At 46.7% G+C, this 49,424-nt stretch carries 38 protein-coding genes, 2 tRNA genes and 1 pseudogene; 20 read left to right on the top strand and 21 right to left on the bottom strand.

From position 1 onward, the window contains the following. Positions 1-257: 257 nt before the first annotated feature. On the bottom strand, positions 258-1,166 hold the full coding sequence (locus QT987_RS21270; RefSeq protein ID WP_333055019.1) for a class I SAM-dependent methyltransferase: 909 nt from the start codon (positions 1,164-1,166) through the stop codon (positions 258-260). Positions 1,167-1,487: 321 nt separating this feature from the next. Here QT987_RS21270 and QT987_RS21265 point away from each other — a divergent pair, with 321 nt between their 5' ends. Then, positions 1,488-2,828 carry a cytosine deaminase gene (locus QT987_RS21265; protein ID WP_333243982.1) on the top strand — a complete coding sequence of 447 codons (1,341 nt, stop codon included), beginning with the start codon at positions 1,488-1,490 and terminating at the stop codon, positions 2,826-2,828. A 381-nt stretch (positions 2,829-3,209) separates the two neighbouring features. Beyond that, entirely contained in the window at positions 3,210-3,884 is a 675-nt protein-coding gene (queC, locus tag QT987_RS21260; protein WP_333243978.1) for a 7-cyano-7-deazaguanine synthase QueC, read from the top strand. A 246-nt stretch (positions 3,885-4,130) separates the two neighbouring features. Here the strand turns inward: queC and QT987_RS21255 are convergent, their stop codons facing one another. Then, positions 4,131-4,460, bottom strand: coding sequence for a tetratricopeptide repeat protein (locus tag QT987_RS21255; protein WP_333243975.1), 330 nt, complete (start codon positions 4,458-4,460; stop codon positions 4,131-4,133). Positions 4,461-4,624: 164 nt separating this feature from the next. Between QT987_RS21255 and QT987_RS21250 the strand changes: the two genes are divergently transcribed. After that, positions 4,625-5,239, top strand: coding sequence for a hypothetical protein (locus QT987_RS21250; RefSeq protein WP_333243971.1), 615 nt, complete (start codon positions 4,625-4,627; stop codon positions 5,237-5,239). 7 nt (positions 5,240-5,246) lie between these two features. Here the strand turns inward: QT987_RS21250 and QT987_RS21245 are convergent, their stop codons facing one another. Then, complete coding sequence (locus QT987_RS21245) at positions 5,247-6,725, bottom strand: hemolysin family protein (RefSeq protein WP_333243969.1); 1,479 nt, start codon at positions 6,723-6,725, stop codon at positions 5,247-5,249. A gap of 68 nt (positions 6,726-6,793) precedes the next feature. Next, on the bottom strand, positions 6,794-7,483 hold the full coding sequence (locus QT987_RS21240; protein WP_333083996.1) for a hypothetical protein: 690 nt from the start codon (positions 7,481-7,483) through the stop codon (positions 6,794-6,796). A gap of 185 nt (positions 7,484-7,668) precedes the next feature. Here QT987_RS21240 and QT987_RS21235 point away from each other — a divergent pair. Further along, positions 7,669-7,741: transfer RNA gene (locus tag QT987_RS21235), tRNA-Ile, on the top strand. 276 nt (positions 7,742-8,017) lie between these two features. Here the strand turns inward: QT987_RS21235 and pyrR are convergent. From pyrR to QT987_RS21215, 4 genes are all read right to left on the bottom strand, one after another. Next, positions 8,018-8,551, bottom strand: a complete 534-nt coding sequence (pyrR, locus tag QT987_RS21230; protein WP_333055026.1) for a bifunctional pyr operon transcriptional regulator/uracil phosphoribosyltransferase PyrR — start codon at positions 8,549-8,551, stop codon at positions 8,018-8,020. 413 nt (positions 8,552-8,964) lie between these two features. Beyond that, on the bottom strand, positions 8,965-10,044 hold the full coding sequence (cbiB, locus tag QT987_RS21225; protein WP_333243991.1) for an adenosylcobinamide-phosphate synthase CbiB: 1,080 nt from the start codon (positions 10,042-10,044) through the stop codon (positions 8,965-8,967). A gap of 344 nt (positions 10,045-10,388) precedes the next feature. Then, the gene (locus QT987_RS21220; RefSeq protein ID WP_333055028.1) at positions 10,389-10,790 is read right to left on the bottom strand and encodes a GFA family protein; all 402 of its coding nucleotides are present in this window, start codon (positions 10,788-10,790) and stop codon (positions 10,389-10,391) included. A gap of 37 nt (positions 10,791-10,827) precedes the next feature. Further along, positions 10,828-11,271: an Rrf2 family transcriptional regulator gene (locus QT987_RS21215; protein ID WP_333149870.1), complete on the bottom strand. Its 444-nt coding sequence runs from the start codon at positions 11,269-11,271 to the stop codon at positions 10,828-10,830. Between the two features lie 265 nt (positions 11,272-11,536). On the opposite strand from QT987_RS21215, the gene QT987_RS21210 reads away from it, so the two are divergent. Continuing rightward, entirely contained in the window at positions 11,537-11,926 is a 390-nt protein-coding gene (locus QT987_RS21210; RefSeq protein WP_015179394.1) for an AbrB family transcriptional regulator, read from the top strand. Positions 11,927-12,612: 686 nt separating this feature from the next. After that, a complete protein-coding gene (locus QT987_RS21205; protein ID WP_333243965.1) occupies positions 12,613-16,278 on the top strand; it encodes a PAS domain S-box protein in 3,666 nt (1,221 codons plus the stop codon). Between the two features lie 573 nt (positions 16,279-16,851). Here the strand turns inward: QT987_RS21205 and QT987_RS21200 are convergent. Further along, the gene (locus tag QT987_RS21200) at positions 16,852-17,955 is read right to left on the bottom strand and encodes a site-2 protease family protein (RefSeq protein ID WP_333243962.1); all 1,104 of its coding nucleotides are present in this window, start codon (positions 17,953-17,955) and stop codon (positions 16,852-16,854) included. A gap of 1,268 nt (positions 17,956-19,223) precedes the next feature. Here QT987_RS21200 and ggt point away from each other — a divergent pair. The 3 genes from ggt (at position 19,224) to QT987_RS21185 (ending at position 22,496) form a co-directional block, all read left to right on the top strand. After that, on the top strand, positions 19,224-20,951 hold the full coding sequence (gene ggt / locus QT987_RS21195; RefSeq protein ID WP_333243958.1) for a gamma-glutamyltransferase: 1,728 nt from the start codon (positions 19,224-19,226) through the stop codon (positions 20,949-20,951). A 527-nt stretch (positions 20,952-21,478) separates the two neighbouring features. After that, positions 21,479-22,360 (top strand): choice-of-anchor L family PEP-CTERM protein, encoded by an 882-nt coding sequence (locus QT987_RS21190; protein ID WP_333243955.1) that lies wholly within the window; start codon positions 21,479-21,481, stop codon positions 22,358-22,360. After that, a complete protein-coding gene (locus QT987_RS21185; RefSeq protein ID WP_333243951.1) occupies positions 22,344-22,496 on the top strand; it encodes a hypothetical protein in 153 nt (50 codons plus the stop codon). The genes QT987_RS21190 and QT987_RS21185 overlap by 17 nt, the downstream gene beginning before the upstream one ends. A gap of 349 nt (positions 22,497-22,845) precedes the next feature. On the opposite strand, the gene QT987_RS21180 is transcribed toward QT987_RS21185, so the two are convergent. The 5 genes from QT987_RS21180 to QT987_RS21160 form a co-directional block, all read right to left on the bottom strand. Continuing rightward, positions 22,846-23,958, bottom strand: coding sequence for a pentapeptide repeat-containing protein (locus QT987_RS21180; protein ID WP_333243948.1), 1,113 nt, complete (start codon positions 23,956-23,958; stop codon positions 22,846-22,848). Positions 23,959-24,066: 108 nt separating this feature from the next. Continuing rightward, positions 24,067-24,915 carry an alpha/beta hydrolase gene (locus QT987_RS21175; RefSeq protein WP_333243945.1) on the bottom strand — a complete coding sequence of 283 codons (849 nt, stop codon included), beginning with the start codon at positions 24,913-24,915 and terminating at the stop codon, positions 24,067-24,069. 195 nt (positions 24,916-25,110) lie between these two features. Continuing rightward, entirely contained in the window at positions 25,111-25,836 is a 726-nt protein-coding gene (locus QT987_RS21170; protein ID WP_333243942.1) for a DUF3120 domain-containing protein, read from the bottom strand. Then, complete coding sequence (locus QT987_RS21165; RefSeq protein WP_333243940.1) at positions 25,829-26,413, bottom strand: hypothetical protein; 585 nt, start codon at positions 26,411-26,413, stop codon at positions 25,829-25,831. The genes QT987_RS21170 and QT987_RS21165 overlap by 8 nt, the downstream gene beginning before the upstream one ends. A 527-nt stretch (positions 26,414-26,940) precedes the next feature. Beyond that, on the bottom strand, positions 26,941-27,075 hold the full coding sequence (locus tag QT987_RS21160) for a hypothetical protein (RefSeq protein ID WP_333243937.1): 135 nt from the start codon (positions 27,073-27,075) through the stop codon (positions 26,941-26,943). Between the two features lie 54 nt (positions 27,076-27,129). On the opposite strand from QT987_RS21160, the gene QT987_RS21155 reads away from it, so the two are divergent. The 3 genes from QT987_RS21155 to mazF all read left to right on the top strand — a co-directional run bounded on the left by QT987_RS21155 (position 27,130) and on the right by mazF (position 29,229). Next, complete coding sequence (locus QT987_RS21155) at positions 27,130-28,353, top strand: ferrochelatase (protein WP_333243934.1); 1,224 nt, start codon at positions 27,130-27,132, stop codon at positions 28,351-28,353. Positions 28,354-28,645: 292 nt separating this feature from the next. Next, a complete protein-coding gene (locus tag QT987_RS21150) occupies positions 28,646-28,888 on the top strand; it encodes an AbrB/MazE/SpoVT family DNA-binding domain-containing protein (RefSeq protein WP_333243931.1) in 243 nt (80 codons plus the stop codon). Beyond that, positions 28,885-29,229 (top strand): endoribonuclease MazF, encoded by a 345-nt coding sequence (mazF, locus tag QT987_RS21145; RefSeq protein WP_333243988.1) that lies wholly within the window; start codon positions 28,885-28,887, stop codon positions 29,227-29,229. Before QT987_RS21150 ends, mazF begins: the two co-directional genes overlap by 4 nt. A 332-nt stretch (positions 29,230-29,561) precedes the next feature. Here mazF and QT987_RS21140 read toward each other — a convergent pair whose 3' ends face one another. The 3 genes from QT987_RS21140 to QT987_RS21130 form a co-directional block, all read right to left on the bottom strand. After that, positions 29,562-30,221, bottom strand: a complete 660-nt coding sequence (locus QT987_RS21140; RefSeq protein ID WP_333243928.1) for a hypothetical protein — start codon at positions 30,219-30,221, stop codon at positions 29,562-29,564. A 5-nt stretch (positions 30,222-30,226) separates the two neighbouring features. After that, a complete protein-coding gene (locus tag QT987_RS21135) occupies positions 30,227-30,688 on the bottom strand; it encodes a hypothetical protein (protein WP_333243925.1) in 462 nt (153 codons plus the stop codon). Between the two features lie 321 nt (positions 30,689-31,009). Further along, positions 31,010-32,404 carry an aminotransferase class V-fold PLP-dependent enzyme gene (locus tag QT987_RS21130; RefSeq protein ID WP_333243920.1) on the bottom strand — a complete coding sequence of 465 codons (1,395 nt, stop codon included), beginning with the start codon at positions 32,402-32,404 and terminating at the stop codon, positions 31,010-31,012. Positions 32,405-32,564: 160 nt separating this feature from the next. On the opposite strand from QT987_RS21130, the gene QT987_RS21125 reads away from it, so the two are divergent. The 4 genes from QT987_RS21125 to QT987_RS21110 all read left to right on the top strand — a co-directional run bounded on the left by QT987_RS21125 (position 32,565) and on the right by QT987_RS21110 (position 36,485). Further along, positions 32,565-34,433 carry a TM0106 family RecB-like putative nuclease gene (locus QT987_RS21125; RefSeq protein WP_333243917.1) on the top strand — a complete coding sequence of 623 codons (1,869 nt, stop codon included), beginning with the start codon at positions 32,565-32,567 and terminating at the stop codon, positions 34,431-34,433. A 71-nt stretch (positions 34,434-34,504) separates the two neighbouring features. Further along, positions 34,505-35,632 carry an esterase-like activity of phytase family protein gene (locus tag QT987_RS21120; RefSeq protein ID WP_333243914.1) on the top strand — a complete coding sequence of 376 codons (1,128 nt, stop codon included), beginning with the start codon at positions 34,505-34,507 and terminating at the stop codon, positions 35,630-35,632. A gap of 56 nt (positions 35,633-35,688) precedes the next feature. Further along, a tRNA-Asp gene (locus tag QT987_RS21115) sits at positions 35,689-35,762 on the top strand. 60 nt (positions 35,763-35,822) lie between these two features. After that, positions 35,823-36,485, top strand: a complete 663-nt coding sequence (locus QT987_RS21110; protein WP_333243911.1) for a Uma2 family endonuclease — start codon at positions 35,823-35,825, stop codon at positions 36,483-36,485. A 365-nt stretch (positions 36,486-36,850) separates the two neighbouring features. On the opposite strand, the gene QT987_RS21105 is transcribed toward QT987_RS21110, so the two are convergent. Continuing rightward, positions 36,851-37,399, bottom strand: a complete 549-nt coding sequence (locus QT987_RS21105) for a DUF393 domain-containing protein (protein WP_333243909.1) — start codon at positions 37,397-37,399, stop codon at positions 36,851-36,853. A gap of 300 nt (positions 37,400-37,699) precedes the next feature. Here QT987_RS21105 and gltX point away from each other — a divergent pair. Together gltX and QT987_RS21095 are read left to right on the top strand one after the other, a co-directional pair. Next, a pseudogene (gene gltX, locus QT987_RS21100) lies at positions 37,700-39,142 on the top strand (glutamate--tRNA ligase); the annotation flags it as partial. A gap of 348 nt (positions 39,143-39,490) precedes the next feature. Further along, positions 39,491-39,925: a CAAD domain-containing protein gene (locus tag QT987_RS21095; protein ID WP_333243985.1), complete on the top strand. Its 435-nt coding sequence runs from the start codon at positions 39,491-39,493 to the stop codon at positions 39,923-39,925. A gap of 333 nt (positions 39,926-40,258) precedes the next feature. Here the strand turns inward: QT987_RS21095 and QT987_RS21090 are convergent, their stop codons facing one another. Together QT987_RS21090 and QT987_RS21085 are read right to left on the bottom strand one after the other, a co-directional pair. Then, the gene (locus QT987_RS21090; protein WP_333243906.1) at positions 40,259-43,912 is read right to left on the bottom strand and encodes a CHAT domain-containing tetratricopeptide repeat protein; all 3,654 of its coding nucleotides are present in this window, start codon (positions 43,910-43,912) and stop codon (positions 40,259-40,261) included. 620 nt (positions 43,913-44,532) lie between these two features. After that, on the bottom strand, positions 44,533-45,804 hold the full coding sequence (locus QT987_RS21085) for an aspartate aminotransferase family protein (RefSeq protein ID WP_333243903.1): 1,272 nt from the start codon (positions 45,802-45,804) through the stop codon (positions 44,533-44,535). Positions 45,805-45,932: 128 nt separating this feature from the next. Between QT987_RS21085 and QT987_RS21080 the strand changes: the two genes are divergently transcribed. Then, a complete protein-coding gene (locus QT987_RS21080; RefSeq protein ID WP_333243900.1) occupies positions 45,933-47,207 on the top strand; it encodes a ribulose bisphosphate carboxylase small subunit in 1,275 nt (424 codons plus the stop codon). 184 nt (positions 47,208-47,391) lie between these two features. On the opposite strand, the gene rbsK is transcribed toward QT987_RS21080, so the two are convergent. After that, positions 47,392-48,318: a ribokinase gene (rbsK, locus tag QT987_RS21075; protein ID WP_333243897.1), complete on the bottom strand. Its 927-nt coding sequence runs from the start codon at positions 48,316-48,318 to the stop codon at positions 47,392-47,394. A 251-nt stretch (positions 48,319-48,569) separates the two neighbouring features. Between rbsK and nblR the strand changes: the two genes are divergently transcribed. Next, positions 48,570-49,265, top strand: coding sequence for a response regulator transcription factor NblR (gene nblR / locus QT987_RS21070; RefSeq protein ID WP_333243894.1), 696 nt, complete (start codon positions 48,570-48,572; stop codon positions 49,263-49,265). Positions 49,266-49,424: the final 159 nt, after the last annotated feature.

Below are 49,424 nucleotides of genomic sequence, written 5' to 3'. Positions count from 1 at the left end.
GGGCCCGTCATGAGTGGACGGGCCCGACGCCCATCCCACTTTCAAGAGTGGAAGTTATTTAATTCTCATTCCTAAGTCCAGAGTTCGATCTTGGACAGTATAGCCAACACCAAAGACAGCACAACTGCCAAACGGCAAGTGTGAAGTTTTAAGAGATGCGCGAAAAAAAAAGATTTGAGATTCTGAGCCGCCGACGTGCAGTCAATCTCAAATCTCAAATCTCAAATTTCAAATCAAATACTGTTGGTAAAAACGTCTTAATCCAGGCTTTGAGGGTGACAGAATTCCATTAAAATTGCCTCACCTTCGCCGCGCGAGTCCAATTCCTTCGCCATGCACTCAACACGTTCTTCCGAAAGGAAGAAGCGGGTAACTTTGTGCGGTACAAACCACCGATAGCGCTGCCACAAACAGATAGAGTAACGAAGGGCATCCGGCAAAGAGTATGTGTAATTTCGCTGAATTGCCAAACCTGCCTTTTCCCCGGCTAGAGCCAAAGTTTTTGGAGTGTAACCGATCAGATTGTAGGGATAATCGGTGCTGTGCCAGCGCCAGCCCAGTTGCCGCGCGTATGGGCTGTCCGCGTTCGGTACAGCCACCCAAATGTAACCGTTTGGAGCCAGCAATTGCCTCATGCAGTCGAGTGTTTCTGCAGGCAAAGGCGTTGCTCCCAAAACGTGTGAACAGAGTATGACATCAAACTTTTCGTCAGTACCTTTTTCTGCAACGTATTCTTCTACAGTGCCGGTGAAAACATCGACACCGCATTCCCTGGCTGCTGCTGCTGCTGAGGAGCTAGGCTCAATTCCTGCTACCTCAACTCCGAGTTTTTTGAAGACTTGGATAATGGAACCTCCCCCGCATCCTACGTCTAACAGCCGCTTGCCTACAGGGATAGGAATGTGTCGGTATTCATTGAGTTTTTTGGCTTCTTTTACTACGTCTTCTTCCTCTGGTACGTAAGTATTGTAGCACTGCCAGCCCTCGGGGTAATAATCGCTCAGTTCATCCCATGTCGGGCGGGGATTTACGAATACTAAGCCACAATCTTCGCATCCGTAAACTGACCATTTAGGAGCCTCTTTTGGTTGGCGGGCTGTCCCGGCTGTGTACTGGAAGCTGATTTTTTGGGAGCTGCAAACAGGGCAATTTGTAAATTTTTGCATGGTTCAGTTTCAAGATTTGTACAGTTGCTAAGGGCAGTGGAACGACCACAATTTATTACCATTAGCTGAGCTGGTAGAGTACACCCATGCAAGCAGATCGAAAACTAGGTTTATTTGAGAATTAGTATTTGTAGTAGATGCTTGGGTTGTTGGCGCTCGCCCCCCGATTAAGCGGCGCTGTACAATTTTATGTCTAGATGGTTAGACTGAGAAGGTAGCATTTGTTACCTATAAGACAACCGACGCTCAACAGACAATGATTGTCGGTAGCGTTTTTGCGGTTGCGCTAAATTCTTAGGAAAATACTAACTCACAAAACTAATGTTGCCAAGTACATCTAATTATTTGCTCAAAAATGCTCGCGTGCCCGCCTCTCTTCTAGAGATGAAATCGATCGCCCCGTCAGCTTCTACTGTCGCCACAACGGGGAGTGAGAACAATTTTTGTTTGGTGGATTTGGAAATTGCAGCAGGGACGATCGCCCAAATTATCCCAGTAGGTAGAAAACCTGTATCCTCCTATGGAGATATCCCAGTTGTAGATTTGCACCGCGGCTTAGTTTGGCCTTGTTTTGTGGATATGCACACCCATTTAGACAAAGGCCACATTTGGGAACGATCGCCCAATCCCGATGGAACTTTTGCCAGCGCGATCGAAGCAATAGGCGCTGATGCTCAAAAAAACTGGAATGCAGAGGATGTTTACCGGCGAATGGAGTTTGGCCTCAAATGCAGCTACGCCCACGGAACCAAGGCCATCCGCACTCACATAGATAGCGCGGGCGAACAGGGAACCGTTAGTTGGGGAGTATTTGAAGCGCTGCAAGCCGAATGGGGCGATCGGCTGATCTTGCAAGCAGCTTCCTTGGTTTCCCTCGACTATTACCTGACACCCGCCGGCGAAAAATTAGCCGATCGCATAGCCGAAATCGGCGGTATACTCGGTGGCGTCGCCTATATGAATCCCGACTTAGACAAACAACTCGATCGAGTTTTTGCCTTAGCCAAAGAACGAAATTTAAACCTCGACTTCCACACCGACGAAAACGACGATCCAGATTCAGTAACACTGCGGGAAGTCGCAAAAACCGCCATCCGCCATCAATTTTCCGGTCAAATAATCTGCGGACACTGCTGTAGTTTAGCTGTACAACCGCCAGATTTAGTAACAGAAACTATCGCATTAGTCAAGGAAGCAAATATTGGCATTGTCAGCTTGCCGATGTGCAACCTTTACCTGCAAGACCGAGAATCTCAGCGTACACCTCGCTGGCGAGGTGTGACACTGCTGCACGAACTCAAAGCAGCCGGAATTCCCGTTGCAGTTGCTAGCGACAATTGTCGCGATCCGTTTTACGGATTTGGCGATCATGATGTTTTGGAAGTCTTTAATATGGCAGTCCGCATCGCCCATTTAGATAGACCCTATGGAGACTGGCCCTGTGCAGTGACAAAGACTCCAGCCGATTTAATGGGATTGCCGAATTTAGGACGAATTGCAGTTGGTTTACCAGCAGATTTGATTTTGTTTAAGGCGCGGAATTTCAGCGAATTGTTATCTAGAGCGCAGGGCGATCGCACAGTTTTACGGCAGGGAATTAAAATTGATACAACTTTGCCCGATTACCGCGAACTAGACGACTTGTTAGCAACTGAAATCTGACATTTTGCACCAATATCAAGAACAGGCTTTCCGGCCTGTTCCACAAAAGATGAATTTTCTTTCTACTGGCTGCATCAATCTCAAGAACAGGCTCTCCGGCCTGTTCCACAAAAGATAAATTTTCTTTCTACTGGTTCTACTCGTTACTAGGCTCTGCCTGGTAACGTAGATCCGGAGGCTCTGCCTCCAATTTTCTCTATCGCAATGCGAGGCAGAGCCTCTAGATATGGTTCCCAGGCAGAGCCTAGGAACCAGTTAGTTTTTAGGGTAAGGCGTGCAGTGCATACGCTACATTTAGATGTTCTGCACAACTATTATTATTGTCAAATTGCAACTAATTTGATATAAATATAAAAGCTAAGTCGAGTGAGGATGTTTTAAGTGAAAGCAGTTATTTTATTGTCGGGAGGGCTGGATTCCTCAACTGTTTTGTATCAAGCCAAAGCCGACGGCTGCGAGTGTTACGCGATTTCGTTTGACTACAAGCAAAGACATCGGCGGGAGTTGGAATCAGCAAGGGCGATCGCACTTTCGGCAGCGGTTAAGGCACATCAGATAGTAAACTTTGACTTAACACTGTGGGGCGGTTCGGCTTTGACGGATAATGAGATGGAATTGCCGATCGATCGCAATCTTGCAGAAATGTCTCAAAACATCCCCATTACCTACGTTCCAGCTAGAAATACAATCTTTCTCAGTTTTGCCCTTGCCTACGCAGAAACTCTAGAAGCCGATCGTATTTACATCGGTGTCAACGCTTTAGATTATTCCGGCTATCCCGACTGTCGCCTCGATTACATCCAAGCCATGCAGGAAGTATTTCGGTTAGGAACCAAGCAGGGTAGAGAAGGAAATGCTATTAATATTATAACACCTTTGATCGAACTTAAAAAAACAGAAATTATTCAATTGGGCAACAAATTAGGAGTACCTTGGGAGCAAACTTGGTCTTGCTATGCAGGCGGGGAAAATGCCTGTGGCGTTTGCGATTCTTGTCGGCTGCGGCTGGCGGCTTTTGAGGAATTGGGCTTGAAAGATCCGGTGCCTTACGCTTAAATATGACTTACACGACGGCCCAGAAACCTGGTTTTTTCGAGTCTCTTCGCTTCCGCCCGCCGAAACGGTAAAAAACCCGGTTTCTAAGCATCGCAGCGGGTGGTCAGAAACCGGGTTTTTTCGCAAGAATATATTACAGATGGCAGAAACTGCCAAAAACCCGGTTTCTTGGGTTTTGATGCGTAAGTCCTGCATGACTAAAATTTTTAAAATTGATTCTTAGTTAGTTTTGAATCATCCGAGTGCTTATTTACCTTCCGGCTCATCCTCAACTTCCGGTTGACCCTGGTCTTCCTGTTCATCCTTAATTTCATTTTGCAGCGAATTCAATGGGACTAAAAGCATATCAGCTATTTGCGATTGTCCTCTAGCCCTGTAGATATCTATAGCTTTCTGAAAATCTTCTGCTGCACCCTGTAGGTTTCCTAATAAAGTTTGAGCATCAGCGCGAACAATATGCGCTTCTGGAAAGCTAGGATTGAGATTAATTGCTTGAGTTAAAAGTTCAACTGATTCTTTATATTGTCCTTTGCGAGCAAGGTCGAATCCTTGTTGATAAAGTTCTTGAGCTTTCATAGCATTTCTTAATTTCTGCTGTTCATCGCGCTTGCATAAAGGATCGAGTCTATTTACTTGACCTGATGAATCAATTATAAAGCACCCTGGTTCTTCCTGATCAGTCGCTACAGTCAGAAAAAGAGGTAGACTAATTATTGATTGTTTTTCCCAAGTTAAAAGATATGTCTATTGAAGAGCGCCGAGGTATTGAAACAATTGACAGAAACCAAAATCTACTTCTCGTTCGGGCTCCTATTGAATTAGTGGCGGAAAAGCTTAGTAGGGCGAGACGCGCGGATGTCTGGGAACGGGATATCTACGATCGCGAAATCGAAATTACGGCCGAAAGCTATATTGTATTTCAGTTCCGAGGACATCCTTGGACGATCGTTGAACAACTGAATTATCAGCCCGGTCACCTTGTATTTGGAGTAGGAGATGCTATCACCCTTTCCAGCTTCCCATCCACTCGCGCCCTCTACTACACAGGTAGCGACACTTGCGGCTATATTGGTTATAACTGCTACGACGGAGGTGCATTTGCAGAGATGCTGTACTTTGAAGCAGAAATGGATCTCCTATTCCTCTCTGACTTTCGTGAGGTCAAAGCTGAGGACATTGACAGTGCCTTTCGCTTTACTTACGCTTTTATGCAGGAGCAAGATATATATATTCCCAACGCACATTACGAAAATGTGAAGGTTGGCGATCGCATTAATTTACGCCCCAAAGGCCCGACGTTAGATGATTTAGTACGCAGCGACTTCGAGCGAGTAGATTATATAGGCATTAGCTAAAATACTCTTAACTCGAAAATTTTCCCACACTACTCAACCCGTTATTCTTTCGCCCTTTCCCCGCAACTTCCTCATCCGCTGCTGCAACTTCACCTAAAGCTCGATCGCCCGCCGCCCCTGACAACAAATGAATTTGAATTTGCTCCAACCGCGGCCCGGACACAGAAACAACCGTAAGTTCCACATTTTCTCCGCGCCAAACTTCCCCCACTGCCGGCATTCTTTGCAACTGATAACTCAGAAAACCTCCGATTGTCTGATATTCGTCAGTTACTGGCAGATCCACATTCAATATTTGATTCACATCATCTAAATTTAACTGCGCTTGCACCAAAAAAGTGCGATCGTCCAATACTTGCAAAGCAATTTCTTTGCTGTCGGGCGACTCGTAGCTGCGGCCGATAATTTCGGCAATCAAATCCCTCAGTGTTACTAACCCGGAAATGCCGCCAAATTCATCGACTACGATCGCAATTTCTTCCGACGAACTCTGCATCAAAGGCAGCAGTTCCCCCAGCAGCATCATCTCCGGCACAAACCTCACCGAACCCATCCAATTTAAAATTGGCGTGTCGGGAGATAGCAAACCTTCAGCTAGGGGTTTCGCAAGTTGTTTGAAGCCAATAATGCCGATAATGTCGTCTAAAGAATCTCCCGTCACGGGATAGCGGGAATGGTGAGAAATCGCCATTTCGTCGAGCAAAGTTTGAAAGGTGGCCGTCTTGGGAAGTGCGACAATGCTAGGCCTCGGCACCATTACTTCTTCTACCCAAACTTCGCCAAATTCAAACACGTTGTTGAGCAATTCTCGCTTTTCTGCTTCCAAGCCGCTGGATTCGCTGGAAGTAGCGATAATTAATTGCAGTTCTTCGGGCGTAACCGGCCGATGCCTTAGATCGTATTCGATGCCCGCAAACCGCAAGAGCGATCGAGTGGATTGATTGAGAAACGACACAAAGGGATTGAACACACGGGCAATCAATAAACTCGGAGGCCCTAAAGTTCTGGCTAGCTGTTCGGAATACAGCAACGCTACAGATTTGGGAAAAAGTTCGCCCAGTACGATTTGCACGTAAGCTAGCAACAAAAAAGTTACTATTGAGATGCTAAAAGAATGGGCGATCGCCGACTTGATGTAAATTGGCAGTGGCAAATAGCCGATCGACATTCTCACTAGCACGGCGATCGTACTTTCCCCAATCCAGCCGAGAGCTAAACTAGAAAGAGTGATTCCCAACTGCATTGTTGAGAGCAATCGCTCGATACTTTTCTGCAAAGATTGCACAGTTAAAGCTGCAACGTCGCCAGCTTCGACTAACTGATTGATGCGCGATCGGCGTACCGTCACCATCGAAAACTCAGCCGCCACAAAAAAAGCATTAATCGCAATCAGCAACAGCACTGACAGCAACCGCGACAGCACCTCTGTCCAACTCATCGCGGGTAAATCAGATATCTCCTGCACTCTCGCCCCTAAAAGTGACACAATGCTCCCTAAAAAAACTTTCTCGATCAAACCTGAGAATCAGTCTGCAGGTTTGGTCTTCTTTTATATTACTTCGCCACTGGAATGCCAGATATTTGCAACTGAAGTTTTTGACCTGGATAATCTGTCAGCGTCAACGAAACTTCCTTAGCATTTTCTAGCAAAGCTGTGGGAATACTCACCGTACCGTAAAACACCTGCCCGTTGGGGGGCAGTTCCGACGGCAAATCCTCGGCAGTCGCGCTCAGGGCCCGGCCACGATCGTCAGTGACGTTCAAGAAACTGTAGAGAAACCTCACAGCTTGGGAGCCTTCATTTTTCATGCTCACGTCTAGCAGCATGGAATTGTTGCGCTGACTGGCCGCGCTCACTTCCAGAGTTATTCCCCCGTCGCGACTGTTCAGGGGAAACTTGGCGCTGGCATTTTGTGCAGCCGGTTTTTTGGCCGCGGCTGGTTTAGAGCTTGCCTTCTCTGTTTTAGTATTTGCCCCGGCCGTTTTTTCGGGATCGCGACCTTCTACCCGTGCTTTGACGGTTGTGAGAATGTCTTTTTCTTTCAAAATGCTCACTTGGTCTTTGCTAGCGGTCTTTCCAGGCTTGCCGCTGCCAGCATTGTTGCTGGGACGAACATCGGGTTGAGTCGTTCCTTGCAAGGCTTCGCGACCTATAGTAAATCCCCAAACAGAACTCGTCACGCCTGCTCCAAACATGAGAGCGAGCAGAATTAGAGTCAGCACTACCGTCGAATTCACTGCCATTGCCTATAAGTTTATGCCGAGTCCTAGAAACTGCTTTGTCCGGTCGATCGGCTTGCCTAACATTGGCTAACAGGCGATCGGGACTCAGCCGCTCTAAAGATTTTGATTTTTGTTCTCTAGTTCTAGCACGGACTGAGAAATTATGTTATAATTCATTTTGAGTTAGGTCGAAGAAATCGATTTAACGGCAGTTGGCCGAGCGGTTTAGGCAGCGAACTCATAATTCGCCCCAGGCAGGTTCAACTCCTGCACTGCCGATTTTTAATAACTTAGGACGCTCAGCGCCCGAAAAACCCCGTTTCTTCCTAGAGGATTGCTTACCCAAAAGCCCCTATTCTGGTAGAAACCGGGTTTTTTACGTTGTCAGCGGGCGGAAACGAAGTATTTTGCTCGGTGATGGACGCAAAAAGTGGCTTGACGCGCTACTTACAGCGCACCCTAAGTAGTTTATTTAGCTGGACATTGTTTAACAGTCATTTGTGCCCAATCTAAAATCTAAAATCTAAAATCTAAAATCTAAAATCTAAAATCGTATTATCCCTTAATTAACTCCACTCCGTCGCGCCCGTCGATATCTTGAACGTAAACCTTAACTTGTTCTTCCTTTGCAGTCGGCAACTTTTTACCCGTAAAATCCGGCTGAATCGGTACTTCTCGGTGGCCGCGATCGACTAATACCGCTAACCAAATTTTCTCCGGCCGCCCGTAATCGTTTACCGCATTCAAAGCCGCTCGACTCGTTCTGCCTTTATATATAACGTCATCTACCAACACCACAGTTTTGCCCGTCAAATCGAAAGGAATTTCTGTTTTAGCCGGTGTCCGCATCGCAACTCGATCCAAGTCATCTCGATAAAAGGTAATATCCAAAGCGCCCACGGATACTTTGACTTGTTCGAGGACTTCAATTTGATCTGCCAAAATTTGAGCTAAAGGCACTCCTCTACTATGAATGCCCAACAGCACTAACTCCGAGGGATTCCCTGATTTTTCGACAATCTGGGAAGCGACGCGGGTGAGAGTGCGCCTCACTTCATCAGGGGATAAAATTTGGATAATTTTAGTCATGGGTTGCTGCGAGCTAATTGTTGGCTGTTGGCATATCGAACAATTTGAGATTTGAGATTTGAGATTTGAGATTGACTTGACAGATGAATCTGGGGGTTTGAACTAAGGTCAATCGATTGCGCGATTTTAGATTTTAGATTTTAGATTTTAGCATTGACTTGCGCGAGATAAATACGTTCGGCAAGTTTCTCGGATACAGGTTTTTTATTTCTGGACGGATGAATCACGTGGCGGGTATCCTGGATGCGGGAATTGTCAAAACTTTTTTTGCTTCTGTCGGTGGCTTATATCTGTCTTCTGCTGGGCTTACCCGGAACGGATGAAAAGCAGATGCTGCGATTGCTTAGCCGAGGACGAACAATCACAGAAATACGTTATTTATGCCTGCTGGACTGTTCTAGTGAGGTCATCAGTTAGCGACTCAAACATAATAAGGTATAAAAAAGCAATGATAGTCCCAACCAAATCAGAAAGCAATACCGAGTTAATTGCAATGCTTGGCAAATTAGCGGCGCTGCGATCGGGTGAACCGGCTCGCCTAACAGCGGTTTGTGTTTGAGAACTCCGCGATAGGAATTAGTACCTCCTAGTTGCACTCCCAAGATGGCGGCGTAAACGCACTCGCTCCAACCGGAATTGGGGCTGGCATCTTTAACAGCATCTCTCTGACAAATCTGCCAAATGTAAATCGGTTTGCCCGATATAACGGCTAAAGTAATCACTGTTAGCCGGCAAGGAATCCACGTCAGCACGTCTTCTAGTTTGGCGCTAAACCATCCTAAATCAGTGTATGGCGCTTCTTTGTAGCCGATCGTAGAATCTAATGTGCTGGCTGCTTTGTAAGCGATCGCCAAGGGGACTATAGCACTCGCCCACATCGAGTTAGGATCGATCGGCGCACCGGTAACACTTAATAATAGATGTGGCAGAGCGAACCCAAGTAAGGCATAAAATAGCGGTGCTGTCACGCCATCGACTGCATTCTCTGTTACAGTTTCTAACAATGCTCGCAGAATTTCTGGCTCGGATAAGTTTTCGGTATCCCGGCCGACGTAAAGGCTCAACCTTTCTCGCGCCTTGACTAAATCTCCAACATTTAAAGGTGCTAGCACATCCTCTGCTGCCGCCCTCAAACTGCGACCTGCAAAACAGCTTGCCAGCAAAATGGTCTGTATGGCAATACCTAAAAGAGGATGTACCCAACTAGCAGCTTGGGCGATCGACCAACTGACAGTATAACTGCCTACAATCAGCCCGATCGCTAGTATTGTACCAGCACCTCGTAGCAGCAGTTTGTGCTGCTCGCCAGCGGGACTATCCCCGGCTTCAGGCATTTTGCCTGCGGGATTATTCCATATATTAAAGACAAGTCGAGTATAACGGTCGATCGCCCAACCCATCGCCTGCACGGGATGCGGCCAACCCCAAGGATCGCCGATCGAATAATCCAACACCGCAGCTAAAATTAAAACAGGAAATTCATCCGGCATCATTATATATTGTGTCAAACTTGATAGTCCGTCAATCCATTTTAGATTTTAGATTTTAGATTTTAGATTTTAGAATTGAAGAAAGCGACTCCACCGATCGATCCGGGGACTGGCGATGGGGAGCGAGGATCTTTTTTCTCGCTCCACGGATGAATCCGGGGGGCCGAACCATCTTCCTTCATTGTCACAGCAGGAGTTATCGCCCCAGAGAGCAGATTTTAACTCCTGCTACCCTTGCGGACTTTGATTTTTTGAGGGGCGATTTTATAGTAGAAGAAAGAAGGAAGAAGCAATAAAGGCAAGGGTTTGAGCAATTCAAAACCTCATCATCATCAGGCGTGGTTGCTCTAACTGCTGAGATTACTGTAGTCGCCCAGCAAGTGTACGTTCTCCTCCCAATTAACACCGTCAAACGGTAGAATCTCAAAGTGTTTGATGGCATCGTCGTCAAGACAGCGGACGTTGACATCGAAATGATCTGGATGCGATCGGGGGCGATAGAACGAGTGAATGCCGCAAATTCGGCAGAAAGTATGTTGAGCAGTTCCTGTATTAAATGTATAGGTTGTCAAAACATCTTCGCCACTGAGCAAGGTAAAACGTTCCGGCGGCACAATGAGATGCAAAAATCCCTTCTTTTGACAGATAGAGCAGTTGCAATCAGATGCTTCGTGTTTGTCAACGGCTACACGGAAGCGGACAGCTCCGCAGTGACAGCCACCAAAGTAAGTAACAAGTGTTGCGTCCATGTGTGATTGCTGGCGATCGAATGAATGAACTTACCATTTAAATGATAAAGCTAGTTTCTTCCCCAAGAGCCGCTTGCCAACTGCGGACATCATAGTATAAGTCTTCGAGGGAAATACTGTACAGCGCTTCGGCAAGTTTTTTGTGCAATCGGTTCCACAAACTGAATGTTACCCAGTCCTCTGCTTGCGTCGCGTCGGGAAAATGTCGAGGTAAAGGTTCAATAGTTTCACCTACAGCCTCTAAGATTTGTCCTAAAGAGATTTGAGCGGGCATACGGGCTAATTGATATCCACCTTGGGAACCCCGAACAGATTGGACTAAACCTGCTCGTCGCATTTCAATCAGCAATTTTTCTAGATACGGAGCAGGTAACTCCTGTCGCTTCGCTATCGATTTCACCGATGTCGGGCCAAAGCGAGGTTGCAAACTTAGATCCAGTAATGCTTTGACACTGTAGTGTCCGCGTGTGGTTAACTTCATGGGATTTTAAGAGCGGGGCAAATATTCAGCTAGCTGATAGCTGATAGCTTATGCTACCGAGTTTAGAGATTGCTCGCACCGGTTGCAGCTACTCCTCAAGAAAGACTGCAGGTTGTTAAAAATATTTAGATAATAGTGGTTAACAATTGAGCCGATCGGTGTAATATAGTTTTACGACCAGCTATAAAGCTAAAGTTTCTTGGTCAAACCAAAAACCAACCGAGAAAAAATCCGTACACCAGTTGAATATTTCAGGACTCAGTAAATGGCTAAAAAGAAAAATATCGAACCCCTTGAAGGCGAAGATCTGATCAAAAAGGTCAAAGACCTAGAGAACCTTACCAAGGAAGAAAAAGCTAGAGCCTGTGGCTACTACACCGTTACTAAGAACGGCGTAGAACGGGTCAACATGATGAAATTCCTGAATGCGCTGATTGATGCAGAAGGCATTCAGCTAGACGGGAAGCAAAACGGCAATGGACGCGGCGGACGCTCTGCCAGCTATCGGATTAGCGTTCAATCTAACGGCAACTTACTGATTGGAGCTGCCTACACCAAACAGATGGAACTCCAGCCAGGAGATGAATTTGAAATCTCTCTGGGACGCAAGCACATTCACCTGCGCCAAATCGATCGCGAAGAAGAAGAATCCTAGGCTTTTACGACTTGCTTTGACTTCTTGCTTGAACTGGTTGGTTTGACTTCAAGCATTGACTGCGAGCAGAGAATTGGCTCTGAAATCTTTCTGCGAGCCTAAAACACTATGGCTTCTATAGATGGCAATGGCTCGACAAAAGCCACTGCCACCACTTTATATTTTGCGAGAATACCTATTCTCGCCCCTCGCTATATCCGTTTGGACAAGCGGGGGATTTTCCGCGTAGCTGTTGAAGAGAAGTTCTGCAGCCGATTGTGTACGGGATTTAACGGATGTAAGGCATGGATGTTCACCAAGGGATTGTATAGCGGATTTAACGGATGAATGTTAAGTTTCGATGGTCGAGGTTCCAGGCAAGAAGCAGGTTAGGTTGAGCTACGAAACCGAACAAAGCAAGAAAATGGCGGAGGTATTCTGGGCCAAGAGTGCGTAATACCCGTTTAAAATTTAAAAAAAATAATGCAACTGTCGGCAAACTCCAAAGCACGAGCTTCCTCATTCATCCCTAATTATTTAATCTAAAATCTAAAATCTAAAATCTAAAATTGTATAAGTCTCGTGCTTGCTCCTGAGTTGTGTCTGTGTGGGAGGGGTTTTGAGGGGAAGGAAACACCTCGATCGCCCGTAAGTGAAATTACAGGCTGGAACAGTTAAAGTGTTAGGGAGCAATTAGTCATCAGCCTATGCCGTTGCCCCAATTCGCGAGTAAAACTTCTCAACACCAAACAAAAATCTCCCTGCGTCACCTTCTAGTGGCCTCTTTTGTGCTGCAAATCGTCGCCGTAGTCGGGATTGTCGGGTATCTGTCCTTTCGCAACGGAGACAAAGCAGTCGAAGAGCTCGCCGAGAAATTGATCGCGGAGACGGGGAAGAGAGTTGAAGAAAAGCTGATTTCTTTTCTCGAACCTACCCAGTGGGTAAATCAACTTAACGCCTCGGCGATCGAGCGCGGTGAATTAAACTTACACTTAGAAAAGCCACAGCCTGGGGGAGAGAAGTTCCTCTGGCAACAAATGCGATCTTTTAAAAACATTCAATGGATATCCTTCGGTGCTGAAAAATCAGGAGAATATCTCGGCATTTGGCGCAACCCCACGGATCACAGCTTGCAAATTGTCGCGGCGAACAAGTCTACCAACTTTCAGAGCATATACTACGCTACAGACGGCAGAGGCACTCGCACCGCTAAATTAAAGGCAGAACCCGGAACCTACGATGCCCGTCTCCGCCCCTGGTACAAAGAAGCTGTCGCAGCTAACAAACCGATTTGGACGAGCATTTATCCGGGTTTTACTCCAGGGACTGTTTTTATTGCTGCTAGCCAACCGATTCGCGATCGAAATGGTAAATTGCTGGGAGTTAGTGCCGTAGACTTCTCGCTCTCGGATCTTCAGCAATATCTCCATCGCATCAAGCTTAGCAAAACGGGACAAATTTTCGCGATCGAACGATCGGGCTTGGTGGTTGCCAGTTCGAGTAAAGAATCACCCTTTAGAAAGATTTCTGGAAACCCGCAACTGCAGCGGCTAAATGTTTTAGAGAGCCAAACTCCTGTCATTCGCACGGCAGCTAAATATTTGTACGAACACTTCGGGGGCTTTGGCGACATTAAGCAGCGGCAGCAACTGAAATTTAGCCGAGACGGGCAGGAATATTTTGTGGAAGTGCTGCCGTTTTCTGATGTTTATGGTTTGAACTGGCTGATTGCGATCGCAGTTCCCGAATCCGATTTCATGGGGCAAATTAACAAAAATACGCGCACTACAATTTTACTTTGTTTGGTGGCGCTACTGCTATCGACCATGGCTGGAGTGCTGACAGCGAGGTGGGTAACGCTGCCGCTGCTGCGGCTCAACGAAGCAGCTAAAGATATTGCCGCCAGAGAGTTCGATCGCCCTGTTGCTGTCAGTAGGCTTGAGGAAGTCGGCGAATTAGCCGAGTCTTTCAACGAGATGGCAGCTCAACTGAAAAAGTCTTTTCAAGCTTTGGCAGAAAGTGAAGAAAAATTTGCCCAACTGGTAGAAAATTTGCCTGTTGGAGTCGCGGCGATGACTCCGGGCGGCGCAGTTATTTTCATGAATTCGGCGGGAGAGCAGATATTGGGCAGGGGAGAAATGCCCGATGCTACCGCAGCAGAGCTACCACAAGCTTATCAAACTTATATAACAGGAACCGATCAACTTTACCCGGCCGCTCAAATGCCGTTTGCACGGGCGTTGAGTGGCTTCGAGGTGATTGCGGAAGATATGGATATTCGCCGAGACGGGAAAAATATTCGTTTGGAAGTGCGAGCGCTGCCGGTGTTTGACGGTGCGGGGAATATCCTTTATGTTCTTAATGTTTTTAAAGATATTACGGCTCGCAAACAGGCAGAGCAAATATTGGCTGACTACAACCGTACTCTCGAAATTGAAGTAGTCGATCGCACGATCGAGCTAGCCTCGATCAATGCCCGCTTGCAGCTCGAAATTGAGGAGCGCAAGCAAGATGAAAAAATTATCCGTCAACAGCGCGACTTTAACTTAAAGATTATCGAAAATTCTCCGATTTTTTTTGTGGCGATCGACTCTGAGGGTAAAATCCTGCTGGCGAATAACTGTATGCTGGAAGCGGTGGGCTATACTGCCACAGAAGTTGTAGGCAAGGATTACTTAGCGACATTTGTACCCCCAAGCGATCGAGCCGGATTACATTCGATTTTTACGGGCGTAACAGCGCGGGAGCAAACGGTTAACGAACATCGCATTCTCACTTCTGACGATCGGACTTTGTTAGTTGAGTGGCACGGCACACCGGTGCTCGACGAAGGTGGCAGCCTGGATTTCTTGTTTGGATTTGGGATTGATATTGGCGAGCGCAAACAAGCACAATTAGCCTTGCAAAAAAGCGAAGCTCTGTTTCACAAATTAGCCAACACTGTTCCCGGAGAACTTTACATATTCGTGCAGCATCCCGACGGATCAGTCAAGATGGAATATATCAGCCCTCTGTGCCGAGAAATTCAAGAATTAGAGCCGGAGGCAATCCAGAACAACTCTGCTTTACTCTACGAACAAATGCACCCGGACGATCGATCCAGTCACTTCGAGGCAATTGTCAAAAGTGCCACTGATCTAGAACCATTTTCCCACGAGTGGCGGATTGTGACAGCATCGGGAAAACTCAAATGGCTGCAAGGTTATTCTCGACCAGAATTGCGCGAAAATGGAGATATTGTCTGGCACGGCATAATTATTGATACGAGCGATCGCAAACAAGCAGAACAAGAACTCCAACAAGCCAAAGAAGCCGCAGAAGCTGCCAACAAAACTAAAAGCCTCTTTCTCGCCAACATGAGCCACGAATTGCGAACCCCCCTCAACGCCATTCTCGGCTTCGCTCAATTAATCGAACCCAGCGCTAATTTAACTTTGCCGGAAAAAGAAAATATCACAATTATTCGCCGCAGCGGAGAGCACCTGCTTCAGGTGATCAATCAAATCTTAGACTTATCTAAAATTGAAGCTGGGCGCATGACACTCAACGCCAATTTTTTTGACTTGTACCGCTTGCTGGGGGACGTGCAAAATATGTTCCAAATTCCTGCAAAAAATAAAGGATTGCAATTAATTATTGACTGCTCTTCCGATGTTCCCCAGTACGTGCAAACTGATGATGTTAAGTTGCGACAAGTGCTGATTCATTTATTAGATAATGCGGTTAAATTTACCGAAACTGGTTCAATTTCAATCACAGTAAGGCAGAATCAAGAAGAAATAATTAAGCCTACAATAAACGATTCTTTAAATATTGGTAAACCTCAAGAAATAGTTTTTATTGGCTTTGAAATAGCAGATACAGGAGTTGGTATTCCACCGGAAAAATTAGAAAGCATCTTTGAATTTTTGGTGCAAACTTCATCAGAAAAGAAAGTTCAAACAGGTACGGGGTTAGGATTAAACATCAGCCGCGAGTTTATAAGATTAATGGGAGGCGACATTACCGTCGAGAGCGAAGTGGGAGACGGTACAGTCTTCAAGTTTGACATTCAAGTTGTTACCGCAGCGGGTGCTGGTGAAGTCATCAATAAATATGTTGAAGTCAATGATTTATCGCAGAGTTCAAGTATGGTACAAGAAAAAATATCTAATAGTGCTGCAATATTTACGCTGGACTCCAAGCCGAAAGTTTCCCCAGAATGGACGAGGAATCTAAAACAGGCAGTCCGTGAGGCTGACTTCGACTTGATTGCCACAAGTATTGAGGAAATCGGCAGCGACAATGATGTTTTTGCGGAAGTTCTGATGAATCATCTATATAATTTTGATTATCAAAAAATACTAGATTTGATTGATGAAATTGAGCGGTAGGGTGCGCCGAAGATTAACTTATACAGCCTTTCTCAGTAACAGTGCGGTACGGTTGAGAATTGTCAGGTAATCAGTAGACAAGAGTGCCTAAATTTTTGATGGATAGACAAACCAAACCGCCGATTAAGGCAGATGAACACAGATTAATGCAGATAATTTCAATATATTCAGGCTATTGGCAATAGATATGGAATTGCTCGCCCGCGTACCTCACGAAAGTTGAGAAAGGCTATATAATAATTATTATTGTTGATTTGCAGCTAATAATTTAGGAATGAGAATTAAATAACTTCCACAAGTTTATGGGATGGGCGTCCCGCCCGTCTTTTTTGGACGGGCGGGACGCCCATCCCACAATAACAATTAAATTTGTAAGTTATTTAATTCGCGATCCTTAGTCAGTCCTGGACGCAAGAACATACCTCAAAAAATCTTTAACTATTGTGACAGTTTCGTCCAGGACTATTTGTGTTTGACTTGACTTTTTTTAAGCTAGAGTTAACCCCCCCGATCGCCCTTTTGGTAAGGGAAAATCGAGGGGGTTAACTGTTATTTGTCAAGTATCTGAGGATATTAAGCAGGGTTCGCTTCGGCTCGTCTTTGTAGTAGGCGGGCAATTTCAGCTTTTTCTACAAGTCCGACGAGGACGCCGTTTTCGCGAATGACGGGGAGTTCTTGTACTTTGAGTTGTTCCAGAAGGGTGACGACTTCGAGGAGGGATAATTCTGGTTTGACTGTTGTGGAAAATTCGATCGGCTTCAGGAGTTCTTTGACTAAAACTTCGGGCCAGCGTCCGGTAGGAATGGTTTTGAGGTCATCAAGGTCGATCGCCCCTACCAATTGTCCGGAATCATCTGTTGCCAGGAACCTGCGCCAGGTTTGAGTGCTACCGATAACGTAGTTGTTGGCAAATTCTCTGAGGGACAAGTCTTGGGAGACGATCGGACTTTCGGGGGTAACAGCATCTGCGGCTGTCAGGCCTGCCAGTTGATTTTGGACTGTGGCATATTGGGCCGATTGACCGGCATTTTGCAGTAAGAACCAACCGATTACTAGATTCCAAATATTGCCGAATACGCCTGTAGCAATGGCAATCCAACCAATTATTTGACCGACGCGGCTAGCAAAAATTACACCTTTGTAAGGGTTGCCAGTAATTTTCCAGACGATTGCTTTGAGGATGTTGCCACCGTCGAGGGGCAAACCGGGAATTAAGTTAAATAAGGCTAGAACTAAGTTGATGGAAGCTAAAAGTCCGACGATGGCTGCTGCGGGGCCTGTGAGTCCAGCACCGATGCCTATGGCTGTTAACAAACCGGATAAAAATAAGCTAACCAACGGGCCTGCAATGGCTACCCAAAATGCTTCGGCTGGGGTTTTGGATTCTCTTTCTAAATTAGCCAGTCCGCCAAACAGAAATAGCGAAATCGATTTCACGCCAATTCCCTGTTTAATGGCTACCCAACTGTGTCCTAATTCGTGGGCTAAGACGGAAGCAAATAACAGTAACGCTGTGAATAATCCCAGCATCCAGGGCACTACGGGGCCCAATGTGGGAAACAGGGCAGCTAATGCGCCGCCGTACTGCCAGGTTACTAAACCCAGAACTAAAAACCAAGATGCGTTGACAAAGAAGGGAATCCCAAACAGGTTGCCGACGCGAAATGTACCGTTCATAATGGCTACCTCTGATTTTACGAAGGAGAGGTTTTTCTCTCTGTCTCCTTATCGTAACGAAACGTAACGGCGATGTTAATGCTTCCATTAGGGTGTTATCCGTCTGTGGAGGTTCGGTTTGCGGAATCATCATTGGCAACTGCGGTTGAGCCCGCCTGGGGTTAAAAATCCCTGTCTGAAAGCGGAAGTCCTCGCTATGAGGGCTGATGAGGATATTTTCTTTTATTTTCTGTTTGAGTTTTGAGTCGGTTTTAACTCAATAAGCTGTGGAGCATTTAAACCACTAACGAGCTTGTATGGTGCGTCAGGAGTGAACACTTACGCTTACAAGGGAAACACTTCTGTACGCTGGGCACCCTACTATCGTCTTTTAAATGCCGAACAGCTTACGCTTGGGTTAAAACTGTTTATTCCGGGCGTGATCCTCCTCGTATCCCCCTTGCTAATCAGGGTGAATTAATTTTCGGAAAAATCAACTAAGCTGATTGGAGTAATTGCTGACGTTACCTGAAGGATTGAACTGGTTTATCTCGGCACTGAAAACCGAAAAGCAACTCACTGATATTTTCAAGTTGGTTAGCCATCAATCTTAAAGCGCAGGGGTTGAGTATTCGTACTACTCATCCGATCTTTCGGGAGCATCTTAATATTTGTAAAAACACTTCTTCTGGCTCCTTCCTTCTGACTCTTTCCTCCTGCCCCGCAGCAAGATCGCCTCAAAACTCTAATTTCTAGCTAGTCTGCTTTCATTGAGATGCTCCCTTGTCACCCTCCGCGATCGCAGATCGTTATTATAACTTGATGAGGGAAAAGAGCCCAAATGGGTTCTATAAATTGTACTTGACCACGAATTTCAAAGGTGGTACCCGCCACGTGATTTATCCGTGGAATCAATCCAAAATCGAAAATCCTCAAGCCCCCGCATTTATCTCGCGCAAGTCAATTCTTTAATCTAAAATCTAAAATCTAAAATCTAAAATCGATTGACTTTAGGGGCAAGATATAAAGGAGCATCCTGTCAATAGCGGTTCTTTTGAACCCATTTGAGATATTTATGGCGATCGACAGACAACGGGCGATCGACTCGCACCCTCCAAGATGTCAAATGGGTTCTATACCAAATTATATGAGCTTACCGGGCTTATTGTACCATATTCATTTGTTTAGATGGATGTGTTACTTTACTTGAAAATGGAAAAAGCCGTCGTAAAAGGACGGGGTTTTAAACCCAATCTTCTGATAAAAAACCCTCGCCTCACCCGTAAAAAATGTTGCAAAATTTATTGAGTAAAGTACGAATTTATACTTATTGCCTAACAGTCTTGGTGTTGGGTGGCTGCCAGCAACAGCTACAGCCAACCTTGCAGCAGCAGCGCAGCCAACAGGGGATGGCAGTTTCCGCTCACCCTCTGGCGAGCGCTGCGGGGCTGGCCCTGCTGCAACAGGGCGGTAATGCAGTGGATGCGGCTGCTGCTACTGCTTTGGCGATTTCGGTGGTGGAGCCTTTTTCGGCGGGTATCGGCGGCGGGGGTTTTTTACTGCTGCAGCGGGCCCAAACGGGGACTGTGCAAGCGCTGGATTTCCGGGAACGAGCTCCGCAACGGGCGGCGCGGGATATGTACCTCGACAAGCAAGGGAAGGTCCGCCAAAGGGCAAGTCTGGACGGGCATTTGGCTGCGGGTATTCCGGGCACTGTTGCTGGACTTTATACGGTGCACCGCGAGTATGGTAAGTTGCCTTGGGCACAGGTGGTGGCGCCGGCGATCGCCCTGGCTGAAAATGGCTTTCCGGTAAGTTCGCGGTTTACCACGGCTACCGGGCGACGACAGGATGTGCTCAAAAAAAACCGGGCGGCGCGGGAGGTTTTTACTCGTGGTGGCATTTTATACCAGCCTGGTGAGCTTTTGGTGCAGCGGGATTTGGCGCGGACTTTGCGACAGATTGCACAAAATCCGCAGAGTTTTTATACCGGGGACATTGCGCGGGCGATCGCCGCCGATATGGCTAAAAATGGCGGCATTATCACTCTCGAAGATTTGAAAAACTATACGCCGATTTGGCGAAATCCGGTTTGTGGCAACTTTCGGATTTACGAAATTTGCGCGATGTCGCCTCCTTCTTCCGGCGGCGTTCATTTGTTGCAAATCTTAAATATTCTGGGAGATACGGATCTCAAGAGGTTGGGAAGGCAAAGTCCAGATACTTTACACTTGCTGGCGGAGAGCATGAGGATTGCTTATGCTGATCGGGCTGAGTATTTGGGCGACCCGGATTTTGTGAGTGTACCAGTCAAAGCTCTAACTAGCACCAATTATGCCAAATTGAGACGATCGCAAATCCAAATGTCAAAAGCCAGACCCTCCAGCGAGGTAAAAGCTGTTGACGCTGAAACTTTGAACCGTCTCCTGTGGGAGTCTCCCGAAACTACCCACCTCACGGTAGTTGACAAAGAGCGCAATGTGGTATCTTTGACGTTTACAGTGAATGGCGGTTTTGGGGCTGGAGTCGTGGCTGCAGGTACGGGAATTTTGCTCAACAACGAGATGGATGATTTTGCAGCGGCGCCAGGAGTGCCGAATTTGTTTGGTTTGGTGGGCGGGGAGGCAAATTCGATCGCCCCTGGGAAAACTCCTTTATCCAGCATGACGCCGATTATCGTGACCGAAAATGGCAAATTTCGCCTCGCAGCGGGAGCTCCCGGAGGCAGCACGATTATTACCACGGTGTTGCAAATTGTACTGAACGTATTGGTTCACGACATGAATGTCGGCGATGCTGTGTCTGCACCTCGGATACACCACCAGTGGCAGCCCGATCGCCTGATGGTGGAACGGGGAGGTTTTGAGGCTGCGACGCTTTCGGAGTTGCGGCGGCGGGGACACCAAATTGTCGAAGGTGACGGCTGGGGCAATGCTAATGCGATCGTCCTGACTGCAGACGGTTGGTTGGAAGGGGCTGCAGATCGGCGCGGCGAAGGAGAAGCAAGGGGATTTTAGTCAACAGTCAGTCGATTAGAGATTTTAGACTTCGACGCGCCGTCGAGTCGCACTCAGTCGAAGGATTTTAGATTTACTCCAGAGATCAATCTGGGATATTGAACTAGGGTCAAAAATTTTGATCTCTCTACGACAGGAATCGGGGGCTTGTATGGTTTTTTTTGGGCGAGGTCATCTTTCATGAGTCATGAGTCCTTAGCTATTAGTCATCTTTCATGAGTCATGAGTCTTTAGCTATTAGTCATGAGTCATTTTGGAGAGCCCCAACGGTATCAAAACCAGGTTTTTTGGGTTACCAGTGCGTAAGGGATAAAATTATTAGTCTGTGTACTTGTATTTTTGCCTCCGTATTTTTGCGCTGAGGTTTATAGGCTGACAAACTGCCAATAACTACAAAAAAAATAACCACACAAAGCGTAAATCTACTTATATGTAAAGTTATTGTAAAGCTACTAGACATTAATAGTTATATAATGTAAAAATTAAGGTGTGCAGAGAATCAGGTTTGTATCTTTTAGGAAAAATTTATGATAATTACTCACAAAACTGCTGCCTTAACAGCTACATTAACTACTGCTCTGAGTTTGTTGGCAGCGCCAGCAATGGCATTTTCGGTAGGGGCAACGAATAACACTGAGACTTTGAAAAATAATTTATTGGGAGCTAATACAGTCGGCTTGAGTAATTTTTCTGTTTCAATTACGGGTAATTCGGCTGCTTTTGGTACTTTCACTAATGACCCCTTCGGTTTGACATCAGGAGTTGTTCTGAGCACTGGTAGAGTCACCGATATACCGGGTCAGAATCGGAAAGATAACTTCACGACAGAGGACAGCGATTTAAGCACGGATTTTGGTGCTAAGGGTGAACAAGGGGATACGACTCAGCTAAACCTCAGCTTTTTTGCTAATAGCACTGTTCAAAAGTTATTCTTTCAATATGTATTTGCTTCTGAGGAGTTTCCTGAGTTCGGCGGTTCTAATAAATATAATGACAATTTTGAACTGCTGCTGAACGGCACTAATTTGGCAAAATTGAGCGACGGAAAAACTGTTACGATTAATAATCTTGTTCCCGATCCATATAATCGCTCTACAGATCACCCCGACTATATTGACAACCCAAGTTTCACAGGTATTGCTGCTAACATCATTAAGCTGGACGGTTTTACTAAAGTTTTAGGTTTTGAGGGTTTGCTCAAGCAAAATCAGACGAATGTTCTCAGCATCCGCATTAAAGATGTGGGCGATGGCTATTTAGATTCTGCTGTATTTATTAAAGGCGGTTCTCTGGAGACGGTTCAACCTGAGCCGGTTCCCGAACCGATGACTGTGGGGGGTTTGATGGCGGGAGGCGCTATGCTGGCTGCTGGACGAAAGTTACGCAATCGCCGTGGCGCAAGTAATTAATAACGGAAGGAAGAAGGAAGAGGGAAGTTCGGCAACGGATTCGCTCGACGGATGTAACGGATGTAACGGATGTCAGGAAGAAGGAAGAAGGAAGAAGGAAAAAACAGAACAGGAACCATGTTGGCGGTTGCTGTAATATGAATCTCGATTAGCCGTGTGGGAGACAGAAAGGGGGTTTGATGAACGAACAAATCTCGTTGCAGTTGTTGAACCAGGTAAAAAAACTCGGTTTGTGCGATCGCGATCGCGTAATATCATGTCAAGTAATTTAAGCATTATGGGTACGCAGCGAGGAATGCAAGTCCTCATACAATTCTGACGACGAATGCCCTCACTACGAACCAATTTTATTGCGGTTGTGCTAGCGGAAAGAATATAAGTTTTCATCCCAAATTCGCAAAGGGCGGATTTTTTTGTGTTTGGAGTTGCAGCAAATATTGCGGGTAAAACCCGCGTCTACAACCACTGACTAAAAACTAAATAATTTAGCTATGAACAGTACCGTCCGGTAAGATTGTACCTGTTAATGTAGTCCGGGTAAGTTTGACCATAACTCGATCGCCGTAACCGATTTTCGCTCCTGTTAAGTCAGCACCGCTCAAGTCAGCACCGCTCAAATCGGCTCCGATTAAGTTGGTTTCTCTCAAGTTGGCATTGATCAAACAAGCTCCTAACAAATTGGCCCGGAACAAGTTAGCTTGGTGCAAATTCGCGCCTGTGAGATTGACGTTGTGTAGAAAAGCATCGCTTAAGTCGGCTTCACTCAGGTTTGCATTGCTCAAGTTTCTTCCTGAAAAATCCTTTTCTTTTAAGGAAGCTCCTTTGAAGTTGGAACCGCTCAAATCGGGAGCTTGGGGCCCAGCTTGGCGGTAAGACTGAGATGGCGGCGGCTGCGATTGGTAGCGGGACGCCTCTGAATAGGGCCCTGCAGGGTTTCCCCCATAGTTTCCCGCATAATTTCCAGGATATTTCCCTGAAGAGGGTTCAGAAGAGTAGCGGGGTTCTTTTGGGGTGGCCGGTGGTGGCTGAGTGTTTTGCTGCTGGGTGTTTGGATACTGAGTATTTCTGTACTGAGCGTTTTGGTACTGAGTATTGGGTTGCTGAGCGTTTTGGTACTGAGTGTTTTGGTACTGAGTATTGGGTTGCTGAGCGTTTTGGTACTGAGTGTTTTGTTGCTGAGTGTTTCTGTACTGAGTATTTTGTTGCTGGGTAGTTTGTTGCTGAGTATTTCTGTACTGAGCGTTTTGTTGCTGGGTAGTTTGTTGCTGAGTGTTTCTGTACTGAGCGTTTTGTTGCTGGGTGTTTTGGTGCTGGGTATTTTTGTGCTGGGTGTTTTGTTGCTGGGTGTGTTTGTGCTGAGTATGTTTGTGCTGAACGTTTTGATTCTGACCTCTTGGTTGAATCGATCGCAATTGTTCGCGAGCTTGATTAATTTCCTTAATCTTCTCTTCAGCTTTCTGTAGTAGTCTGGGATTGTCTTTGGGGATGCGATCGGGGTGCCAAATGAACGCTAAATCCTTGTAGGCTTGGCTAATTTCTTCTCTGGAAGCTCCCGGCAACAGTCCCAGCACTTTATAGTATTGGTCGAGGTCGTTCATTGTACCACCTTTCGCTTTAAGAAATTAGAAATTAAAAATTAAGATCGGAGCAAAAGCCGTTCTCAAAGCTTGCGTGTCCGATCGTACATTAGATGAACAATAACTCAGCTAAGCCGCTGCTGGCAAAAAGTCTCGAATTCGCTGCAAGTATGTTGCGGCATCCTCCAGCATCGGAAAGTGAGCCGTATTCGGAATTATAACAAATTCTACTTTTTTGCTGAGGGAGGCTGCTTGCTCTCCCATGGCGGCGGGAATAATTTGGTCAAATTCTCCGGCCACAAGCAGTGTGGGAACACTCAGCCGCGCAAATTCTTGGGGCATTTCCTCGGCTGCTCTTTTACTGACTGCCGTCACCATTGTACCTATAGCAGCTTGCTCGTCTGCCATTAAAAAATCCTTGAGAAACGCCAGACTGACCTCTGTGGGCAGGGAACGGCGCAAAAACCGGGCCATAAATAGCCGATCGGCAAACGGGATGGATGCCAACCAAGAGGGTCTAAATTTTACCACATAGCCACCGAATTTGTGAAAAGTTGTAAAGGCTTTTTCATCGTATTCAAAAATCCCGCTGCAAGTGAGAATTGCTTTTTCTACTTTTTCGGGGTAAAGGTTGAGAAATAAAGTAGCAATTGATGCTCCTGTGGAGTGAGCATTGAGAAAGACGCGGCTTAAATTCAGAGATTCTAATAATTCAGCTAAGTCGCGGGCGTAGGTTTCGAGTTCGTAGCTGGACTCAGGAGGCTCTTTCGGCAAGGGCGATCGACCAAAACCTCTCATATCGTAGAGCAAACAATCAAAATCATCAGCAATAGCCCGTGCCGTGCTTTCCCAGTAGCGCGCTGAGCCCGCCCAGCCGTGCAGAAATACCATCACTGGTTTCCCGCTAGGTTGGGCCGTGTTATCTGCCGTTATCCACTCGTAATAATGTTCTACACCGCGAATTGAAATGAAAGACATGATATTGATTTTGGATTCTGAGATTTTAGATTTTAGATTTTAACTCATAATTGTTCCGTAAATACCAAAATTCCCGACTTCTTTAAAAAGTCAGGAATCTCAAGACTACATCCCTCAAAAAATTCTGCGTTAATCTGCGTCAATTTGCCCACATCTGCAGTCAAAAAATACCAACATAAAAACTAATCATAAATCTTAAGCAGCAGAAGCAGCCAACCAAAATAAACCATCTACCAAAAGCGTGCTTAACACCGCGCCGCTGAAAGCGCGCCAGTGCAGTTCTCGATCGCGCAAACTCAGCAAACCGACTGTTAGCAACACAGCGATTAAAACTAAAGCACAGCCTATGCCCCAAGGAGTTTCGATTTGACCGATCGCACTTTGAAAAATCGGCATAGCTAATTCCGGTTCCGCGTGCATCACTTGGCGCCAGTAGGGCATCAACCCAGTTAAATAAAAATATAAATCGGTAATAGCAGTGCCAAATAGGGAACCCAAGTAAAAATAGCTGCCAACTTTTCCCCAAGATTTGCCCAAGCACCAAATAGCAAAAGGCAAGCCAATTGCTTCTATAGGTAGATGTAAAATTGGTTCCCATCTAAACCAGCCCCAATAGATAGAACCTGCCAGCCAGCATCCGGCAAATCCTAATAATAAATCTCCCCAAAGTTGTGTTTTGGGGCGGAAAATTAGAATTAAACTCAAAACGAACCAGGGGATAGTTGACAGCAAACTGATGGTTGGATATAAACGCACTAAGGGTGCTTGCACGAAGACTGGAATTGAGACTAAAAATGCTGAGGCGCTAAATATCAACCACTGTTTGATGCTGTTTGTTGTGGCTGAAGAGACAGAATTGTCGAGGCGGGCGATGGTGGCAATAGGTGCGATCGCTGAGGATACTAAATTTAGATTAAACAACTGATTGGACTCCGTATTGTTTCAATAGGTGGACTAAAAATTTTGCTGCGGTTGTGGGTGCGAGAGTCTCAATGCCGGCGGCGGTTTGGCTGAGGTGCCAGCCTTTTGCCGTTTGGGGAGCTCGCCATAAATCCAAATGTTCGATCGCGGGATCTGCATAAAAGCTTTCTCCACCGCCACCGAGAATTGCCGAACTCCAGTGCGTAAAGCGATCGTGGCTGATGCGGTGGATGGGAAAATTTCCCACCAGAGGTACTCCCCAACCGTCTAAGGCAAAAAAAGCCCCGACTTTGCCACCGAGTTGCTGCCACAGAAGAGCCGCCCCGATCGCCCCGGCTACTCCTGCCGAAAAGCTGACAAATACTAGACTTTCTCCTGCTAACTTTTCGCTGCACAAAAAGTGCAATATGTCAAGAGCTGAGAAAGGCGGATATTTATGAGCGGGAAAAATCTTGACACGATCGACTATTTGCTGGTTTGGGCGATCGGCTGCCAGTCCCCAAAGCCCCGAAAGTCCCGCCAGGAAACAGTCGGTTAGCTTTGGTTCGTGGACTCCGGGGCAAATTACCAGTCTCATAGTTCGTCAAGAAAGTTAATATAGTTCGCAACATAACTTTATCATATAGCTATTATATCATATACTACCCCAGGGGATAGGGTGTTAAACTTATAATAGAGTCAAGTTTGAAGAGTATCCCCCCAAGTTAAAACCTGGGAACGCTCCAAACCCCATTAATCTGAGGCAAGGTCAGGGAGTCTTAAGAAAACATGAAACTTATCCCCCCCCGCCCCATCTCCTGTCAAGCTTAGCAAAGGCTGATTCTAGTTTTAAGCAGTTCTGTATTTAGATTTAACTTTTGGGGCGGCGTCGAAGCTGACCCCACAAAAGCTTAAACAAACAGGATTGTGAAAATTAAGAGGCCTGCCAGCTTAGCTGCCCTACGAATTTCGGGTCAGGGTCAATCGATTTTAGATTTGAGATTTGAGATTTTAGATTGACTTGCGCGAGATAAATGCGGCGGCTTGAGGATTTTCGATTTGGGATTGATTCCACGGATAAATCACGTGGCGGGTACCACCTTTGAAATTCGCTTGTCAAAAAACCTACTTAGGACTGATGCCCATCAATCCGGTTTCTAGGATAAATAAGAGGTTTAACCGGGAAGTATGGGCCAAGAAACCGGGAATCAGCCCCGCGCACGTCAGTCGTGCGATCGCACACAATGAAAAATCTCCCATTCCCCCTTCATCCTGCCTGGATCTCTTAGAATAAATAAAATTGAGGAATACAAAGTGGTTGCTTCTCCAGAAAAAATCGATTTCAAAACATCTGCAGCACCCGCAAGTAACGATCGCGTTGCTGTATTGCTGATGGGTTATGGCGAAGTCGAAAGCTACGACGATTTTGCCAACTACAACGAACAAGCTTTAAATTTGCTTACGGCAAAGTTTGCGCCAGTACCGCTTTGGATTTATCCGCCGCTGGCGAAGATTTTAGCAATCTTTGACTTGCACGAGTGGAGTCACCAACACGGTCAATTCGTTTCGCCGCACAATGCAATTTTTGAACAGCAGCGCGCTGGGATTGAAAAGAATTTACAGGAGAAATGGGGCGATAAAGTAAAAGTGTTCAAAGCTTTTAACTTTTGCGCGCCGTTTTTGCCGGAACAAGTAATTCCGCAAATTCAAGCAGAAGGATTTGACAAAATTCTGATTTATCCGCTGTTGGTAGTTGATTCTGTTTTCACCAGCGGCATTGCAGTCGAACAGGTGAATAAAGCTTTAGCACAAACCTTTGATGGTAAGGAACATTGGGTAAAAGGACAGCGCTACATTCCTTCTTTTTACGATGAACCTGCTTACATCCAGCTAATGGCGGATTTGGTTGAAGAGGAAATTAAGAACGATTTAGCTGTAGCGCATTTGCCTTCTCAGATTGGGATTGTGCTGATGAATCACGGTTGTCCGCACAAGGCGAAGGGCTTTACTTCGGGAATTGTGGAAAGTCAAGCTTTGTACGATCGCGTGCGGGAACGTTTGATGCACCGCTATCCTTTGATTTCGGTGGGTTGGCTGAACCACGACACGCCGCTGATTGAATGGACGCAGCCGGATGCGACGTTGGCTGCGAAGAATTTGATCGATTTGGGTGCAACTGCGATCGTCTTTATGCCGATCGGATTTGCCACAGAAAATCACGAAACATTGTTAGATGTAGACCACATTATTGAGTCTTTGCAGAAACAGCGTCAAGGAGTTACTTACCGCAAATTGCCTTGCGTTAACGACCATCCAGAGTTTCTGAAAATGGCTGCCGAGTGGGCAAATCCGCAGATTGAAGCGTTGTTGAGTGAGACTGCGGTTGCTGTTAATCCGAGTTTGGCTTCCGCGCAGCGCGAGCACAGTCATTCTCACGAAGGGCACGGGCATTCTCATGGGGATCACGGGCATTCTCACGGTGGGCATTCTCATGGTGATCGCGGGCATTCTCATGGCGGGCACGGGCACAGTCACTAATAGGACTTGGGCCTGAGAGCTCAGAAACCGGGTTTTTTGCGAAGATACTGCATGGAAATGGCAGATTTAGTGAAAAACCCGGTTTCTTTTGTTGGGGTGCGTAGGTCGAAATTTGGGCGAAAAGGTCGATCGTCCTTTGGTGTTTTTAGGGAAAGGGCGATCGGCTTTTTTGGCAAATTTTCTGTGCTTGTCAAACATCCGCTTAGTCGCTACACTGTAGATACTCTGTATATACTTTCTCTGAGAAAGGGTAAATTCCTCAGAGTGATATCACTAACTAGAGGTTCAGGCTATGGTTGCGACGATCGCAAAATGGGGAAACAGTCTTGCTATTCGGATTCCACAAAATTTAGCTAAAGAGATTAACTTAGCTGAGGGTTCTGAAGTGAAGCTTGTCTTGATAGATGGCAAGCTGACAATCGAGCCTATCGTTCGTCGGCGGTATTCGCTTGAGGATCTCATTGAGGCAATGACGCCTGAGAATCTTCATAATGAGATTGATACTGGAGTTGCTGTCGGGAACGAAGTTTGGTGACACAATCAAATCCCTACATTCCGAGTCGAGGCGATATCGTTTATTTAGACTTTGACCCAACTAAGGGACACGAGCAAAAAGGACTTAGACCTGCTTTTGTGCTGTCGCCTCGCTCCTACAACGAGAAAAGCTCCTTAGCTCTATTTATGCCGATTACAAAACAACAAAAAGGGTATCCTTTTGAAGTTATCCTACCCACTGGATTAAAAGTTCAGGGAGTAATTCTTGCCGATCAAATTAAGTGTTTAGACTGGAAAGCTCGCGGTATTCGATTGGTTGAGTCGGTATCTCAAGATGTAATTGAAGAGGTACAAGCTAAAATAGAGCCGTTGTTATTCTAAAAGCATGAAGTTCACGGGGCTGAATAAATCAGACGATCGCACTTTTCCTGAAATTACCTATGTGCGGGGCGCTAGCGGCGAACTCGTACCCGTTTTGTTTGCAATCGCTTGCGGGTGCAAACAGTAGTAGTTTCAGCCCAGAAATAGGGTTTTTCGCCAAACCAAATTGCCATTGAGTATGATTTAAGTGAAGCTCAAGTGAACGATGTTTTCGCTTTTTATGCGGCCCACCATCAAGAAATACACGCATCTATTGCCGCTGAGCAAATTATCGAAGCTGCTAATGTCTAGAATGAGCAGTAGCATTGATCGGCGATGGTTCCACTTTGCCGTTAGGCTTTCGATCTCATTTCTGTTTCACTAGCACCTGCTCGCACCATAATTGTCCGAACCAGAGAACCAAATATCCTCCACCCGACAAGACTTAGGCTGGCGTGCCGTGTCGCTAACAGCAAATCATCAAGGCGTATCTGTATAACCCCATCAAATACTACAGCATTGCCCACTACATTGCTAGAGTCCCCTGGTAATGGTGGAAGATACATTCGCTTAGTGGATTTGAACTTTAGCATTTCACTGAGGAGTTGCTTTGCATCAGGAGCGTCAGAAAAAATTGGTTGCAATCGCAGCAGTGAGGCATAATCGCGGCGGCCCTGAACAAGGTCACAGGTGGAGCTTGCGATAGCAAATTTCATGTTAGTAATGCGCTCTCCCAAGAAGTAGCCAGCATCACTACTAACAATATCTCCCTGCAAAAGGGCGAAGGCATCTTCATCGTCGCGAATCAGACCTTTTGCTAACATATCCTGATATTCAATTGGCTGACGCACCAGCGCTCCCTCTGCTCCGAAAACTTTCTGACGGTCTTTTGTCTTACCAAGTCTTACGGCAAAGTCCTGAATAATTGTGAGAACTGTATCGTCGTGAGAAAGTGCGCGTAGCTGATTTTCAAGAGTTTCCAGATTGTTAGGCTCATTATTTGCTACAGCCATCACAATCAATCTATCCTATTGTCTATCGCATTCTCAGATTGCAGAGGACGCTCAATTTCATCAGGGTCAAGCATCACTTCATCATCCTCATCCAAGTCGAAATTCTCTGGAACTAATCGCTCGAAGCTATTGCGGGTAGGAAGCTCAGGCAAGTCTCCCAGCATAGAAACTGCTTCAGCAAGTAGATGAAGATTCTCTGGATCAGGGTGTTTTTGTGCCGCACGCACAGCCAAGATGACGAAACGCAATCCTCCCCTTAGCCGATCAACATCACGAGCTAGTCCATACATTTCTTGAAAGTCACGTTCTTCAATAATGCGGTACTGTCCTGTTTTTGTTTGGAGGGTAGCAATCACACCATTGCCGATCGAACTCAGTGCTTCGGCGTCCTGCAAACGGAACTTCTCAGACGATGTCCAGTTTTCACCGCTTCGCAACCTAAATTCTTTTTTATTTGTAATCTGCATAGTTTAACCTCCTTACCATATCCTATGGTAAACCCAACGAAAAAACAACGGGTAGTAAATCCTAGCTTAAAATATTCGCAACCTAATTTTTTTATTTCTAATCTGCATAGTTTAACCTCCTTATCATATCCTAATGTAAACCCAACGAAAAAACAACGGGTAGTAAATCCTAGCTTAAAATAATAGGACAGGATTTACGCACTCCAACTCCTCGAAACCGGGTTTTTGGCCGTTTCTGCGGCTGTAACGCGTCTTTTGGGCAAAAACCAGGTAGGTTTCTGACTACCCGGGCGTCCAGGACTATAAATAAACCCGCCCCGGCTATACTAATTCAATAGCGATCGCCCCAACCAACTTATCAATCTCCGCCTCAGTTGTAAAATAGTGAACACAAGCCCGCACACAATCAGGATTAAGAATAGTCCGCACCATAATCCCCTGTTTCTCCAACAAATTGACAAGCTTGTTGTGCGGCATCCCATTAGTTAATCGAAACGAAACCAAACCAGCTTCCGGCGCAGATTTTCGCAAACATTCCACATCGGGAAGTTCCGACAAACGCTCCCAGAGATACTTACTCAAACGGCTGATTTCTGCATACCTTTCCTCGATCGTACCCCATTCATGTTGCAGGGCGATCGCACTCCGCAAACCCGCATACAAAGGATAAGCCGAAGTCGCAATTTCATAGCGCTGCGATCCAGGTTTCCAGCCAAGGACTTTAGCATTAGCATCCGTCACAATTCCCCGCCAACCGATAAACACCGGATGCAAATCAGCCAAAGCTTCCGCACTCACATAAAGCCCGCCCAAACCTTCCGGGCCACCCCACCATTTGTGACCAGTAAAAGCATAAAAGTCAACCCCTGATTCAATCAAATTTAAAGGCAAAACCCCCACAGATTGAGCCGCATCAACTAACACTCTAACTTTGTAATTCTTTGCAGAAAACTCCTCTTGTCCCCCCCCTTTAATCAGGGACAAATCCTCTCGCCCATCCCCTTTAATCAGGGACAAATCCTCTCGCCCATCCCCTTTAATCAGGGGGGAATCCTCTTGTCCCCCCCCTTGGCAAGGGGGGGTTAGGGGGGGTTTTATATCTGTTTCCCCATCCCCTTGAATCAGGGGGGAATCCTCTTGTCCCCCCCCTTGGCAAGGGGGGGTTAGGGGGGGTTCATGACACACTTTCACAATCTCACCCAGAGGCAAAACTTGACCAGTATTCCACAAAATGTGACTGATAACCAACAAGCGAGTATTTGGCCGCAAACTATCAGCAATCACCGCCACCGGATCGCCTTCATTCAAAGTAGCCGCCAACGGACAAACCGAAACCTCAATGTTGAAACGGCGCTGAAGTTCCATTACACTAGCTACAATGCCGGGGTGTTCGCAATCAGAAAGCAGCAAATGGTCGCCTGCTTTCCAGTCAATGCCCCACAGCGCAATATTGCAGCCGACGGTGACATCTTCAGTCAGGGCGATGGTTTCAGGAGGTACGGTCAACTCAGATGCGATCGCACGTCGCGTCAGCATCGCCTCCTGAACCACCCAAGCCCCCACCTCCCCCGAAAACGGCCCTCCAAGCTGCACCCGTTTGTAAGCCTCATAAATCGCCTCTAAAGCAGGCTCAGGCAGCGGCCCTTGTCCGCCGTAGTTAAAATAAGCTTTATTGGCCAAAGCTGGGAATTGTTGCCGGTGATTGTCCTTTGTCATTTTTTCTGGCGAATTATTGATAGCGTTAATATTGAATAACTGATGGTGTGAACTTTATATCCTTTGACTTTTGCCTCAAGCTAAATAATCAATCCCTGTATCCGTCTCAAAATCCCTGTCGTGCTTTCCTTCTAATTATTCTATGCCTTGCGAATACTAAATGTTAATAACTGACAAACTGCTACTTTCCTATCAGCGATGCAATCTCCGAGCATTTTTAGACACCTGCGGAGACTGGAAACAACTAGATCCCCCCAGCGACTTTTTGCTGAAACTGATGCGCGACAGCGCGACATACCAGCAGCAAGCTTTGGAAGACGAGACTTACCAACAACCATATTATCCTAGAGGGGATTGGGAAGCCGGCGCGGCCGCTACATTGAGTTTAATGCAGCAAGGGGTCGATCGCATTTACCGAGGAGTTCTGATCCAGGGCGAATTCGGCCAAACCAACGCCGCAACAACTTCTCTGGTAGGAATTGACGGTCAATATTTCCCAGAATTTGGCGAAATCCCCGAAACTCCCGTTGATATTTCATCCTCCAATCTGCACTCTTCAAACATTACCCTGATCAGCCGCCCCCATTTATTAATCAAACAGCCGGGACAATCAAAATTTGGCAATTGGAGTTATATTACTGCGGATATTTGGCTTAGCAAGCGACCAAAACAAGAGTATCAAATTATCGCAGCTTTTCACGCCCAAGTTTTAGCTTCCGTACAGGAAACAATGCCAGAGACTGCGTGGCTGATGCTGCGAAAAAAAGGGCTATACTCCGTGAATCTCGACCAGCGAACTCCTCAGATGTTCGAGATTTTAGATGATTGCATTCGGATGATAGAAAATCGGGATAAACCAGAGGTGTTCATTTCCCGGCAAAAGTGCAATCTTTGCGGTTGGTATACTATCTGTCACGCCGAAGCAGAATCTATTAAACATCTTTCCTTATTGCCGGGAGTTACTGCCAGCCGCTATGCTAGACTAAAAACTCTCGGAATTACTGATGTAGAAGCTCTCGCTAATGCTAGTTCCGCACTGCTGGCTGAGTATCCAGAATTCCCTGACAGAGTTGCTTTTGATGTGGTGCAGCAAGCTCGATCTCACTTGCTAAATCAACCGCTGTTGCGGGAAGAAGGAAGTTCGGCAACGGATTTTGTAACGGATGTAACGGATGTAACGGATAGAAGTTCGGCAACGGATTTTGTAACGGATGTAGCGGATAGAATTTCGACAGCGAACCCTGTACGGGATTTAACAAATTTAACGGATCTAGGTGTGAGGAAAGAAGGAATAAGGGAAGAGGCAGAAGTTAATGAATTTATAACCATACCAGAAGTTGCCGAGAAGAGTTTAGCAAAAGTTAATCTTGTTATGGGAAAAACTACAGAAAATCAACCTGCGACATCTTCTATACCTGCGCCAATTCTCCGCAAGAAACCAATTCCCTATTCCCAATCTGTGTTTTTGCCGATCGCCCCAATCGAACTCTACTTTGACATTGAAGCGGAACCTGAGTTAAACTTAGATTACCTCCACGGAGTCTTAGTTGTTGACAGGTACAACAATACGGAAAAATTCCACGGTTTTTTAGCAGAATCCGCAGCAGAGGAAGGTGCAATCTGGGAGCAATTTTTAGAATTAATGTGGGCTTATCCTATTGCTCCGATTTTCCATTTTTGCGACTACGAAGTCAAGACTTTTAAGCGGCTGGCTAAACTTTACAATACTCCAGCTTATTTGTGGAAACCCGTGCTGAAAAGGTTTGTAGATATTCACAAACAAGTGACGCAAAAGGCGATTATGCCGGTGGAAAGTTACGCACTCAAACCAATTGCCCGCTGGCTGGGTTTTGACTGGCGAGATGCTAAGGCGAATGGTGCTCAGTGCGTCTGCTGGTACGACGATTGGCTCAAAACTGGCGATCGATCGCTCTTGGAGGCGATCGTCCGGTACAATGAGGACGACTGTCGTGCTACTTATGTGGTAAAAGATTGGTTGACCAATTTTTTGCTGAATCATGAGCCGTGATTTTGAGATGTAATGAACCGCGAAGGAAGAAAGGGAAGAGGAAGAAAGGTAATAATGTATTTATTGGTAAAATGCGAAAGCTAGTAAAAGCAACTATATTTATTGTCTGTTTTTTGATGGCAGCAACTGTTGCTATTTGGGTAAATCAATCAGCTCAATCTTTCGCTGTTACGAAAATAGATTTTATCGGCAGAGCAATATTTCCTACAGGTTCTCCGTTTCAGGGGACGGAAATTGGCGGACTTTCGGGCATTACTTATGATGCCGAGAAACAAGTTTATTATGCCATTTCTGATGACCGCAGCAGCAAGGCTCCGGCGCGCTTCTATACTCTCAAAATTAACTTGCAATCTGGTAAACTGGAAAAAGAGCAAATTACTTTTACTGGTGTCACTACTTTATTAGATGAAAACGGCAAAGGTTTTCCTGAATTAAGTTTAGACCCGGAAGGGATAGCTTTTACTGGCAAGAGCGTGTTTGTTTCTTCTGAGGGAGATGTCGATCGCCAAATAAATCCTTTTATCAAAGAGTTCTCCCTCGATGGTAAACTCCTGAAAACGCTGGCAATTCCTCAACTATTTTTGCCGGATGACAAAGGCAGTAAAGGCATCCGCAACAATCTCGCTTTTGAAAGTTTAACTTTAACGCCCGATCGCAAATACCTATTTACAGCCACCGAAAATGCCTTGGTTCAAGATGGCGCCGTAGCTTCCCTGGAAACCGGGAGCCCGTGCCGGATTTTGCGCTACGATGCGGTGAGTGGCAATCCAGAAGCATCGTTTCTCTACATCACCGAACCGCTACCCACCGGTGCGAATCCTGTGGGAAAATTAACTACTAACGGTTTAGTGGATTTGTTGGCGATCGAGGATAACCGTTTGCTGAGTTTAGAGCGTGCTTTCTCCCTGGAAACAGGCACGACTATCAGAATTTTTGAGATTTCTCTGGAAAAGGGCGATCGTATTGAAGCACTCGAAAGCCTCAAAAGCCGTCTGGGCGAGGTTTCTCCCGCTCAAAAACGCCTGCTGCTGGATTTGGAAACGCTGAAAATTCCCCTAGACAACATTGAGGGGTTGACATTTGGCCCCGCCCTGGCGGATGCTAGCAGAGGTCTGATTTTGGTGAGCGACAACAACTTCAGCCCCCTGCAAGAGACTCAGATTTTGGGCTTCCAAATAAAAGTTCAAAAAACCTCTTGACAAAAGGTGAAGGTATAGGCATAATAGAAATTGTGCCTGAAAAAACGGCAAAACGAGGGACAGTAGTTCAATTGGTTAGAGCACCGCCCTGTCACGGCGGAAGTTGCGGGTTCGAGCCCCGTCTGTCCCGTTCTCTCGGAAGTCCAAAATAAAAAGTTGAAGATTTTTATAGATTAAAAGGGAGGGAAGTATGACCGTTACGCTCATTAACTCCTCCCCAGAAAAAACCACACAACGGGTGGTATTATCTAATATCAGTTGGCAGACTTACCAAAGCTTGTTAGCAGAAGCCGGAGACAAGAGATCCTCGCGGTTTTCCTATTTTCAAGAAGTATTAGAAATTATCATGCCATCAGATTTGCATGAAACTGTTAACTGTTTGTTGAAACAGTTTGTGACTACTTTAAGTGACGAATTAAAATTGAAACGCAAGGGATTTGGTTCGACGACTCTCAACCGTGAAGATTTAAAACAAGGTGCAGAACCAGATTCCTGTTTTTATATCCAAAATGTCGATCGCATTCGTGGCCGAAAAATTAACTTGTCAATTGACCCGCCACCAGATTTAATCATCGAAGTCGATCTCACCAGTCCATCTACTAATCGCTTGACTATCTATAAAAACTTAGGAGTTCCTGAAATTTGGAGATATCTCGGAGAGACTGTACAATTTTTTCAACTTCAGAACGGAGAATATGCAAGCTGTGAATACAGTGGCGCTTTTCCGATTGTTTCTTCAGGAATAATCAATCAATTTTTGCAGATGGCCGAGACGGAGGATGATACGACTATAATTGACGCTTTGCGAGTATGGGTCAGGGAGCAGTTACGATCGCCCGAAAATGAGCAATAATAATAAACTTAATTTAACTAATTCCTTTCTACCACGGACGATCGACTCCCAGCAGCGCTCAAAGGTGCGAGGAAATAAACGGTCGGGCTATCTGATATGTCAAAACCAGGACGATGGGCACGAGAATCGGAATCGCCACAAGTAGTCCCCATTTGCCAAACCTAAGTTTTTGACCGTCCGATTTGAAGAGGAAAATCACAGCGGCAATTCCCATAAGTATCCAGAGACCACCGAAGCCCATGAAGACTGTATAGCCTGCATCTTGCATTTTTTTTGACCTTTAATAGTAGTCCATCTTTAAGGTTAGTTGCAGTCTGTTTCTGCTGACATCTTCAGATAGACCGATCGAACTTATTAAATATGACTCATTTCGAGTAGGGTTGGCAGCGGCCTTGACTTTCGCACTCGATCCGCTGAGTTCGATCGCTCATAATTGTTGCTAAATCCGGTCTTCCCGTCAACAGCAGCCGCCAGTCAGCCCAAATTCCGTACAGCCAATTGGCGATCGCCCCGATCGCTGGTAACTTAGTCACAGCATAAACCCAGCCCATCCCTAAAATCTCGTAGGTGCGGCGAAAAACCTCCACATTTTTAATTGCCGTACCGTCGGGTAACACCGCGTGAATCCGCCCCATCGCCGTTTCGTAGTCGATTCCGCCGTGGGCCTCCGGGTTGTAGCCATCATCCGCGATATCCACAAACGACACTAAACCTCGCCCCGCGTCGCGTTTTTTCAAGAAATTAACCTCCCGCACGCACAGAGGACATTCACCGTCGTACAGCAACTCAATCTGCCAAGCAGGCGCAACAGAGTCGAGTGAGGGCGCAACAGATTCGGAAAACTCAGTTTTAGCAGCAGACATAGGGAAATATATTTTAATGTCGTCGATCGCACACAAACATTTTACAAGCATCAATAGTTATCAGGTGCGCCTTGGGTACTCCTGAAGCAGTTATTTGTGGTGTGAAAAATAGTCCCAAAGGTGAATCCAGTCTTGGCCACCCGCAAGCTATTATCATCAAGATGCCCTCTCCTGCCTTGCCGGAGACTTTACGCCCGATCGCCCGATAGTCGAATATCAAACAATTCGAGGCAAAGCACCTGCCCAGCACAACTGTTAATTCGGCAACCAAATATAATAAAATTTAAAGTCTTAAACATCAGCTATTCCCCCAACCAGCAAATTGCCCCCAATCTAAAAGCAAAAATCTACATGAATGTCAGAGTCCGTCTAGCCCCCAGTCCCACCGGAAACCTACACATCGGTACCGCCAGAACCGCCGTATTCAACTGGCTGTTTGCCCGCAATCAAGGCGGCAAATTCATCCTGCGGGTAGAAGACACAGACGTAGAACGTTCTAAAAGCGAATACACCGATAACATCCTCGAAGGCCTCACCTGGCTGGGTATGGAGTGGGACGAAGGCCCGAGTTTTCAGTCACAGCGTCTGGAAATATACCGCCAAGCAGTCCAAACCCTTCTCGACAATGGACTCGCCTACCGCTGCTACACCACGTCGGAAGAACTCGACGAAATGCGGGAAGCACAAAAAGCCAACAAACAAGCCCCCCGCTACGACAACCGACACCGCAACTTGACCAGCAAAGAGCGCGCTGCTTTTGAAGGCGAAGGGCGACAAGCTGTGATTCGGTTTATCATCGACGACGATCGCACAATTTCTTGGAACGACATGGTGCGCGACACCGTAACCTGGAAAGGTAGCGACCTCGGCGGCGATATGGTGATTGCCCGTGCATCCAGCGGCGGCGTCATCGGCCAACCACTCTACAACCTCGCCGTAGTTGTCGATGACATCGACATGGGCATCACCCACGTCATCCGCGGCGAAGATCACATCGGCAATACTCCGAAACAAATATTGCTCTACGAAGCTTTGGGCGCGACAATCCCAGAATTTGGCCACACGCCGCTGATTTTAAACTCCCAAGGACAAAAGCTTTCTAAACGCGACGGCGTAACCTCGATTTCTGACTTCAAAGATATGGGCTACCTGCCCGAAGCTTTAGTTAATTACATGACTTTGCTCGGTTGGACTCCGCCGGATTCAACGCAGGAAATATTTACACTGTCGGAAGCAGCAGAATTATTTACATTCTATCGAGTCAACAAAGCGGGCGCAAAATTTGATTGGGATAAACTCAATTGGCTTAACAGTCAATACCTGCACAAAATGCCAGTGCCGCAATTGACAGATTTGCTGATACCTTATTGGTGGCAGAAAGGCGGTTATGAGTTTGACTCAGAGGCCGATCGCCCCTGGCTCGAACAAATAGCTGCTTTAATCGGCCCGAGTCTCGTTCGCTTAACCGATGCTGTGGATATGTGCAAGGTTTTCTTCTCCACCACGGTGGAATACGAAGAAGAAGCACTCGCACAATTGCAGCAACCAGGGGCTGCACAGGCTTTACAAGCAGTTGTAGAAGCGATGGAAAGTCATTCATCCCTGACATCAGCGGAAGCTCAGAAAATCACTAAAAAGCTCAGTAAAGAGAAAAATCTTAACAAAGGGCTAATTATGCGATCGCTCAGAGCCGCTCTGACAGGTGCAATGCACGGCCCCGACCTGATAGAATCTTGGGTAATCCTTCACCAGCGAGGAACGGCTAAAACCCGTTTGCTTGATGCCATTAGCAACTTGAATTTGCCTGGTGTTGGTGTGGCGGCCGAAACTCCAACCCCAGAACAGCAAAACGCGGAAACTGCAACCGAAACTTCTGTCGCACAACAGCCGGCAGCGTCCGTTTCACCAGCCGAAATACCGACTTCAGCACCAGAGGTTTCAGCAGTCGAAATATCGGCTCCTGAAGCAGTGGCGGCGCCCGTTTCAGCAGTCGAAATACCGACTACAGAAACAGGCGAAGTGTCGGCTCTTGAACCAACCGACGGGGAGGTTGCAGCAGTCGAAATACCGGCTCTTGAAACAGCCGCAGCAGCAGTTGAAATACCTGCCGCCAACCAGCAAAAAACTATTGCGAGTGGAGAAATGACTTCATCAAACGAACCAGAAACAACCGTTATCATCACCGAAATTCCTGCCGGAAATGAAGCAGACAGTTCCAGCGATACCACAAAAGTCATAATTACCGACGAACCGCCAAGTCAGGCCCAGCAGATCAAAGAACAAATTATCTCAATTTTGTCCGAGTTTCCCGCTTACATCGGCAGCTTTTACGAACAGTACAAAAGTCCCCTGACTGTTATCGGTGTAATTATAGCCTCGATTGTCTCTTTGAAAGTGCTTTTGGGCGTAATAGATGAACTCAACGACATCCCCCTGCTAGCACCGACATTCGAGCTAATTGGTATCGGATACACCGGGTGGTTTGTCTACCGCTATTTGCTGCGATCGTCCAATCGGCAACAATTAGGTCAAGAAATTCAAGCCTTGAAAGAACAAGTTTTCGGCAAAAAGTCCTAAACTTTTGCTGGTAATTTGTTGAATTTGTGCCCGACACTGATAACTTTAAATAAGTTGTTAGTGTCGGGTTTTTAAATCAGGGCTGTTTCATTCTTTTGTAGGGGCAAACCCCCCGTGGTTGCCCCGATCGCTGAAATGCCCAATTTATCGTGTCTGGGCCTGGGCGGGCACGGGGGCACCGCCCCTACAAAATCCTGGTTTTTCTGAGAATGAAACCGCCCTGGTTTTTAAATGACTAATAACTAATGACTAATGACTGTTGACTAATGACTGTTGACTAATGACTGTTGACTAATGACTAATGACTAATCACTAATCACTAATAACTAATCACTAAACCCCAGCCGCAGTAAAAGCCGCCCAATAATAAGGATTGGCAAAAGGATAGGGTTTGCGGTTGCGAATTTGCTGCAAAGAAGCCTCCGCAATCAGGCGAGAACTTTGAGAAAGCCGATCGAACATTTGCGAAATTTGAGGTTGAAAATCCGCCAACAACACCTCCAATTCCTCGCTAGTCAAATCCCGCAGCCACCTTTGAGCGTCCAAGAGTGCGATCGCCACATCTCCCACCTGCAACCGAGAAAACCGTCCCAGATTTTCATAAAACTTGCTCGTCAGCAGCAGCGTAGAAACATCGTTCACCTTCCAAAGACTGCTAACCACACTAGACGTGCCAGCATACAACAAACCCGCCGACAAACCCACAAAATCTCCTCCAGCACCGCTAACTCCGCCAGCGGCAATTTCGCAACCCGATAAAGTAACTAAAAAATATTGTCTAAAATCCAGATTTAAAATTTCCTCCAAACTCAGAGAATCATTCCTCAAAAACACTGCGGATTTCAGTGGCCAAGCCAAATTAAGCAAACTAAAACAAGCAAAATGAGCGCATTTCTTCTGCTGCAAATGCCCTATTTGTTGGGGCAACTCCCCATTATTAGCAGACATTTCTGGGGAAAAAGCCTCTTTAATTGCCGGCTTATGGCGCACAACTTCTGTACTGGCAAAATACTGGGAAATAGTGCCGATTTCAATGTTGCTGTAGAACGCATCTCTGGTGAAAGTTGGAATGGCCAAAAGCTGCTGCAAACGGGGTCTGTACCGACCAATAGCCGCTCCGTGTGCACTTTGTCTCAACAGCAATAGCTGACAGCTAGGAGCATAGCGAATTCCTCCGGGAAATCGATCGATCAAATAAGTAGCAGGCGCTGCAACGTCGCCAAAAGACGAACTTTGAGAAAAATCCGAAAGGCTGTAGGTTTCCACCTCAAAACCGCTGCGATCGCTCCACCCAGACCTAAAAATTCCCCCACCATCCTCAAATCCGTCTCTCCCCGCCAGAGGCAAAGCGTGGAGTGGCAAAGCGTGCAAAAATCGGTGCGGCACAAAAATCAGCCGATCGCAATTATCGGGAATCAGCGCCACCACTCGATCGATTTCCAGCATCGTAGCCAAGCGTTTGAGGCGAGTCTGCAGATGATTGATCCAGCGACCTTTTTGTTCAGAATAAGCGGTGAGGTACTCCTGGCCCCAACTTTCGGCAGCCAAAGCATTTTCCGCCGAACACAGGTGAACGGCGGGATATTGTGCACTCTTTACCACCACAAAAGCAACCAGCAACTCCCCCAAACTCGCCCACACCACAGCAGCGCAATTGTCATCAGGCAACAATTGGCGAATTTGCTCAAAAGCGATCGGTTCAACTTTGTGAGCTAGGCTGAAGAAAGGGTCGTTTGCCTGCACCTCCCGCGCAATCAACCTATCAAACTGCTTCCACAATTGATTTAAGTGCATGAAGTCCAAGTTCGGCATTAGAGAACCGCTGTTCAAACCTTGGCTATCGCCCTCAGAAATCAAAGTCGTGTTCGGCTCAGGTTCTCCCTCTTCTTGGTGCCGCTGTTCCCCCGCTATTTCCAGTTGCAGCGACTCCAACTCGCTTCGCACCGCTGCAGGAATTTCGGCTTTCGGAGTCAAGTGGCATTTAAGCAGCAGTTCTACCAAATTCCGATTTTTGTGGCGTTCGGCGTATTCCAGAGCCTTAGCGTAATATTCAGGTTGGCTGGCGCCTAGTTCCAGGCAAACTTGCACCAGGCATTTATAGAGTCCAGCCCAGGTGCGGGTTAATTTGACTTTTGCGGTACTCGTCCGTGAAGCGTAGCTATCCCGTAGGGAATCGCCAAAATCAACTGTATCAACCCCAACTTCGCAACGCAAGAATTCCACAGTATCGACAGCAGCAGTAAAAACCCCGTAGGCGCGAAGCAAGTCGCCTCGAGTTCGGTAAGCTTGACCCAAATAAAATAAAATTTCAGCCCAGCGGTGGGGATAGGTTTCGCGAGTGTAGACTTGACAGGCACTGTGATAGCAGCCGATCGCGCTTTCCATGTGCGACAAGTTTTCCGCCTCCGTCAGTTGCGAATAAGCCCTACCGAGATAAATTTGCAGCATTGCCCAGCGGTTGGGATATGCCTGCCTGGTGTAGACTTCGCCCGCATTTTGATAGCAGGCGATCGCGCTTTTGAGGTTGCGGTTTTTTTCCCCTTTCACGTGTTCGCAGAAAGCGCGGCCAAGGTAAGCACACAGCATTGCCCAGCGTTCGGGAGATTTTTGGCGGTTGCAAAACAGCAAAGCATTTTGATAGCAGGCGATCGCCATTTCCATATTTTCGGCTTTTTCCCCTTTCACCCGCCGACTGTAGATCCTGCCGAGGTAAGTTTGGATCGAAGCCCAGACTTCGGGAAATTTGATGCGGGTGTAGACTTGTAAAGCATTTTGATAGCAGACGATCGCCATTTCCAAATTTTCCACCGGATCGCCTTTGATGCGATCGACAAACACCCGGCCCAAATTCCTTTGAGTCGTCGCCCACTGCTGCGGAAAAGCTTCCCGAGTCCGCACCTGCAAAGCTCTTTGATAGCACGTAACCGCATATTCGAGATTTTCAGCTCGGTTGCCCCGCAGCAACTCGCAGTAAGCATTTGCCAAATTATTTTGAGTTGTGGCCCAACGCCGGGGAAACACCTTGCGGTTGTAGACTTGCAAAGCATTTTGGTAGCAAGCGACTGCCAGTTCCAGATTTTGGGCTCGGTTGCCCTGCAGTCGCCGACTGTAAGCACGGCCGAGATTGTTTTGAGTGCTCGCCCACTCTTCCCCGAAAGTTTCGCGGGTGCGAACTTGCAGCGCGTTTTGATAGCAGGCGATCGCCTGTTCTAGATTGTCTGCCGGATCTCCCCTGAGACGCTCGCTGTAAGCGTTGCCCAGATTATTTTGCAGCGTCGCCCACTGTTCGGGGTACTGTTCGGGCGTGCGTACTTGTAGGGCATTTTCAAAGCAAGCGATCGCCTGTTCGATATTTTGAGCCTTATCACCTTTGGGGCGATCGCTGTAAGCGTTGCCCAGATTGTTTTGCATCACCGCCCATTCTTGGGGAAAGTCTTTGCGGGTAAACACCTTAGCAACTGTTTCGTAACCGGCAATTTCGATTTCCAAGTTATTAGCCTTGCTGCCGAGGGGAAACCGCCCAATTTTGTTGCTCAGATTGCCGATTAACGCTGCAATGCGCCTTCTCTCGGATTCTTTGGCAGCAGAAAACACCAAATTTGCCCAGCAGCGCAGCAGTTCTGCGAAATTCTGGTCGAGTTTGTCCAAATTGTTTCTCAGCAGCGAGTACAGGTGCTGCGAATCAGCGCTACGCGCCACTGCTTGCAATACTTCTGCTAAAAAAGCCAGATATGCTGCCCCGGTTGCGGGCAATTTATAATTCCCTTTTGCAGATTCTAAAGGTGCGATCGCCCTTTGGAAAAATTTTGCAGCTTTCAGCAAGCTTTCTCGCGTCAGCGCCACTTCTTCCACATAAAGCGTTTGCACGAACCCAAAGTCGATCGATTTTGAGTCAGTCCTCAAAATCAAATCTATTCCTAAGTCCACAGGATTTTCCAGCAGCGCTTGGAGCATATTAACATCAGTTTTGCGACGCTGTTCATCCATCGTGCATTCCGCCGAATTATTAACGATAGGATCGCTGCTTCTGTGCAGCAATTAAATCACTTCCTGGTTTAAATTTCAATCTCTAACCGGAGGTACGAGTCGCCCAGGGGATTAAACCAACCTGATTTTTCCACCATACACATCGCCACAACGTATTTGCTTAAAAAAACAGGCTTCGGCACAAGTCTTAAACTTAACAAACCCGCCCCGACAGACGTGCAGCGGGGCGGGTTTAATTTTACCCTGATAGATTTTAGACTAAGAAAGCCGATTTCTGGGAAACTATTGGGTGTGATAACGAGAAATCTGGTAAAGAAACCGGCTTTCTGAGGAATAGTGGGTCTAGATATGGCAATCGCCATTGGTATCAAATTAAGCCTGAAACCCCTGATAAATGTCGCTTTTAGGCAAAGTCTAGATCCCCCTAAATCCCCCTTAAGAAGGGGGACGAAAGAGAATACTCCTGTCCCACCCCCTACTCTCTTTATTAAGGCAGGCGCCAGGGTGATCTGGCCTTAATAGTCAAACATCAGTCTGTAAATGGGTTTGACGTTAAGTTGACACCAATGGGCAATCCTTAGTTACAGCGCTACAGCTAACACAAATTCACTCAGTAGATTTTACTGTACCGCTTGAGAACGCAAGGCTGACTCCACTGCCTGCAGAGCTCGATCGACTTCAGCAGCAGTGACAATCAGCGGCGGGACAAACCTCAGCACTTTCGGCCCTGCGGGAACCAACAACACTCCGGCGGCGATGGCAGATTTGACGATATCAGCGGATGTAAGTTCGATATCAGCTTGCAATTCCATCCCGACAATCAAACCCCAGCCGCGCACTTCGGCAATTAAATGCGGATATGTGGCCGCCAACTTGTTGAGGCCTGCTTTCAACTGTTCCCCGCGCTGCTGCACGTTTTCCAGAAGGTTTTCCCGTTCCAAAGTTTGGCAAACGCACAAAGCTACAGCGCAAGCAAAAGGATTGCCACCGAAAGTGCTGGCGTGACTTCCCGGTTCAAATACATCGCAGAAAGATTTGCACAGCATAGCGCCGATCGGGATACCGCCGCCCAATCCTTTGGCAGATGTAAAGATATCCGGTTCAATGCCAAGGTTTTCGTAGCCCCAGTATTTGCCGCTGCGTCCCATCCCGACTTGCACTTCGTCGAGAATCAGCAAAATGCCTTTTTCGTCGCAAATTTCCCGAATTCGCTGGAAGTAGGCGATATCTCCGGGGCGAACTCCGCCTTCGCCTTGCAGCGCTTCCAGCATAATTGCAGCTACTTGGCGTTCGTCTTTGTCGAGTTGCTCGATCGCACTTTCGATCGCACTAATATCGTTGTATGGCACGTAGTGAAATCCGGGAACCAAAGGACTAAAACCCTTCTGATATTTAGGCTGTCCCGTTGCCGTAATTGTCGCCAAAGTCCGCCCGTGGAAACTCGCAACAGCGGTAATGATCGTCGGATTCGAGATATTTAATTTTTCGTGGGCGTATTTGCGGGCGAGTTTAATTGCCGCTTCATTAGCTTCCGCACCGGAGTTGCAAAAGAAGGCTCTGTCCGCGCAAGAATGGTCTACAAGCCACTTTGCCAGCTCGCCCTGTACGGGGATGTAATAAAGGTTAGAAACGTGGTGCAGGGTCTGAATTTGCTGAGTTACCGCTGCAATCATTGCCGGGTGGGCGTGTCCCAGGGTGCAGGTAGCAATACCAGCCACAAAATCGAGATATTCGCGGCCCTCGGTATCCCAAACGCGGCAGCCGAGGCCCCGTTCTAGGGCGATCGCAAAACGCCCGTAAGTTGTCATTACATAGCTGTCGAAGCTCTCAGAACTGAAGAGACTGGCTTCGGCTTGCACGCTTGGTTCTTTTAATAAGGTTTCTGGACTCACGAATCGCTCCTTAACACATAATATGTAGACCTCGATTGTACGGTAAAAATCCAGGTTAGCGGTGCAGGCTGTTAGTTTTGTCATAAAATCATAACAGTAACCTCAATTAATCCCTTACAAATCTACTGATGAGTTATTACATTTCTCCTAACTTTCTCGATAAAGTTGCGGTGCACGTCACTAAGAACTTTTTAAATTTACCCGGGGTAAGAGTTCCCCTAATTTTGGGAATTCACGGCCGCAAAGGAGAAGGCAAAACTTTTCAAACCGAACTGGTTTTTCGGCGGATGGGCTTTGAACCGGTGATGATATCTGGTGGGGAATTAGAAAGCCCGGATGCGGGAGATCCGGCGCGTTTAATTCGCTTGCGCTATCGGGAAGCGGCGGAGCAAATTCGCGTGCGCGGCGAGATGTGCGCCATCTTTATTAACGATTTGGATGCCGGTGCTGGCAGGTTCGATACTACTACTCAATATACTGTCAATACTCAGATGGTCAATGCGACTCTGATGAATATTGCTGATAATCCAACTAACGTGCAGTTACCGGGAAGTTATGACAGTACGCCGCTGCACCGAGTGCCGATTATTGTCACCGGAAATGATTTTTCTACGCTGTACGCGCCGCTGATTCGCGACGGGCGGATGGAAAAGTTTTATTGGGAACCCAGCCGGGATGATAAAATTGGGATTGTTGGGGGAATTTTTGAGTCGGACAAATTGTCAAAAACCGATATTGTGGGGCTAGTCGATCATTTTCCCGATCAGGCGATCGACTTTTTTAGTGCTTTGCGATCGCGCATTTATGACGAACAAATCCGCGAATTCATTCACAAAATAGGAATTGAGCGAGTTTCCAAGCGTTTGGTAAACACTTTGGAAGCAGCGCCAGATTTCCAGAACCCGAATTTCAGCCTCGCTCATTTATTAGAAATGGGCAGTTTGATGGTGGGTCAACAAAAGCGGATTCAGGAAATGCGCTTAGTAGATGAATACAACCAATCGCGCCTGTTTAACGTTCAAGGAACCCCCAATGCTGCGGCTGCTGTGCCAACGCAAAGTCAATTAAACGACCCGTCATCCAAATATTATAAGGCTTACGTCGAGCCAAGTTCTGAAGGTGGTAACGGTCATGCGGCGCGGCTGAGTTCCGAGGTATTGGAACAAGTAAAACAGTTGTTAGCAAGAGGCTGCAAAATTGGCATGGAATATGCAGATAATCGCCGATTTAAGACAGGTTCTTGGCAAAGTTGTGCGACGATTAACAGTGCACAGGAAAAAGATGTGGTTGCATCTTTAGAAACTTGTTTGGCGGAACACGGCGGCGAATACGTGCGGCTGATTGGTATCGATCCAAAAGTCAAGCGGCGGGTAGCTGAAACAATTATTCAGCGACCGAATTAGGACAAGCGGTTACAGATTTAAATTCTTGCATATTTGGGGCGGGCTAGAAGCCCACCCCACAAGATTATGATTTTTTTACATAAAATAGACCTATTATAGTCGTTCACTTTCATCTCTTGAAATTATCTGCGTTCATCTGTGTTTATCTGCTTAAAATCTGCGGTTAACCGGCTCTATCAAAGATTTATCCAATCACTCTATTGTGCAAAAATTTATCAAAAGTTGCCCGATCGCACATAGCACCTTGAGCACCCACTTTAGTTGTGCACAGAGCGCCCGCTGCTGCCCCCCACCGTACCGCCTCTGACAACGACAGACCGGCATCTAAGGCAGAGGCCAACCCGCCGTTAAAAGCATCGCCAGCGGCCACAGTGTCGATCGCCTCCACAGCAAAAGCCGGTACAAAAAACGTTTCATCCGCCGTAACAGCAACAGCCCCGCGATCGCCCAATTTGACAATAACATTCTCGACACCGCGCTCCTGCAAATGTTTTGCAGCTACAATCGCTGTTTCCGTGTCATTCACCCGAAAGCCGACTAACTGGCTGGCTTCCACTTCATTCGGCGTGATAATGTCAATTAGCGGATAAAGTTCCAGTGGCAAATCCGCCCTAGCCGGTGCTGGATCGAGAATAACTCGCACCCCCGCTTCACGAGCAGCTTTCGCAGCTTTTTGCACAACTTCCAGGGGAATTTCTAACTGTAACAACAAGGATGTAGTTGCTGTTAACAGTTTTTTGAGACGTTCTATATCTGCTTCACCGACATTGTTATTCGCGCCCGGAATCACAATAATATTATTTTGACCTGTCTCGTCTACGGCGATAATTGCCACTCCTGAATGAGTGTTTTGGTCTATTAATACATTGTCTGTATTTACCCCATAAGATTGTAGATTTGTCAATAATTCTTCAGCAAATTTATCGTTGCCGACGCGACCGATGATGTGGGTAGAAGTGCCGAGACGGGCGGCGGCGACGGCTTGATTTGCTCCTTTGCCACCGCCTGCTGTGAAAAAATTGCTACCGATGATAGTTTCCCCTGGCTGCGGCAACCAGGGAGTTTTTGCTGCTAGGTCGATGTTGATACTGCCGAATACGATGATGGTCATAAATTATTCAATTTGGTAATTGGTAAGCTGTAGCGCATTTAATTTGTAAGCTACTTTTTACTTAAACTCTTGTGGGGCGGGCAGGATAGCGCGGGGCGATCAAGTTTCAATTTAAATGCCAAATAACTTAATTTGTAATTGGTAATTCTCCCACTCTCCCATTCTCCCCCTCTCCCCCTCTCCCTCTCTCCCACTCTCCCTCTCTTCCTTAAGACGTGCTAGAACAGTTATGGTCTTCATCGGTCAATTCAATGGCTGCAATTACTCTCGATCGCAATCCCTGTGTCCTGCTAGTTGAAACAGACGAAGTTCTCGCCGGACACTTGAGTCTCGACTTAAAATCCTCCGGCTACGAACCGGTAGTGGCTTCTAATACCGCCACAGGCCAACATTTAGCCCGTGAATTGCAGCCAGCTTTGATTGTAATCGATCGCATACTTGGCGCTGAGTCGGGGCTGTCACTGTGTTCTCACCTCAGAAGTATTGGCAATCGGGTGCCGGTGCTGCTATTGGTCGGTCGTGATACAGTTGACGATCGCGTAGCTTGTCTGGAAGCTGGGGCGGATGATTATTTTCTCAAACCTTACCGCACTGAGGAGTTTCTGCAGTTGGTGCGCTTGTATTTGCAGCCGGATAACAGCAGCAACGAACAATTGAGGTTTGGCGATTTAGTTTTGGATTTGGCCTCTAGGCGGGCCCTGCGGAACGGACGGGCGATCGACCTTACGATGAAGGAATATGAGCTGCTAAAGTATTTGATGGAACATCCCCGCGAGGTTTTGACGCGGGAACAAATTCTGGAAAATGTTTGGGGTTACGACTTTTTGGGTGAGTCGAATGTGATTGAGGTTTACATCCGCTATCTGCGGCTCAAGATTGAAGATGAGGGTGAAAAGCGCTTGATTCAGACGGTGCGCGGTGTTGGCTATGTGATGCGGGAAGCTTGAAGAAGTCAGTTGACTGTTGACTGTTGGTTAGGATCGCGAATTAAATAACTTATAATTTTAATTGTTATTGTGGGATGGGCGTCCCGCCCCGCCTTTTTTGTCGGGCGGGGCGCCCAACCCACAAAAATGTTGTAGTTAATTAATTATAAATACATATTT

The sequence above is a fragment of the Microcoleus sp. SVA1B4 genome (assembly GCF_036700545.1).
GTDB lineage: Bacteria > Cyanobacteriota > Cyanobacteriia > Cyanobacteriales > Microcoleaceae > Microcoleus.
Note: the sequence above shows the minus strand (reverse complement) of the source record. Positions and strands in the feature narration are given on the sequence as shown.

What these genes read in the sequence shown, in the direction of transcription:
- QT987_RS21270 (WP_333055019.1), bottom strand. Translation starts at nt 1,166, where the DNA reads ATGCAAAAATTTACAAATTGCCCTGTTTGCAGCTCCCAAAAAATCAGC.
- QT987_RS21265 (WP_333243982.1), top strand. Translation starts at nt 1,488, where the DNA reads ATGTTGCCAAGTACATCTAATTATTTGCTCAAAAATGCTCGCGTGCCC.
- QT987_RS21255 (WP_333243975.1), bottom strand. Translation starts at nt 4,460, where the DNA reads ATGAAAGCTCAAGAACTTTATCAACAAGGATTCGACCTTGCTCGCAAA.
- QT987_RS21250 (WP_333243971.1), top strand. Translation starts at nt 4,625, where the DNA reads ATGTCTATTGAAGAGCGCCGAGGTATTGAAACAATTGACAGAAACCAA.
- QT987_RS21240 (WP_333083996.1), bottom strand. Translation starts at nt 7,483, where the DNA reads ATGGCAGTGAATTCGACGGTAGTGCTGACTCTAATTCTGCTCGCTCTC.
- pyrR (WP_333055026.1), bottom strand. Translation starts at nt 8,551, where the DNA reads ATGACTAAAATTATCCAAATTTTATCCCCTGATGAAGTGAGGCGCACT.
- cbiB (WP_333243991.1), bottom strand. Translation starts at nt 10,044, where the DNA reads ATGATGCCGGATGAATTTCCTGTTTTAATTTTAGCTGCGGTGTTGGAT.
- QT987_RS21220 (WP_333055028.1), bottom strand. Translation starts at nt 10,790, where the DNA reads ATGGACGCAACACTTGTTACTTACTTTGGTGGCTGTCACTGCGGAGCT.
- QT987_RS21215 (WP_333149870.1), bottom strand. Translation starts at nt 11,271, where the DNA reads ATGAAGTTAACCACACGCGGACACTACAGTGTCAAAGCATTACTGGAT.
- QT987_RS21210 (WP_015179394.1), top strand. Translation starts at nt 11,537, where the DNA reads ATGGCTAAAAAGAAAAATATCGAACCCCTTGAAGGCGAAGATCTGATC.
- QT987_RS21205 (WP_333243965.1), top strand. Translation starts at nt 12,613, where the DNA reads ATGCCGTTGCCCCAATTCGCGAGTAAAACTTCTCAACACCAAACAAAA.
- QT987_RS21200 (WP_333243962.1), bottom strand. Translation starts at nt 17,955, where the DNA reads ATGAACGGTACATTTCGCGTCGGCAACCTGTTTGGGATTCCCTTCTTT.
- ggt (WP_333243958.1), top strand. Translation starts at nt 19,224, where the DNA reads ATGTTGCAAAATTTATTGAGTAAAGTACGAATTTATACTTATTGCCTA.
- QT987_RS21190 (WP_333243955.1), top strand. Translation starts at nt 21,479, where the DNA reads ATGATAATTACTCACAAAACTGCTGCCTTAACAGCTACATTAACTACT.
- QT987_RS21180 (WP_333243948.1), bottom strand. Translation starts at nt 23,958, where the DNA reads ATGAACGACCTCGACCAATACTATAAAGTGCTGGGACTGTTGCCGGGA.
- QT987_RS21175 (WP_333243945.1), bottom strand. Translation starts at nt 24,915, where the DNA reads ATGTCTTTCATTTCAATTCGCGGTGTAGAACATTATTACGAGTGGATA.
- QT987_RS21165 (WP_333243940.1), bottom strand. Translation starts at nt 26,413, where the DNA reads ATGAGACTGGTAATTTGCCCCGGAGTCCACGAACCAAAGCTAACCGAC.
- QT987_RS21160 (WP_333243937.1), bottom strand. Translation starts at nt 27,075, where the DNA reads ATGGGAGATTTTTCATTGTGTGCGATCGCACGACTGACGTGCGCGGGG.
- QT987_RS21150 (WP_333243931.1), top strand. Translation starts at nt 28,646, where the DNA reads ATGGTTGCGACGATCGCAAAATGGGGAAACAGTCTTGCTATTCGGATT.
- QT987_RS21140 (WP_333243928.1), bottom strand. Translation starts at nt 30,221, where the DNA reads ATGGCTGTAGCAAATAATGAGCCTAACAATCTGGAAACTCTTGAAAAT.
- QT987_RS21135 (WP_333243925.1), bottom strand. Translation starts at nt 30,688, where the DNA reads ATGCAGATTACAAATAAAAAAGAATTTAGGTTGCGAAGCGGTGAAAAC.
- QT987_RS21130 (WP_333243920.1), bottom strand. Translation starts at nt 32,404, where the DNA reads ATGACAAAGGACAATCACCGGCAACAATTCCCAGCTTTGGCCAATAAA.
- QT987_RS21125 (WP_333243917.1), top strand. Translation starts at nt 32,565, where the DNA reads ATGTTAATAACTGACAAACTGCTACTTTCCTATCAGCGATGCAATCTC.
- QT987_RS21120 (WP_333243914.1), top strand. Translation starts at nt 34,505, where the DNA reads ATGCGAAAGCTAGTAAAAGCAACTATATTTATTGTCTGTTTTTTGATG.
- QT987_RS21110 (WP_333243911.1), top strand. Translation starts at nt 35,823, where the DNA reads ATGACCGTTACGCTCATTAACTCCTCCCCAGAAAAAACCACACAACGG.
- QT987_RS21105 (WP_333243909.1), bottom strand. Translation starts at nt 37,399, where the DNA reads ATGCTTGTAAAATGTTTGTGTGCGATCGACGACATTAAAATATATTTC.
- QT987_RS21095 (WP_333243985.1), top strand. Translation starts at nt 39,491, where the DNA reads ATGACTTCATCAAACGAACCAGAAACAACCGTTATCATCACCGAAATT.
- QT987_RS21090 (WP_333243906.1), bottom strand. Translation starts at nt 43,912, where the DNA reads ATGGATGAACAGCGTCGCAAAACTGATGTTAATATGCTCCAAGCGCTG.
- QT987_RS21080 (WP_333243900.1), top strand. Translation starts at nt 45,933, where the DNA reads ATGAGTTATTACATTTCTCCTAACTTTCTCGATAAAGTTGCGGTGCAC.
- rbsK (WP_333243897.1), bottom strand. Translation starts at nt 48,318, where the DNA reads ATGACCATCATCGTATTCGGCAGTATCAACATCGACCTAGCAGCAAAA.
- nblR (WP_333243894.1), top strand. Translation starts at nt 48,570, where the DNA reads ATGGCTGCAATTACTCTCGATCGCAATCCCTGTGTCCTGCTAGTTGAA.